The sequence below is a fragment of the Pseudalkalibacillus sp. NRS-1564 genome (assembly GCF_050467905.1).
Taxonomy (GTDB): Bacteria; Bacillota; Bacilli; order Bacillales; family Guptibacillaceae; genus Guptibacillus; species Guptibacillus hwajinpoensis_B.
The window spans coordinates 1-56,393 of the sequence record NZ_JBITPM010000039.1; the positions used below are offsets into that span (position 1 = coordinate 1).

General features: G+C 40.3%; 60 protein-coding genes, 8 tRNA genes and 2 pseudogenes. 56 read left to right on the top strand and 14 right to left on the bottom strand.

Going from position 1 to position 56,393, the window contains the following annotated elements:
• Positions 1 to 24: 24 nt before the first annotated feature.
• Complete coding sequence (locus ACIFPW_RS17585; protein WP_430246222.1) at positions 25 to 576, bottom strand: hypothetical protein; 552 nt, start codon at positions 574 to 576, stop codon at positions 25 to 27.
• 196 nt (positions 577 to 772) lie between these two features.
• On the opposite strand from ACIFPW_RS17585, the gene dat reads away from it, so the two are divergent.
• From dat to ACIFPW_RS17605, 4 genes are all read left to right on the top strand, one after another.
• Positions 773 to 1,594: a D-amino-acid transaminase gene (gene dat, locus ACIFPW_RS17590; RefSeq protein ID WP_430246224.1), complete on the top strand. Its 822-nt coding sequence runs from the start codon at positions 773 to 775 to the stop codon at positions 1,592 to 1,594.
• 212 nt (positions 1,595 to 1,806) lie between these two features.
• Positions 1,807 to 3,294, top strand: coding sequence for a DEAD/DEAH box helicase (locus ACIFPW_RS17595; RefSeq protein ID WP_242057383.1), 1,488 nt, complete (start codon positions 1,807 to 1,809; stop codon positions 3,292 to 3,294).
• Between the two features lie 213 nt (positions 3,295 to 3,507).
• Positions 3,508 to 7,131 carry a dynamin family protein gene (locus tag ACIFPW_RS17600; RefSeq protein ID WP_430246226.1) on the top strand — a complete coding sequence of 1,208 codons (3,624 nt, stop codon included), beginning with the start codon at positions 3,508 to 3,510 and terminating at the stop codon, positions 7,129 to 7,131.
• A 3-nt stretch (positions 7,132 to 7,134) separates the two neighbouring features.
• Positions 7,135 to 7,950, top strand: coding sequence for a sulfurtransferase (locus tag ACIFPW_RS17605; protein WP_430246229.1), 816 nt, complete (start codon positions 7,135 to 7,137; stop codon positions 7,948 to 7,950).
• A gap of 40 nt (positions 7,951 to 7,990) precedes the next feature.
• Here ACIFPW_RS17605 and ACIFPW_RS17610 read toward each other — a convergent pair whose 3' ends face one another.
• Positions 7,991 to 9,148, bottom strand: a complete 1,158-nt coding sequence (locus tag ACIFPW_RS17610) for an aminotransferase A (RefSeq protein ID WP_430246231.1) — start codon at positions 9,146 to 9,148, stop codon at positions 7,991 to 7,993.
• Between the two features lie 352 nt (positions 9,149 to 9,500).
• Positions 9,501 to 10,895, bottom strand: a complete 1,395-nt coding sequence (locus ACIFPW_RS17615) for a PucR family transcriptional regulator (protein ID WP_430246233.1) — start codon at positions 10,893 to 10,895, stop codon at positions 9,501 to 9,503.
• Between the two features lie 193 nt (positions 10,896 to 11,088).
• Here ACIFPW_RS17615 and ACIFPW_RS17620 point away from each other — a divergent pair.
• The 11 genes and pseudogenes from ACIFPW_RS17620 (at position 11,089) to ACIFPW_RS17670 (ending at position 20,920) form a co-directional block, all read left to right on the top strand.
• Positions 11,089 to 12,458: pseudogene (locus ACIFPW_RS17620) on the top strand (aspartate aminotransferase family protein).
• Positions 12,459 to 12,476: 18 nt separating this feature from the next.
• Positions 12,477 to 13,169: a CoA transferase subunit A gene (locus ACIFPW_RS17625; protein ID WP_430246235.1), complete on the top strand. Its 693-nt coding sequence runs from the start codon at positions 12,477 to 12,479 to the stop codon at positions 13,167 to 13,169.
• A complete protein-coding gene (locus ACIFPW_RS17630) occupies positions 13,139 to 13,801 on the top strand; it encodes a 3-oxoacid CoA-transferase subunit B (RefSeq protein WP_430246237.1) in 663 nt (220 codons plus the stop codon). Before ACIFPW_RS17625 ends, ACIFPW_RS17630 begins: the two co-directional genes overlap by 31 nt.
• Entirely contained in the window at positions 13,798 to 15,048 is a 1,251-nt protein-coding gene (locus ACIFPW_RS17635) for a peptidase (protein WP_430246239.1), read from the top strand. The genes ACIFPW_RS17630 and ACIFPW_RS17635 overlap by 4 nt, the downstream gene beginning before the upstream one ends.
• A gap of 127 nt (positions 15,049 to 15,175) precedes the next feature.
• On the top strand, positions 15,176 to 16,060 hold the full coding sequence (gene ablB / locus ACIFPW_RS17640) for a putative beta-lysine N-acetyltransferase (RefSeq protein WP_430246242.1): 885 nt from the start codon (positions 15,176 to 15,178) through the stop codon (positions 16,058 to 16,060).
• Positions 16,061 to 16,072: 12 nt separating this feature from the next.
• On the top strand, positions 16,073 to 17,458 hold the full coding sequence (locus ACIFPW_RS17645) for a sigma-54 interaction domain-containing protein (protein ID WP_430246244.1): 1,386 nt from the start codon (positions 16,073 to 16,075) through the stop codon (positions 17,456 to 17,458).
• A 196-nt stretch (positions 17,459 to 17,654) separates the two neighbouring features.
• A complete protein-coding gene (gene ablA / locus ACIFPW_RS17650) occupies positions 17,655 to 19,064 on the top strand; it encodes a lysine 2,3-aminomutase (RefSeq protein WP_430246246.1) in 1,410 nt (469 codons plus the stop codon).
• Entirely contained in the window at positions 19,061 to 19,348 is a 288-nt protein-coding gene (locus ACIFPW_RS17655; RefSeq protein ID WP_404682137.1) for a YokU family protein, read from the top strand. The genes ablA and ACIFPW_RS17655 overlap by 4 nt, the downstream gene beginning before the upstream one ends.
• Positions 19,349 to 19,484: 136 nt before the next feature.
• On the top strand, positions 19,485 to 19,742 hold the full coding sequence (locus tag ACIFPW_RS17660) for an IDEAL domain-containing protein (RefSeq protein WP_430246248.1): 258 nt from the start codon (positions 19,485 to 19,487) through the stop codon (positions 19,740 to 19,742).
• A gap of 59 nt (positions 19,743 to 19,801) precedes the next feature.
• A complete protein-coding gene (locus ACIFPW_RS17665) occupies positions 19,802 to 19,927 on the top strand; it encodes a hypothetical protein (protein WP_255622402.1) in 126 nt (41 codons plus the stop codon).
• Positions 19,928 to 20,041: 114 nt separating this feature from the next.
• A complete protein-coding gene (locus ACIFPW_RS17670) occupies positions 20,042 to 20,920 on the top strand; it encodes a 5'-3' exonuclease (protein WP_430246250.1) in 879 nt (292 codons plus the stop codon).
• Between the two features lie 99 nt (positions 20,921 to 21,019).
• Here the strand turns inward: ACIFPW_RS17670 and ACIFPW_RS17675 are convergent, their stop codons facing one another.
• Positions 21,020 to 21,409: a reverse transcriptase-like protein gene (locus ACIFPW_RS17675; protein WP_194221543.1), complete on the bottom strand. Its 390-nt coding sequence runs from the start codon at positions 21,407 to 21,409 to the stop codon at positions 21,020 to 21,022.
• Between the two features lie 127 nt (positions 21,410 to 21,536).
• On the opposite strand from ACIFPW_RS17675, the gene ACIFPW_RS17680 reads away from it, so the two are divergent.
• Positions 21,537 to 21,713, top strand: coding sequence for a zinc-finger domain-containing protein (locus ACIFPW_RS17680; RefSeq protein ID WP_430246252.1), 177 nt, complete (start codon positions 21,537 to 21,539; stop codon positions 21,711 to 21,713).
• A gap of 13 nt (positions 21,714 to 21,726) precedes the next feature.
• Positions 21,727 to 22,389, top strand: a complete 663-nt coding sequence (locus ACIFPW_RS17685; protein ID WP_194221545.1) for a DUF771 domain-containing protein — start codon at positions 21,727 to 21,729, stop codon at positions 22,387 to 22,389.
• 25 nt (positions 22,390 to 22,414) lie between these two features.
• Here ACIFPW_RS17685 and ACIFPW_RS17690 read toward each other — a convergent pair whose 3' ends face one another.
• Together ACIFPW_RS17690 and cspD are read right to left on the bottom strand one after the other, a co-directional pair.
• Positions 22,415 to 22,663, bottom strand: coding sequence for a DUF2564 family protein (locus ACIFPW_RS17690; RefSeq protein ID WP_194221546.1), 249 nt, complete (start codon positions 22,661 to 22,663; stop codon positions 22,415 to 22,417).
• A gap of 153 nt (positions 22,664 to 22,816) precedes the next feature.
• Positions 22,817 to 23,017 (bottom strand): cold-shock protein CspD, encoded by a 201-nt coding sequence (gene cspD, locus ACIFPW_RS17695; RefSeq protein WP_194221547.1) that lies wholly within the window; start codon positions 23,015 to 23,017, stop codon positions 22,817 to 22,819.
• 286 nt (positions 23,018 to 23,303) lie between these two features.
• On the opposite strand from cspD, the gene ACIFPW_RS17700 reads away from it, so the two are divergent.
• Both ACIFPW_RS17700 and ACIFPW_RS17705 read left to right on the top strand, forming a co-directional pair.
• A complete protein-coding gene (locus ACIFPW_RS17700; protein WP_430246255.1) occupies positions 23,304 to 24,992 on the top strand; it encodes a formate--tetrahydrofolate ligase in 1,689 nt (562 codons plus the stop codon).
• A gap of 16 nt (positions 24,993 to 25,008) precedes the next feature.
• On the top strand, positions 25,009 to 25,527 hold the full coding sequence (locus ACIFPW_RS17705; protein ID WP_194221549.1) for an acyl-CoA thioesterase: 519 nt from the start codon (positions 25,009 to 25,011) through the stop codon (positions 25,525 to 25,527).
• Between the two features lie 125 nt (positions 25,528 to 25,652).
• On the opposite strand, the gene ACIFPW_RS17710 is transcribed toward ACIFPW_RS17705, so the two are convergent.
• Positions 25,653 to 25,922 (bottom strand): DUF2524 family protein, encoded by a 270-nt coding sequence (locus ACIFPW_RS17710; protein ID WP_404682131.1) that lies wholly within the window; start codon positions 25,920 to 25,922, stop codon positions 25,653 to 25,655.
• A 131-nt stretch (positions 25,923 to 26,053) separates the two neighbouring features.
• Between ACIFPW_RS17710 and ACIFPW_RS17715 the strand changes: the two genes are divergently transcribed.
• The 14 genes and pseudogenes from ACIFPW_RS17715 (at position 26,054) to ACIFPW_RS17780 (ending at position 40,608) form a co-directional block, all read left to right on the top strand.
• Positions 26,054 to 26,914: a CvfB family protein gene (locus tag ACIFPW_RS17715; protein ID WP_430246258.1), complete on the top strand. Its 861-nt coding sequence runs from the start codon at positions 26,054 to 26,056 to the stop codon at positions 26,912 to 26,914.
• A gap of 77 nt (positions 26,915 to 26,991) precedes the next feature.
• The gene (locus tag ACIFPW_RS17720; RefSeq protein ID WP_194221551.1) at positions 26,992 to 27,249 is read left to right on the top strand and encodes a YhdB family protein; all 258 of its coding nucleotides are present in this window, start codon (positions 26,992 to 26,994) and stop codon (positions 27,247 to 27,249) included.
• Positions 27,250 to 27,347: 98 nt separating this feature from the next.
• Positions 27,348 to 28,358 carry a glycoside hydrolase family 15 protein gene (locus ACIFPW_RS17725; protein WP_430246260.1) on the top strand — a complete coding sequence of 337 codons (1,011 nt, stop codon included), beginning with the start codon at positions 27,348 to 27,350 and terminating at the stop codon, positions 28,356 to 28,358.
• Between the two features lie 297 nt (positions 28,359 to 28,655).
• Positions 28,656 to 30,563, top strand: a complete 1,908-nt coding sequence (gene glgB / locus ACIFPW_RS17730; RefSeq protein ID WP_430246262.1) for a 1,4-alpha-glucan branching protein GlgB — start codon at positions 28,656 to 28,658, stop codon at positions 30,561 to 30,563.
• On the top strand, positions 30,556 to 31,695 hold the full coding sequence (locus ACIFPW_RS17735; protein ID WP_194221554.1) for a glucose-1-phosphate adenylyltransferase: 1,140 nt from the start codon (positions 30,556 to 30,558) through the stop codon (positions 31,693 to 31,695). Before glgB ends, ACIFPW_RS17735 begins: the two co-directional genes overlap by 8 nt.
• Positions 31,696 to 31,712: 17 nt before the next feature.
• Complete coding sequence (gene glgD / locus ACIFPW_RS17740) at positions 31,713 to 32,819, top strand: glucose-1-phosphate adenylyltransferase subunit GlgD (protein WP_430246264.1); 1,107 nt, start codon at positions 31,713 to 31,715, stop codon at positions 32,817 to 32,819.
• 15 nt (positions 32,820 to 32,834) lie between these two features.
• Complete coding sequence (glgA, locus tag ACIFPW_RS17745; protein ID WP_430246266.1) at positions 32,835 to 34,265, top strand: glycogen synthase GlgA; 1,431 nt, start codon at positions 32,835 to 32,837, stop codon at positions 34,263 to 34,265.
• 177 nt (positions 34,266 to 34,442) lie between these two features.
• The gene (locus tag ACIFPW_RS17750) at positions 34,443 to 35,477 is read left to right on the top strand and encodes an EAL domain-containing protein (RefSeq protein ID WP_430246269.1); all 1,035 of its coding nucleotides are present in this window, start codon (positions 34,443 to 34,445) and stop codon (positions 35,475 to 35,477) included.
• 92 nt (positions 35,478 to 35,569) lie between these two features.
• Entirely contained in the window at positions 35,570 to 36,673 is a 1,104-nt protein-coding gene (ytvI, locus tag ACIFPW_RS17755; protein ID WP_194221558.1) for a sporulation integral membrane protein YtvI, read from the top strand.
• A gap of 15 nt (positions 36,674 to 36,688) precedes the next feature.
• On the top strand, positions 36,689 to 37,282 hold the full coding sequence (locus ACIFPW_RS17760; protein ID WP_430246272.1) for a lytic transglycosylase domain-containing protein: 594 nt from the start codon (positions 36,689 to 36,691) through the stop codon (positions 37,280 to 37,282).
• 62 nt (positions 37,283 to 37,344) lie between these two features.
• A complete protein-coding gene (locus ACIFPW_RS17765; RefSeq protein WP_430246274.1) occupies positions 37,345 to 38,469 on the top strand; it encodes a conserved virulence factor C family protein in 1,125 nt (374 codons plus the stop codon).
• Between the two features lie 14 nt (positions 38,470 to 38,483).
• A pseudogene (locus tag ACIFPW_RS17770) lies at positions 38,484 to 38,913 on the top strand (BrxA/BrxB family bacilliredoxin).
• 59 nt (positions 38,914 to 38,972) lie between these two features.
• A complete protein-coding gene (locus tag ACIFPW_RS17775) occupies positions 38,973 to 39,413 on the top strand; it encodes an OsmC family protein (RefSeq protein ID WP_430246276.1) in 441 nt (146 codons plus the stop codon).
• Positions 39,414 to 39,639: 226 nt separating this feature from the next.
• The gene (locus ACIFPW_RS17780; protein ID WP_194221563.1) at positions 39,640 to 40,608 is read left to right on the top strand and encodes a rhodanese-related sulfurtransferase; all 969 of its coding nucleotides are present in this window, start codon (positions 39,640 to 39,642) and stop codon (positions 40,606 to 40,608) included.
• 35 nt (positions 40,609 to 40,643) lie between these two features.
• Here ACIFPW_RS17780 and ACIFPW_RS17785 read toward each other — a convergent pair whose 3' ends face one another.
• Together ACIFPW_RS17785 and ACIFPW_RS17790 are read right to left on the bottom strand one after the other, a co-directional pair.
• A complete protein-coding gene (locus ACIFPW_RS17785; RefSeq protein ID WP_430246278.1) occupies positions 40,644 to 41,507 on the bottom strand; it encodes a hypothetical protein in 864 nt (287 codons plus the stop codon).
• A gap of 17 nt (positions 41,508 to 41,524) precedes the next feature.
• Positions 41,525 to 42,595, bottom strand: coding sequence for a toxic anion resistance protein (locus ACIFPW_RS17790; protein WP_430246280.1), 1,071 nt, complete (start codon positions 42,593 to 42,595; stop codon positions 41,525 to 41,527).
• A gap of 215 nt (positions 42,596 to 42,810) precedes the next feature.
• Here ACIFPW_RS17790 and ACIFPW_RS17795 point away from each other — a divergent pair, with 215 nt between their 5' ends.
• From ACIFPW_RS17795 to ACIFPW_RS17880, 18 genes are all read left to right on the top strand, one after another.
• The gene (locus ACIFPW_RS17795) at positions 42,811 to 43,053 is read left to right on the top strand and encodes a glutaredoxin domain-containing protein (RefSeq protein ID WP_430246283.1); all 243 of its coding nucleotides are present in this window, start codon (positions 42,811 to 42,813) and stop codon (positions 43,051 to 43,053) included.
• A 39-nt stretch (positions 43,054 to 43,092) separates the two neighbouring features.
• Positions 43,093 to 44,244, top strand: a complete 1,152-nt coding sequence (locus ACIFPW_RS17800; RefSeq protein WP_430246285.1) for an acyl-CoA dehydrogenase family protein — start codon at positions 43,093 to 43,095, stop codon at positions 44,242 to 44,244.
• Between the two features lie 141 nt (positions 44,245 to 44,385).
• Positions 44,386 to 45,000, top strand: coding sequence for a cell wall hydrolase (locus tag ACIFPW_RS17805; RefSeq protein ID WP_430246288.1), 615 nt, complete (start codon positions 44,386 to 44,388; stop codon positions 44,998 to 45,000).
• A gap of 74 nt (positions 45,001 to 45,074) precedes the next feature.
• Positions 45,075 to 45,470, top strand: coding sequence for a kinase-associated lipoprotein B (locus tag ACIFPW_RS17810; protein ID WP_430246290.1), 396 nt, complete (start codon positions 45,075 to 45,077; stop codon positions 45,468 to 45,470).
• Positions 45,471 to 45,569: 99 nt separating this feature from the next.
• Positions 45,570 to 46,472 carry a rhodanese-related sulfurtransferase gene (locus ACIFPW_RS17815; protein ID WP_430246292.1) on the top strand — a complete coding sequence of 301 codons (903 nt, stop codon included), beginning with the start codon at positions 45,570 to 45,572 and terminating at the stop codon, positions 46,470 to 46,472.
• A gap of 58 nt (positions 46,473 to 46,530) precedes the next feature.
• Positions 46,531 to 47,286 carry an NRDE family protein gene (locus tag ACIFPW_RS17820; protein ID WP_430246294.1) on the top strand — a complete coding sequence of 252 codons (756 nt, stop codon included), beginning with the start codon at positions 46,531 to 46,533 and terminating at the stop codon, positions 47,284 to 47,286.
• Positions 47,287 to 47,414: 128 nt separating this feature from the next.
• Positions 47,415 to 47,570 carry a hypothetical protein gene (locus tag ACIFPW_RS17825; RefSeq protein ID WP_194221572.1) on the top strand — a complete coding sequence of 52 codons (156 nt, stop codon included), beginning with the start codon at positions 47,415 to 47,417 and terminating at the stop codon, positions 47,568 to 47,570.
• 197 nt (positions 47,571 to 47,767) lie between these two features.
• A tRNA-Val gene (locus tag ACIFPW_RS17830) sits at positions 47,768 to 47,843 on the top strand.
• Positions 47,844 to 47,872: 29 nt separating this feature from the next.
• Positions 47,873 to 47,948: transfer RNA gene (locus ACIFPW_RS17835), tRNA-Thr, on the top strand.
• 5 nt (positions 47,949 to 47,953) lie between these two features.
• Positions 47,954 to 48,038, top strand: a tRNA-Leu gene (locus ACIFPW_RS17840).
• Positions 48,039 to 48,046: 8 nt separating this feature from the next.
• Positions 48,047 to 48,123 (top strand) — tRNA-Arg (locus ACIFPW_RS17845).
• A gap of 4 nt (positions 48,124 to 48,127) precedes the next feature.
• Positions 48,128 to 48,203, top strand: a tRNA-Ala gene (locus ACIFPW_RS17850).
• A gap of 19 nt (positions 48,204 to 48,222) precedes the next feature.
• A tRNA-Ser gene (locus ACIFPW_RS17855) sits at positions 48,223 to 48,315 on the top strand.
• Positions 48,316 to 48,320: 5 nt separating this feature from the next.
• Positions 48,321 to 48,394 (top strand) — tRNA-Gly (locus tag ACIFPW_RS17860).
• A 7-nt stretch (positions 48,395 to 48,401) separates the two neighbouring features.
• Positions 48,402 to 48,476 (top strand) — tRNA-Glu (locus ACIFPW_RS17865).
• Positions 48,477 to 48,600: 124 nt separating this feature from the next.
• Positions 48,601 to 48,927: a transporter gene (locus ACIFPW_RS17870; protein ID WP_194221573.1), complete on the top strand. Its 327-nt coding sequence runs from the start codon at positions 48,601 to 48,603 to the stop codon at positions 48,925 to 48,927.
• Positions 48,928 to 49,253: 326 nt separating this feature from the next.
• Complete coding sequence (locus ACIFPW_RS17875) at positions 49,254 to 49,895, top strand: YpjP family protein (RefSeq protein WP_430246297.1); 642 nt, start codon at positions 49,254 to 49,256, stop codon at positions 49,893 to 49,895.
• A 53-nt stretch (positions 49,896 to 49,948) separates the two neighbouring features.
• On the top strand, positions 49,949 to 50,176 hold the full coding sequence (locus ACIFPW_RS17880) for a hypothetical protein (RefSeq protein WP_430246299.1): 228 nt from the start codon (positions 49,949 to 49,951) through the stop codon (positions 50,174 to 50,176).
• Here ACIFPW_RS17880 and ACIFPW_RS17885 read toward each other — a convergent pair.
• Together ACIFPW_RS17885 and ACIFPW_RS17890 are read right to left on the bottom strand one after the other, a co-directional pair.
• On the bottom strand, positions 50,151 to 50,318 hold the full coding sequence (locus tag ACIFPW_RS17885; RefSeq protein WP_430246301.1) for a hypothetical protein: 168 nt from the start codon (positions 50,316 to 50,318) through the stop codon (positions 50,151 to 50,153). The genes ACIFPW_RS17880 and ACIFPW_RS17885 overlap by 26 nt on opposite strands.
• Positions 50,319 to 50,367: 49 nt before the next feature.
• Positions 50,368 to 50,604 (bottom strand): YuzB family protein, encoded by a 237-nt coding sequence (locus ACIFPW_RS17890; protein ID WP_226613011.1) that lies wholly within the window; start codon positions 50,602 to 50,604, stop codon positions 50,368 to 50,370.
• A gap of 192 nt (positions 50,605 to 50,796) precedes the next feature.
• Here ACIFPW_RS17890 and trxB point away from each other — a divergent pair, with 192 nt between their 5' ends.
• On the top strand, positions 50,797 to 51,738 hold the full coding sequence (trxB, locus tag ACIFPW_RS17895) for a thioredoxin-disulfide reductase (protein ID WP_430246303.1): 942 nt from the start codon (positions 50,797 to 50,799) through the stop codon (positions 51,736 to 51,738).
• Between the two features lie 34 nt (positions 51,739 to 51,772).
• Here trxB and ACIFPW_RS17900 read toward each other — a convergent pair whose 3' ends face one another.
• Positions 51,773 to 52,216, bottom strand: coding sequence for an Hsp20/alpha crystallin family protein (locus tag ACIFPW_RS17900; RefSeq protein WP_194221578.1), 444 nt, complete (start codon positions 52,214 to 52,216; stop codon positions 51,773 to 51,775).
• Between the two features lie 150 nt (positions 52,217 to 52,366).
• On the opposite strand from ACIFPW_RS17900, the gene ACIFPW_RS17905 reads away from it, so the two are divergent.
• Complete coding sequence (locus tag ACIFPW_RS17905) at positions 52,367 to 53,161, top strand: thymidylate synthase (RefSeq protein ID WP_430246305.1); 795 nt, start codon at positions 52,367 to 52,369, stop codon at positions 53,159 to 53,161.
• Positions 53,158 to 53,640 carry a dihydrofolate reductase gene (locus ACIFPW_RS17910; protein ID WP_430246307.1) on the top strand — a complete coding sequence of 161 codons (483 nt, stop codon included), beginning with the start codon at positions 53,158 to 53,160 and terminating at the stop codon, positions 53,638 to 53,640. The genes ACIFPW_RS17905 and ACIFPW_RS17910 overlap by 4 nt, the downstream gene beginning before the upstream one ends.
• A gap of 45 nt (positions 53,641 to 53,685) precedes the next feature.
• Here the strand turns inward: ACIFPW_RS17910 and ACIFPW_RS17915 are convergent, their stop codons facing one another.
• Positions 53,686 to 54,519, bottom strand: coding sequence for a YitT family protein (locus ACIFPW_RS17915; RefSeq protein ID WP_194221581.1), 834 nt, complete (start codon positions 54,517 to 54,519; stop codon positions 53,686 to 53,688).
• 154 nt (positions 54,520 to 54,673) lie between these two features.
• Between ACIFPW_RS17915 and ACIFPW_RS17920 the strand changes: the two genes are divergently transcribed.
• On the top strand, positions 54,674 to 55,339 hold the full coding sequence (locus tag ACIFPW_RS17920) for a GntR family transcriptional regulator (RefSeq protein ID WP_430246310.1): 666 nt from the start codon (positions 54,674 to 54,676) through the stop codon (positions 55,337 to 55,339).
• A gap of 36 nt (positions 55,340 to 55,375) precedes the next feature.
• Here the strand turns inward: ACIFPW_RS17920 and ACIFPW_RS17925 are convergent, their stop codons facing one another.
• Positions 55,376 to 55,696 (bottom strand): 2Fe-2S iron-sulfur cluster-binding protein, encoded by a 321-nt coding sequence (locus tag ACIFPW_RS17925; RefSeq protein WP_430246313.1) that lies wholly within the window; start codon positions 55,694 to 55,696, stop codon positions 55,376 to 55,378.
• A gap of 166 nt (positions 55,697 to 55,862) precedes the next feature.
• Here ACIFPW_RS17925 and ACIFPW_RS17930 point away from each other — a divergent pair, with 166 nt between their 5' ends.
• On the top strand, positions 55,863 to 56,294 hold the full coding sequence (locus ACIFPW_RS17930; protein WP_430246315.1) for a DUF2203 domain-containing protein: 432 nt from the start codon (positions 55,863 to 55,865) through the stop codon (positions 56,292 to 56,294).
• Positions 56,295 to 56,393 lie beyond the last annotated feature (99 nt).

Genomic DNA, 56,393 nt, shown 5'->3' on the forward strand with positions numbered 1-56,393 from the left:
TTTATGTCCCAGCCTCTTTTCCGATTAATCGACTAAGTCAGCTGAGAAACTAGGAGCTGTCAGTCCAGCATCTTCGTAGACAGTAGCCATTTTTTCTTCGAAAGAAGCGAATTGAGCGTCTGATTCTTCATACGTTGCTTCCGGGTCATCCGAAAGATTCGCAGCTCTTGTTTCATATGATTTTGCAAGCTCTTCTAAAGCAGCTTCGATATCACTTTTGTATGTTTCAAGTTCAGCAGGAATTTCCATGGCACGCACATCTTCAGCAACGGTCTTTGCAGCAGATTCTGCATCAGACTTCATCGTTGCAAGCTCTTCATCAGAAGGCTTTTCTTCAGCGACTTTAGCAGCTTCAAATTCATAAATTGGTGAATCGCTTTTGTTGACAGTTTGAATTAAGTTCAATTGAAAATCGAGCAGATCACTTTTTACATCTGATTCATTTGCACTGCTTGTTTCTTCTGAGTTTGCGGAATTAGTACTAGCGTTAGAATCGTTCTCATTTGAAGCGCCATTGTTACTACAAGCAGCTACAAATACAAACAGTAGCATCACGAGAGGTAAAAATCTTTTCATTCAAAACCCTCCTAATTTTTAGAAAAATCATCTTACGAGTACAAATTTTAGTTTATTAGGAAGGTTTTGTAAACTACTAAACTACTATTTGGCATAAAATGTAATAAGTAAAACTATTCAGATAAATGCGTTCATAGTCCGTGTTTAAAATATGTTAAGGTAGAGAAGGAGAAAATAGAAGGTAGGAGTGAGCATAATGATTTTATTTAATCAGGATTTGATTACAAGAGAGCAGGCAACCATTGATATTGAAGATCGTGGTTATCAATTTGGAGATGGTGTTTATGAAGTAATCCGTATTTATAACGGAAGCTTTTTTGAGTTGGATGCTCACCTGGAACGTTTAGAACGAAGCGCGAGCGAGATCAAGATTTCTTTACCGTTTACTCAAAAAGAAATCAAGGGGAAAATCGAGCAGCTTGTGGCTGCTAATCGCGTACATAGCGGGCACGTCTACATGCAAGTAACACGTGGCGTAGCTCCACGAAATCATCCCTTCCCGGCAAAATCAGAACCTGTGCTTGTCGCTTATACGAAAGAATATGAGAAAGAACCATCACGCGCACCAGGTCAAGCGATTTTTATGGAAGATATCAGATGGTTAAGATGTGATATTAAAAGTTTGAATTTACTTGGGAATGTATTGGCTAAACAATCTGCAACGGAGCAGAACGTTGACGAAGCGATTTTTCATCGTGGCGACTTGGTAACTGAAGGAAGTTCTACGAATGTTTTTATAGTGAAAAATAACATCCTTTATACTCATCCAGCTAACAACTTTATTTTAGATGGGATCACGAGACGGGTTATCCTTTCGGTTGCTTCTGAACTAGGTATTCAAATAAAGGAAGAAGCGTTTACAAAGCAGGAGCTGCTTGAAAGTGATGAAGTTTTCATTTCTAGTACAACCCAAGAAGCAAGACCAATTGTTGAGGTGGATGGCCGGCAGATTGGGAACGGAAAAGAAGGTGAGATAACCTCATCCCTTCATGCTAAGTTTGCTAGTCGTTTGTCATAACTAGAAGGTGTTGTTAAAATATTTTTAGTGTGCGCAGTTGAAATTTGCGCATATTAATGGTACTGTTATCTTTGGCTATATGTGAAAGAAGAGTTGCTTGTTCCGAGCGTTTTCCAACATTAGGGAAATGCTTTTTTTGAACACTATCAGGAGATTTTTCTCCCGTCTATAGCATTTAATGCATTTTAAAAGTAAAAAGGAGTTTTTAAAAGTTGAAAAAATTTCAAGATCTAGGTTTAAGTAATACGCTGCTAGAAGCAGTTAATCAAATGGGATTCGAAGAAACAACACCAATTCAAGCAGGTACGATTCCTCTAGCGCTTGAAGGCAAAGACGTTATCGGCCAGGCTCAAACTGGTACTGGTAAAACGGCTGCTTTTGGTATCCCAATGATTGAAAAAATCGACACTTCTCTATCTCATGTACAGGGAATCATTCTTGCGCCAACACGTGAGCTTGCTGTACAGGTTGCAGAAGAATTGAACCGTATTGGTCAAGCAAAAGGCGTGCGCGCCCTTCCTATATATGGTGGACAAAGCATCGTTCACCAAATCAAAGCACTTAAAAAGAGACCTCAACTAGTTGTTGCAACTCCAGGGCGTCTGATCGACCATATGGAACGTAAAACAATCCGTCTTCAAGAAGTATCTTTTGTTGTCCTTGATGAAGCAGATGAAATGCTTAACATGGGCTTCATTGAAGATATCGAAAAGATTCTTAAAGGTGTTCCAGACAAGCGTCAAACGCTTCTGTTCTCTGCTACAATGCCGAAACGTATCGCGATTCTTGCAGAGAAATTCATGAGCAATCCTGAAACAGTTAGAACAAAATCAAAAGAAATGACTGTTCCTTCAATCGAACAGCATTACTATGAAGTTCGTGATTCTAAGAAATTCGATATTCTTTGTCGCCTTCTTGATACTCAGTCTCCTGAGCTTGCAATTGTGTTTGCAAGAACTAAGAAACGCGTTGATGAAGTATCTGAAGGACTTAAGAAACGTGGATACATGGCTGAAGGAATTCACGGTGACCTTCCACAGGGTAAACGTGATCAGGTTATTAAACAGTTTAAAGACAGCACAATCGATATCATGGTAGCGACTGACGTTGCTGCACGTGGTCTAGACATTAGTGGTGTTACACACGTTTATAACTTTGATATTCCTCAAGATCCTGAAAGCTACGTTCACAGAATCGGTCGTACTGGCCGTGCAGGTAAGTCAGGTCTTGCTTCGACGTTTATTACTCCACGTGAGTACGATCACCTTAAAGTGATTGAGAAAATTACGAAGAAGTCTATGCAAAAACGTACGATTCCAAGTTTTGCTGAAGCAATGGAAGGCCAGCAGCAAATGGCGATTCAACAGCTTCAAAGCACAATTGAAGAGCAGGATCACTCAGTATACCGTTCATCAGCTGAACAGCTTCTCGATGATCACGATTCAGTAACGCTTCTTTCTGCAGCTCTTAAGTTGCTAACAAAAGAGCCGGATACAACTCCGGTTAAAATTACTGAAATTGCACCACTTCGTGCTAAAAAAGCTCATGGCCGTGGCGGCAGTGGCGGTGGAAACCGCAACCGTAACCGCAGTAATGATCGCGGAGGCCGTAAAGGTGGAAGCGGTGGCGGATATCGCGGAGACCGCAACAGCGGTGGCGCTAACAAGCGTCGTAAGTTCAACGACAAAGGAAATAAATAAGATATATGTAGAAGTCGGGAGAAATCCCGGCTTTTTTTATGTGGATTTTTGCTATTGCCCCTCGGAAGCTAGGCTTTTGATAGTAGCCATATATTCTTTTAATGATGGTTTTACCGTGTTCATCATGGAGTTTATTTTTTAAAATGCTGGGAAAAATCTACTGAAAGCGTTATTCTAAGAGGGACACTATTTACGGAAAGGCAGCGGGATATTATGAAGCATGATCACCAGTCACACACGAAACTAAAAGAGGACGTGCTGTTTGAACGTCTTGCACTAATTGAAAAAGAATTAGAGGCTTCGGAATCATCGAAAATCAAACAACTGATCGACAAGTTGTTGAGTGGTGAACAGCACTTCCTTTTCTCGGGCCATTTTTCTGCTGGGAAATCTTCATTAATAAACGCGTTATTTCAATCAAACCTCTTACCGTCAAGTCCCATACCGGCGAGTGCTAATACGGTTCGTATCCGTTCAGGTGAACCAGGCGCTTCCGTTCATTTCTTGAATGGAAAGAAAATGATTTTTAAAGCGCCGTATGATATTGATCAAGTAAAAGGGTATTGTTTGAACGGAGAAGAGGTCGAGCGCGTTGAATTGTCCGCTCCGTCTTCTTTAGAAGAGGACGTTATTTTCATTGATACTCCTGGAATTGATTCGACAGATGAAGCGCATAGGCTTTCAACGGAATCTTCGATGTATTTAGCTGATGTTGTTTTCTATGTGATGGATTACAATCATGTTCAATCTGAAGTGAACTATCAATTCATCCGAGAACTTTATCGTCAAAATAAAAAAATAATCTTAATTGTGAACCAAATTGATAAGCATCATGAATCTGAAATTTCATTCACATCATTTCAGAAATCAGTGGTCGAGTCTTTTGAAACGTGGGGGATGTCTCTTGAATCCTTTTTCTTTATCTCATTACGCGATTACGATCATCCCCATAACCAGTTTCATCAGTTGAAAACATACATTGACGGGCTTTCAAGGAAAACAGATGAAGACAAAGTGAAGCGAATTTTTAATGCAGCAAGAGAGTTATTGGATGATCTGAATCAAGTAGATGCTCATAACGACGAAGTAGAAGAAGCTTATGAGCAGATGAAAAACAAGCTTGCATTTTCAAAGGAACGCATTGAACTAATCGATCAGGAATTTCAGACTGAAGCGGCGGCTATCCAAAAAAGTGCAATTTTAATGCCGTATGAAGTGAGAGAAGCAGGACGAGCGTATCTTGAATCTCTTCAACCAGACTTTAAAGTAGGATTTGTATTTCGTGATAAGAAAACCCAGCAAGAACGAACGGCGAGGTACGAAACTTTCATTGCGGGTTTAAAAGAACAGGTAAAGTCGCAACTAGAGTGGCATTATCAGCAGCTATTACAACAGCTAGTTTCGACAGCTGGATTAAAAGACGTATCATCTTCTCTCATTGATCAGCCATATGAAGTTGATTTTTCAGTGATACAAGAAGAAGCTAACAAAGGAAACGGTGCAACAGGAGAAGCAGTTCTTCATTATACTGAGAATATCGCTTATCGCTTGAAGACACAGGTCAAGCAGCAAGCAGAACAAAGGAAGGACAAGCTTGTTGATCAAGTCAATTCCGACCACGATAGGCAGGCTGAGGAGCTTAAGAAGTCATTCAAATCTCAAGTCGGAGAAGAGGATGCGGAGACTTTCTTATTAGAGCTGGAAGCTGCTAGTGAGAATACTGAAGAGCTTTGGTCTATTTTGGATGGGAGCCGTGATGAAGAGGCTCGTCGTGCGGGAGACGCATTTAAGAAAAGGTACACGCAAACGGAGGATGTTACTATCGTAGAGTCGACCAAAAGCGATAGTGGACAACAGCGTAAGCAACAGGAGCCTAAAGAGGTGGATTCACCTGAAGGTCAAACTTCTCTTCCTGTTCCCGAAGCGACTAGTATCGCCCTTCAAAGAATGGCAGATGAATTAGAGGATCTTCCTGGTTTTGACTATACGAGACAAAACTTGATCAAGCGTGCAAATAAATTATCAGAAAAGTCATTTACGGTCGCATTGTTTGGTGCCTTTAGCGCTGGGAAATCCTCTTTTGCCAATGCGCTCATTGGCGAAAAAATACTGCCTTCTTCTCCAAATCCAACAACGGCTACGCTTAATCGTATTTGCCCGGTAACAGAAGATCATGCTCATAAAACGGCGATGATTTATTACAAATCGGAAGAAGAACTTTTGGAGGATTTGAATCATTCCCTTTCTTATTTTGGTGAGCAAGCTTTTTCACTAAGGGATTGTCTCCAAATCATTTCACAAGGGAAATTGTTTAAGAGAGAGTCTTCTGCAACAAAACCTCATGCCCTTTTCCTAAGAGCTGTACTTGAAGGTGAAGCTGAGCTAGCATACCTCGGTAAGGAACGTGAAGTCACACTGGATGACTATGAGGATATGGTCGTAAATGAGTCAAAAGCGGCCTTCGTTGCTTCTATCTCGCTCTATTATGATTGTACTTTAACGCGAAAGGGAATAACGCTTGTAGACACTCCAGGGGCAGATTCCATCAACGCACGACATACAGGTGTAGCGTTTCAATATATGAAAGCAGCCGATGCTATTCTTTACGTCACCTATTACAATCATGCATTTTCAAAAGCAGATCGAGAGTTCCTCATTCAGCTTGGACGAGTGGAAGACGTTTTTGAAATGGATAAAATGTTCTTTCTTCTTAATGCATCTGATCTTGCTGCAGATGACGAAGAGCTCGAAATCGTTCTTGATCATGTTACAAATCAGTTACAGCAGTACGGTATTCGCTATCCTGCACTGTATCCTGTCTCAAGTCTTGCAGGAATGCTTGCTTCTGAAGAGAATGTAAGTGAAAAAGAGGCTAAGTTTCTTGCGGCGTTACCAGAAAAATTGAGACAAAAAGGCGGTATTAAGCGGTTTGAATCGCGCTTCTATCATTTTATTCGCAAGGATCTTTCAAAAATGGCAGTGGAGTCCAGCTTAACTGAATTAACAAGTGTGATGAGCGAAATCGAGCGTTGGATCGAGAACTTTGAATTAAATGCGAGTGAAAAAGAACAGCAGATCACAGAGCTTCGTAATCAGAGTGACGAAGCAAATAGGAAGATTAATCACTATTCAAACACTTCATCTGAAAAGCTGATCAAACAAGAATTAACAGAACTTGTTCATTATATTCCTCAGCGTCTTTTTTATCGATTTAATGATTTCTTTAAGGAAGCCTTTAACCCATCGACTATTCAAGGGCGTGAAGGACTGCAACCTGCTTCAGAAACGCTGGTTGAAGATATTGAACAAGATTTATTACAGGAGCTCAGGGCAGCTTCTCTTCGAATCGATCGATTTATGAAGCGAGAAATTCAAAAGAGTGAGAAAGAAATACAAAAGCTTACTCGAGAAATGCTATCTGATTTTCATTACAGCAGTCTACCTGATCGGGACATGGAAACCCCGCAGTTTGATGAGTCTCTTACATCATGGATAGCGGTTGACCGTGTTTTAAAGCACGCTCGTAGCTCCTTTAAATCTTCGAAGCAATTTTTCGAACAGAGTGGAAGAGATACGCTTCATGATGAGTTGAAAAATGAGTTTCAACTACCTGTTAATAACTATTTGAAAACAGAACATAAAGTGATTGAAGAGGCGGCTACGAATTTCTTTGATCAATTAATTGTAGAGGTAAAAGGCGAAATGATGAAAGAAGTTACATCATATGTCAAGGCCAGAACAACGATGCTAACAAGCGATATATCAAAAGATTTCCTTGAAACTAAGCGAAATAATGCTTTCGAAATTCAAACGGAGCTACTGTCGAAGGGAGAATAGGAAATGAAAAATCTAGTTTCAATTGAATGGCTATCAGATCATTTGTATGATGAGCAATTAGTGATTGTGGACTGTCAATTTGAACTTGGCAATCCAGAAAACGGTTATACTTCCTATTTAAAAGGTCATATTCCAGGAGCGCAGTATGCTGATCTCGAAAAAGATTTATCTGGTGAAGTTGGAGAGCATGGTGGAAGACATCCTTTACCTGATCAAGAACAGCTCCAGACGCTCGTTGAAAGGTTAGGGATTGAGCAGGATTCGAAAGTGATCCTATACGACCATGAGTATGGTGCTATGGCAGCAAGATTATGGTTTCTACTCGGATTTGCTGGCCATAAAGCGCGTGCTGTTCTTGATGGGGGTCTTCAAGCTTGGAGAGGGGAGGGGCATAAACTTGAGACGAAAGTTCGTCAAGTAACTCCTTCATCGTATCCTATAAGTCTTGATAAATCGATGATTGTTTCTATGAATGATGTGAAGCAGGCGCAGATAGAAGGGCGCACAATTATTGATTCGAGAGCAAGCGAGCGCTATTCTGGAGAGATAGAACCTATTGATCCTAAAGCAGGTCATATACCAGGCGCTATCAATTACTTCTGGAAGAATAACCTTAATGATAATAAAACATGGAAAGACCCTGAAGAGAGAGTAGGGGAGAAAGAGCATGGTCATGAACCAATTGTATACTGTGGTTCTGGTGTGACTGCTTGTGTTAACCTGCTTGCTTTACAAGAGGCAGGTATTCATGCAAAGCTTTATCCTGGAAGTTATAGTGACTGGATATCCTATGAAGAAAATCAAATTGAAACAAAATAAACGAAACGCCAGCCCTTACGAGGGCTGGCGTTTATTCATTCTATCTAAGGGTGTGAATGAACTTTTCTAAGCGATCCATACCTTCTTTTAGTACATCAAGTTTATAAGCGAAAGAAATTCTTACATAGCCTTCACCGAGTGATGAAAAGGCGCTTCCTGGTACAACTGCTAAATTACCTTCTTTCGCGAGTTTCATTGCAAAGTCAAATGAAGATAAGCCGAACTCCTGAATGGAAGGCAAGATATAGAAAGCACCGTCAGGCTTGATTGGAGATAACCCCATACCAACTAAGCGATCATAAACATAATTCATTCGTTCCTTGTAAGCAACTCGCATCTCAATCGAGTCTTGCAATCCATTCTGTAACGCTTCTAGAGCGGCGTACTGAGATACTGATGAAGCACAGGAGACATTATACTGATGAACTTTCAAGATATGCTGGCATAGTTCTACTGGGGCGAAGAGAAAGCCAATGCGCCATCCTGTCATAGCGTGAGATTTAGATAGTCCATTGATTACGATCGTTTTATCACGCATGCCATCAAATTGAGCGATCGAAGAATGATCACCTGAAAAGTTAAGCTCTGAATAAATTTCATCAGATAAAACAAAAATGTTTTTAGCTTTAAGTAAATCAGCAAGATCGGCTAATTCATCATAAGACATCGCAACACCAGTAGGGTTAGATGGGGAAGGTAGAATAATGCATTTTGTTCGCTCTGTTAGGGCATCTTCAATTAGGTCGCGGGTCATTTTAAATCCGTTTTTAGTCGTATCGACGTGTACTGGAGTTGCGCCACATAATGTAATGATTGGCTCATAACCTGGATACACTGGACCTGGCAAAATCACTTCGTCACCTTCAGTGAGAAGTGTTCGAAGTGTCACGTCAATTGCCTGACTTGCTCCTGAAGTGGTAATGATCTCAGATTCAGCTTGGTAGTTAAGATTGTATTTTGATTGTAGAAAATTAGCTGCTGCCTTTCGAAGTTTTAGGATGCCGGCATTATGAGTATACGTTGTTTTGTTTTCACTAATAGCCGCTTGAGCTGCTTCCTTAATATGAGCTGGTGTCTCAAAATCAGGTTGGCCGATTGTTAATGAAATCATGTTCTCATAATCAGCTACCATATTAAAAAAAGTTCGAATCCCAGAAATCTCAATTTCCTTCACGCGAGGGTTTAATAAATGCTCCATAGGTCTGTCTTCCTTTCCGTCTCTTCTTCTCATAAACATCATTGTAGCATAATTTCTATATTATCGTCGAAATGAAGATGTTCTGTTTATAAAGACATGAAACCTCTGGAAATTCAAGTGTTGATAACTTTGGAAACTATTGATAATATAGGCTTTCTGACACTTATCAACAGATGATTTCGTATACCCGCCCCTGGTATATTTTAAATACATGGGGGTATAGGTGCCGTAGATGGGTTACCCACAAAATTCTGTGGATAACCAATATTCAGATAATTTTCTTCTGAATTGGTCTTCGCTATCGTCTTAATAAAAAAACAGATTCCCTATCATTGATAGGGGATCTGCTTTTTTAAATAGCTGGAAGAATGCAATCGGTCCGATAAGCAAGTAGAGCAAACTGAAGCTGCATGCGCTGATCATATGCGTATATATCAATACCGGTGAGCTTTTCTAATTGTTTGATTCGATAGTTTAGTGTATGCCTATGAATAAATAATTTATCAGCTGTCCGGTTAATGACAAGGTTGTTTTCTAGAAAAGATTCAAGTGTCTTCATTAACTGAGCCTGGTGCTTTCGATCATAGTCAACTATTGGTGATAGAAGAGGTGAATAGTAGGGTGAAAGATCTTCGCCATTTTCTTTTAATCGAATGAATAACTGATAAGCACCTAGGTCAGCGAAGGATAGATGATGTTCGTTTCGATATTTAGCAAATTGATGGGCAACCGTAGCTTCTTTAAGTGCTAGTTCAAGCTGTTGTATGCCTATTTTGGTCATGCTGACTCCAATGATAGAAGAGCTCTTTCCTTCTTTGAAAGGAATGGTGTCACCTAAAAGAAGCACAACAATATGATCCATCTTCCTCTTTATTATACCTTTTGTTCTTGTTTCGATTAATTGCTGCTGACAGTCTTGCTCAAGTTTTGTAAGGTTAGATGATGAAAGAACTGCGATTGTATTAGAACCGGTTAAATCATAGCCCATTTCTTTGCTCTTTTTTAATATTATTTTCTCGTCTTCGTAGGATTGGGAGAGTAAAATATCAAGAAAATCAGCTTCGATCTGAGATCTAGTATCTTCAATAATACGTAGTTTTAGAAATTCAATCGCAAAAATATTAGCCGCATGCTTTAAAGCAAGGTGATCGAGTGCCGTGAGTGGTGTTAGTTTCTTGATATGAATTGTTCCAATTGCTTTTCCTTCGGTTTTGATCGGATAGAATTGATCGGTAGAATCATTTTGATTCGTGAGATAAGTCTCTGCTAAAAGAGCATTATCCGCATGATAAATTGAAACAGTGCAGTTTAGTAGTTTCGATAGTGCATCAGTGATAGCTGAAAAGCCAGCATTTTTAATAACAAGTGACGTTAAGTCATCCTGAATACGCTGAGCCTGTGTAAGAATGGACAGTTGTTTATTAACGAGCTGTTCCAAAATGCTTCTTGTAACCATTGAGAAATTCATCGTTCTCGGAATTTCAAGAAGCGGTAATCCGGTTCGGTTCGCCGCTTCGATCATCGCAATCGGAACTACGTCTAGATAAAATCCAGTATGAATGGCAAGAGCAGAGAGCTGTCTGTTCGAAAGGGCATCAATGAGTTTCGCATAAGAATCGGATTTCTCGTGCCATCCGTATGCCGTCGTTATTAAAAACTCCCCTTCATGAAGCCGTGTCATATCTTCCATTACTTCCACGATTGTTAACCATTTAATATCTCGGTCAATTCCTTTTTTTTCCAGCAATTAATTTAATTCCACTCATCTCAGGCAGCTGTAAGGCTTCTCGAACTGATAGTCCCATAGGCGTCCCTCCGTCTCTTCTTATCCAAAGCGTACAATAATGTCAGAATTTTTTGTAGATGATGCGGGATAGAATTTTGCTTCATTTCAACATAGGCTATACATATAGACAAAAAAGTGAGGTGTCGATTCGGTGATGAGTAAAAGAACCCACTTAATAAAACCTTTATTAGGAATGGATTATGCCTTTATTTCTCATGGAAAAGGGATCTATTTATATGATGAGGATGGTCATGCGTTTATTGATGGATGTTCAGGTGCTGTGACAGCAAATATCGGCCACGCCGTTCCTGAAATTAAGGAAGCGATGGTAAAGCAAGCCGATCAAGTATCATTTGTTTATCGCTCTCAGTTTACGAGTTCGTCTGCAGAGCTTCTTGCTGAAAGACTATGTCGCCATGCTCCGGGTGATCTGGACTGGGTGTTTTTTGTGAACAGCGGATCAGAAGCATTAGAAACCGCTTTGAAAATAGCCGTTCAGTATTGGCAGGAACTGGGTCGACCAACGAAGAACAGAATCATATCGAGGTGGATGAGCTATCACGGGATTACAATGGGTGCCCTTTCAATGTCCGGTCATGTCATACGTCGGAGTCGCTTTAGCGCGATGTTAGAGCATTATCCAGAACTCTCTCCTCCTTATTGTTACAGATGTTCTTACAATGAGCACTGTCCGAATTGTTCAAAGCACTATGCGCTAGAATTTGAAAAAACGATTCAAAGACTTGGGGCAGAAACAATTGCGGCGTTTGTTTGTGAACCTATCATTGGTGCAGCTGGGGTGCGGTTGTTCCACCTGATTCCTATTTTAAAGAAATGAAAGCCGTATGTGAGCGCTATGATATTTTGTTTATTGCAGATGAAGTTATGACAGGAGTCGGGAGAACAGGGAAAATGTATGCAATGGAACATTGGGGTGTCGCACCAGATATCTTAGCACTCGGAAAAGGAATGAGCGCAGGTTATACACCGATGGCAGCTACCCTTGTATCTGATCGGATCATACTGGAAATTGAACGCGGATCCAAAGTTGTGCTAAGCGGTCATACGTTTAGTGCAAACCCACTCTCATCTGCTATATGTCTCGCTGTTCTTGACTATATAGAAGAAAATAATCTTGTGAAAAATGCCGAAGAAAAAGGTGGTCTTCTCTTAAAAGGATTAAAAGAGCTTCAATCGATTTATCCTTTTATTGGTGATGTAAGAGGTAAAGGGTTATTAACAGCTATTGAATTTGTTCAGGATCAACTGACGAAGGAACCGTTCTTGCTACAGAATGAAGTGACAAATCGTTTTATCAGAAAATGCTATGACTACGGTTTACTCGTTTACACGGCTGCTGGGGGATTGAATGGGATAGCGGGTGATGCAGTCATTGTGGCACCACCTCTAATCATTCAAGAAAATGAGGTTCATCTCCTTCTGAATAAGCTGAATCAGGCATTAGCTGAATTGGAGAAAGAGCTTACAATAGAAGGCCTCTATAGTAGACGATCGATAAGCTGACGAAAGGATGAGAAATCCGTGAGAAGTAAAAGATGCGCATTGTCAGAGCTCGATCTATTAAGAGATAACATGACGATAATGTGTGGTGGATTTGGTGGAGTAGGTTCACCTCCAACACTTATTCAATGGATTCTTGATTCTGGTATTAAGAATATAACGCTCATTTGTAACGATGCTGGCTTCCCGTGGATCGGACCTGGAAAGCTTGTCACCGAAAAAAGAGTTTCAACACTTATTGCATCTCATATTGGCTCAAATCCTGAAGCAGGAAAACAAATGCATAACGGAGAACTTACCGTTCAATTCTACCCGCAGGGAACGCTGGCAGAAAAGATTCGCGCTGGGGGGATGGGGCTTGGTGGTATTTTAGTAGACGTCGGGCTTGGGACATCTATTGAACACGGAAAGGAAAAGACAATCATTCACGGTAAAGAATATATGATTGAACCTGCTCTTACGGCAGATTTATCTATTATTGCCTGCAAACGTGCTGATCCATATGGAAATCTAATCTACGATCAAAGTGCACGAAACACGAACCCACTTGTCGCCCAAGCAGGTGATGTTACTATCGCTGAATCTGTTGAAATCGTACAAACAGGTGAGCTAGGTCCAGAGGAAATTATCACTCAAGGTGTTTTCGTTGATCACGTCATTGAAAGCAAGGGAGTTGATTGGAAATGGGTATGGGAGCTGAAGCGAGAAAGTTAATTGCACAACGTGCTGCTCGTGAAGTCACGTACGGCATGATGGTTAATCTTGGGATCGGTATTCCTACGCTTGTAGCTGACTTTATTCCAAATTCCCTCGATGTCATGTCGCATACGGAAAATGGCATCTTAGGAATGGGGGGGAGTCCTGAGCAAGGTAAGGAAGATGGAAATCTATCTAACGCCGGGGGATATCCAGTTACCATTCAATCAGGTGCTTCATTTTTTGATAGTGCAGAAGCGTTTGGAATGGTTAGGAGGGGACATCTCGATTTAACGATTCTTGGCGCACTTGAAGTGAGTGGAAGAGGAGATATCGCAAATTGGATCGTACCTGGAAAACGAGTGCCTGGCATGGGTGGGGCTATTGATCTCGCTCAAAAAGCTAAAAAGGTGATTGTATTAATGAGTCATACAACAAAAGATGGGCAGCCCAAAATTGTCAAAGAATGTTCTCTCCCTTTGACGGTAAAAGAAGGTGCACACATGATTATTACAGAGAGAGCTGTTATGCGAATTGATCAGGGAGAGCTTTTTCTTCTCGAAGTGATGCCTGGTTATTCTGTTGAAGATGTGTTAGGCGCTACTGAAGCAGATGTAAATGTTGATCATGTGGGGAGGCGGACCTCATGAAAGAAGAAATAAACAAATGGATGATGCTTCATCGGGACTATGGGATAGAAATGCTTCAACGCTTTGTTCGTTGTGATAGCGTGCAAGGAAACGAGGCAAATGTGCAAGACCTTGTTCAGTCAGAACTTCATCAACTCGGAATGAAAATAGATCGGTTTACTCCTGGAGACGAAACTCTTAATCATCGTGCATTTTGTGCGAATCGAACAGATTTTACACAAAGCCCTAATGTTGTAGGTGTGTGGAAAGGTAAGGGAGGTGGTCGTTCACTCATTTTGAACGGTCATATTGACGTTGTCCCCCCTGGAAATAGAAGTGACTGGGAGTTAGAACCTTATAGCGGGGAAGTAAAGAACGGCAGGCTGTACGGTAGAGGGGCAACCGATATGAAAGGCGGAAATACGGCGATGCTTCTTGCCTTAAAATGCCTTAAAGATTTGGAGCTTCCTCTAAATGGCGATCTGATCTTTGAAAGCGTAGTGGAAGAAGAAAGTGGGGGAACAGGTACACTTGCGGCAATTGAACGAGGTTACCGTGCTGATGCCGCTCTTATTCCAGAGCCGACGAAGATGAAAGTGTTCCCTAAGCAGCAGGGATCAATGTGGTTTCGTATCACCGTATCAGGGCGCGGTGCACACGGTGGTACGCGTTATGAAGGAGTATCTGCTCTCGAGAAAAGCCTTTCGGTGATTAAAGCCATCCAATTATTAGAGGAACAGCGCAATAATCGAATTACAGACTCTTTATATGAAAACATTCCGATCCCTGTTCCGATTAATATAGGAAAAATTTCAGGTGGAGATTGGCCATCCTCTGTTCCAGATCAAGTAGTTTTAGAGGGAAGAATGGGGGTGATTCCTGGAGAAGAGCTTGATGACGCAAAGCTTGACATGCGCCGTGCCCTAGAAGCTATTGAAGATGATTGGCTAAAGGATCATCCAGTAGAGATCGAGTGGTTTGGAGCAAGATGGCTGCCTGGAGAAGTTGATGAAGATCATCCGCTAGTGGGCGTAATTCGCCGTCATTACGAAGAAGTCACAGGGAAAGATCTCGTTATCGAAGCTTCTCCTTGGGGGACAGATGGGGGATTGCTACAAGAAGAAGGGAATACGCCATCGATTATTTTCGGTCCAGGAGAGACAGCGGTAGCACATTTTGCAAATGAATACATTGAAATTGATCAAATGATGCTTGCAGCAGAACTTTTTGTGCACATCATTCTAGAATGGTGTGGCCAGCATAAGTAGGAGCGGCTATGCCGTTCTTTTTCATGTGGTTCTTTCACTTTGTTTTTCTAATATAGCTTACCTTTAGGAAGGAGTTTACAAAAGAAAGAAGAACTACTGATTTAAGACATGAATGAGGGGGAGGTTAATGGGAAATAAGCGAATTGAAGCGGTTGAGCATTTTTATAAAGGGAGCGATTATGTCTTTACCTGTACGTTTGATACATTTAATGAACGCATTCGTATTGATGTTTATGATGGAAGCGTCCAAGCAGTTATCGCTCATATTCAAGAAGTGTTTACGAGCGAATATTCAAAGTGCATTGTAAAAGTAAAAAGTGAAGATGTTTCCTCCTTTCTTTCAATTGGCTATACCTACGAAGGGAAGATTCGTTTCTATTTTTCTGGTAGTGATGCTCATCTCATGACGAAGTATCGAGCGAATTGGCGTCGAAATAGTGAGTCTTGGGTAGATGAAGACAAGTTATTAAAGGCTGTACAAAACAAACCTCTTACTTCTCTCAAAGGAAACCCTCCTATGCGGATTGGAATTGAAAGTGATGCTGAAGCGCTAGCCAAATTATATCAAACTGTGTTTTCGGTCTACCCAACCCCAATGGATGATCCTAGTTACATTAAGAAAGCTATGAAGAGTGACACGATTTTTTATGTAATGGAAGATCAGGGAATAATCAAAAGTGCCGCCTCAGCTGAAGTGAATCGTACGTATAGAAATGCCGAGATGACGGATTGCGCAACCCTTCCTGAGTATAGGAAAGGTGGAACGATGCGTCACTTAATTCTTGCTTTAGAAACGGAGTTGTTAAAGCAAGAGGTGTACTACGCTTACTCGATCGCGAGGAGTCTTTCTTTTGGAATGAATGCTGTATTTCATCAGCTTCACTATGAATATGGTGGGCGTCTTGTAAACAATGTAAAGATCTATAAAGATTGGGAAAATATGAATCTATGGAGTAAAAAGCTTCTAGGTAGTGCCGGAAAATCAGCACAGATAGATGAAAATTCGGCATAAAGGAGGACATCTATGAGAGAAACGATTCCACTTACGGATGGAATGTTTGAAGCGATCCTAGAAAGTATTGATGAGGGGATTCATGTCGTTGATAACAGAGGGATGACGATCTATTATAATGAAATTGCTGCTAATCACGATGGATTGCAAGTAGGCGATGTGTTAGGAACGCACTATTTAGAAGCTTTTCCATCACTCTCCAAAGAAACGAGCACACTATCTCATGTGTTAACGACAAGAAAGCCAATTTTTAATAAAGATCAAACTTACAGAAATATGAAGGGACACTTGATCTCGACGATTAATACGACACTGCCTATCGTTGTGAATGGGCACTTAGAAGGAGCTGTGGAAATTGCTCGAGATCTTTCGCGTATCAAAATATTGTCTGATAAGGTAATGGAATTACAATCTAAAATAAATCGAAAGACGGTCAAGGAGTTCGACAACGGCACTATCTATACATTTGAGCACATTCTAACGAACGATCCCGTTTTTATAAAGGTAAAGGACCGAGCCCAAAAAGCTGCCGTTCTTCATTCTCCAGTTCTTGTCTATGGTGAGACTGGCACTGGAAAAGAACTCCTTGTTCAAGCGATTCATAATGCTTCTAAGCGGGTGGGGCCATTTATTGCACAAAATTGCGCCGCCTTACCTGCATCGATTCTTGAGTCAATTCTTTTTGGTACGTCAAAAGGAAGCTTTACAGGTGCTGAGGAGCGTGAAGGATTATTCGAACTAGCTAATGGCGGTACTCTTTTTCTTGATGAGATTAATTCGATGCCCATTGATGTACAAGCAAAATTGCTTCGGGTTTTAGAGGATGGTGTCATCCGGCGAGTTGGAGCAGGAAAGACGAGAAAAGTGGATGTCCGAATCATAGCTGCAATGAATGAAGAACCGGAATCTGCTCTTGAGGCAAAGAGGCTTCGTGTTGATTTGTTTTACCGTTTGAATGTTATTTATCTTAGATTACCACCTCTTCGAGAACGAAAAGAGGATATTTCTAATCTCATTGCTCATTTTATTAAGAAATACAACGATAAATTTCATAAAAACATAAGAGGAGTCGATCAGAAGTCGGCAACGCTGCTCTCTTCGCGTCACTGGCATGGAAATGTTCGGGAGCTTGAGCATGTGATTCAATCGGCCATGAATTTCGCAGAAGGACATACATTAACCTTCGACGATTTTGAGGTGCTTCTTCCAGAAAATCAATCTCGTGTAACGGCACCACTCCGCGACGTTTTGTTAAAAACAGAATATGATTTAATAAAACAAGCCATGAATGTCAGCCAGGGTAATGTGAAAAAAGCTGCAGAGCAGTTAGGCATCCCCAGACAAACATTACAATATAAACTTTCTAAACACCCACTAAGCCAGAGTGCCGAATATTGAGCACAGCTGGCTTTTTATTGTGGAAATAAATGAAGGGAGTGGATAAGTAGGGATCTTAGTTGTAACCGTAATAGACTTATCTTATAAGCGTCTTGATCCCACGATAAACCAAAAAGTAGGCTTTTTTGAAGAATTAATGGAGCTGGCACGCTACTTGCATAGTATAGGAGTAGATTATCTGAAGGGGGAATGTATTGTGCTGATGCAACTGTATAAGCCAACTCGGAATTGGAAGGATATTGAACTTTGGAAGGATGTCACGGAAGACCAATGGAATGATTGGATTTGGCAGCTTACTAATACGATTCGAACGCTTGATGACTTGAAGAAAGTAGTGAACTTAACACCTGACGAGGAAGAAGGTGTGAAGATCGCAACGAAAACCATTCCACTTAACATCACGCCATACTATGCTTCCTTAATGAATCCGGATGATCCGCGCTGTCCGGTTCGCATGCAATCAGTCCCTATTTCGCAAGAGATGTATAAAACGAAATATGATCTCGAAGATCCTCTTCATGAAGATGAGGATTCCCCAGTGCCTGGATTAACGCATAGATATCCTGATCGCGTTCTTTTTCTAGTTACAAATCAGTGTTCGATGTACTGCAGGTATTGTACTAGGAGACGCTTTTCAGGGCAAATCGGAATGGGGGTTCCAAAAAAACAGCTTGATGAAGCCATAAGCTATATTTCAAGAACCCCTGAAGTGAGAGATGTCCTTATTTCTGGAGGAGATGGGCTACTGATCAATGATAAGATTCTTGAATATGTGCTCAAGAACTTACGAGCGATTCCACATGTTGAAATTATTCGAATCGGAACGAGAGCCCCGGTTGTGTTTCCTCAGCGAATTACAGAGGATTTATGTAACATTTTAAAGAAATACCATCCTGTCTGGCTGAACACGCACTTTAATACAAGTATTGAAATTACAGAAGAATCGAAGAAGGCATGTGAAATGCTGGCAGATGCCGGCGTTCCTGTTGGAAATCAAGCGGTTATTCTTGCAGGGATCAATGATAGCGTACCGATTATGAAGAAGCTGATGCATGACCTTGTGAAAATTAGGGTGAGGCCATATTACATTTATCAGTGTGATTTATCTGAGGGGATTGGGCATTTTCGTGCACTGGTTTCTAAAGGATTGGAAATCATTGAAGGATTAAGGGGACATACGTCAGGATATGCCGTACCGACTTTTGTAGTTGATGCCCCTGGAGGCGGTGGAAAAATAGCCCTTCAGCCAAATTACATGATTTCCCAAAGTGCAGATAAAGTTATTTTACGAAACTTTGAAGGGGTTATTACTTCTTACCCTGAGCCGGAAAATTATACTCCCGGTACGGCTGATACGTACTTTAACCAGGTTTATGAAATGGAGAAAAAACCTGCTATCGGCATTCATTCCTTAATGACAGATGAGCGGTTTAATCTTGTTCCAGAAGGCATTCAGCGGTTTAGTCGAAGATCTCAGTACGAAAAGGACGCAACACATAGCTCGCTAAAAGATAAGCGCGATAAAAGAGATGTTATGAAGGAAAAGAAATTTAACGCAGAGCAGGAGAAATACAAAGGTAATGATAAAGGAGAGGAAACCGTATGATCTGTAAATGGTGTGAACAGGAGGGAGCTTTTGAGACGCTTGATAAAGGTTACTGGGAATTACCTGATGGATCGAGAGCGGTCGAAATTAGTGATTTGCCCTCGGTTCAATGCGGTTATTGCGGGATGTGCTATCAGACAGATGAATTAGTTGGAGACGTGGAGGAGCAATTGATGCTAATCGATACGGCAAAACTACCCTCCTCCTTTTCGTATAAAGAATTAATGAGTCAAGAAAGACTCTTAAAGAAAAATTATTTTGATCTTGATCGTTACCCGCTCTAATCCTTGAGTTAATAGCATTTTCTCTTGAAAAGAAAACATGTAAAAAAAGTTATATCGGAATATTCTGAAAAATATTGATATTTTGACGATTCCCTCGTATAATAGAAAAAAGAGCTTCAGAGGGGGGAGAGCTAGCATGAACAATCATCATAAGTCGTATAAAGACAATATGAAACAACGTGCTATGAAAAAGAAACAGGAACAGGAAACGTTTGAGTTGGAATTGTACGCCCAATTGATCCTTGATGAAGCCGTGTTTATTTTCCAGGAAAAACGTTACCAACAATCCATTGATCAAGCTCTCGACAGAGGAGACAAAAAAGCATTTCAAGAAGCATCCAAGCAGTATGTAGCGTTTCTTCGTTCTTACAAACAGGAGCTTCATTTCGACTGAATAGAATGAGGCCAATCTGGCACAAACTAGAGAGGAAGTACTTCTAAAGGAGTGTCACGATGGGCAGACAGAAAAAAGGAAACCCCAATGCACAGCGTAATAATAATGCAAAACAACAAAAAGCAAAAGCGATGCCATCCTATGCAGAGATGGAAGCAGAAAAGCTGAAAAATCCGCAAGAATAAAAGAAGGAGCCTTCATTAAAAAGGCTCCTTCTTTTATTGTGATCATTTTGTTATTTCGTTTATGTTACCATAAGAAAAGAAAATGGTTTATAGGGTGAAAGGAAGATCAAATATATGGGCCGATTAGTATTAATTGATGGATTTAATTTATTAAGTAGAGGTTATTTTGCGACAGCCTATGGAAAGTCTGAAGACCAGCTTTCGCAAACGCCTGAAGGGTTATATACGAATGCTTTAAGGGTGAAGCTGCAAAAAATCATTTCTCTTGTAAAGGAGTATGAACCGACGCATTTTGTTGTTACATGGGATGTGAAACGGAATGAAGTAAAGCGTAAAGCGCTCTATGAAGAATATAAAGGAACGAGGGAAGATTTACCAGGTCCTCTTATTCAGCAATATGAAACGGCTGTGAATTTGTTTAAGGCAACAGGAATCCCGCAGATGAGTGTAGAAGGATTTGAAGCAGATGATGTAATGGGAACACTCTCCGACCGGTGGACAAAAGAAGGTCTGGGTGATTGTTACATTTATAGTAATGATCGGGATCTTCTTCAGCTTCTGAATCCTTCTGTTTCACAAATTATTGCGATTCGCAAAGAAGGCGATAGGGTATACACAGAAGAGCATTTCAAAACAGAGTATGGAATTACACCCGATCAGTGGATTGATGTGAAAGCATTACTTGGAGATAAGAGTGATAACATTCCAGGTGTTGCCGGAGTAGGGGACAAGGCTGCTTTACCGCTAATTCAGCAATATGGTTCCGTTCAAGGGGTATATGAGAACATTAGCGAACTAGACAGTAAATTTAATCGGTATCGTAAAAAGCTTATAGATGGCGAGGAGTTCGCGAAATTAAGTCTTGAACTTGTGACAATTGAGCGCGCGATTCCTGATCTTGATGATTATTCGTTTGCTAATTGCAGGTTAGATATGGATTTAGATCAGTTTAAAGATGAGCTGGATCATCTCGGATTGAGAATCCGCATGTAGAAATAATGGTTGGTTAACAAATCCTAAATAAAAAAAGCGCCTTGGATTGAAAAGGCGCTCATTTTAATTAGGATTTGATAGAAGATAAGGACGTTTTTATCATTTGTTTTGCTGAATCGCTTTTCGCGCTAGCTCGTCAGCCATTTTATTTTTTGAGCTTGGGATCCATTTAATGAAACAAAGGTCGAATTGATCAACTAACGCCAAGCATCGAATTAAGTAGGGTTGATAACCTTTGTTTTTGACATATCTGCCGTCGACTGCGCTACTGACTAGCTGTGAATCTGTCCGAACGGAGATTGTGCGGAACTGTTTATCTATACAAAGCGTAAGAGCGTGAATTAACGCTTCAAATTCTGCTTCATGGTTTGTGAGCGTGCCAAGCGGGAGAGAAGATCGAATGACACTTCCTTCTGCTTTAACGAAAACACCTGCTCCAGAGGGACCAGGGTTACCTGCGCTTGCTCCATCTACATACACTTCAATCATGTGCCTTTCCTCCCCTGTGGGCTGGTCTTGTTGTATTTTATCATAATCATGTTCGTAGAGAGAAGACATACATTTAAGGTAAAAGGAGAAAACTGTTAAGAAGGGACTGTGTGTAGGAGTGAAAAGTATGAAAAAGAAAGAAGTTATGATGGAAGTAGGGTTAATCCTAGATACATATTGTCAGGATTGCTTGCTCAAAAGAGTCAATCAACATGATTACGGTAAATGTCATGCCCAAAAGTTTTGTATTACCGAATGTACAGTTGGAGAAGAATTGAAGCAATTAGGTAAACATTTGACATAGGGAGGGCATAGTCATGGATGTTATAGTGAAATGGAAATACAAAACGCCAAGAGGCCTTTCCTCCTGGATGACGTCAGACGAAGTGCCATTTAATGAAGCGCTTCTTTTGGCACGTGATATTGCTAAAACTGGTCGATCCATCGACCTTTACTTTCTTGATAATAGGGGAACGAAATGGTCTGTTAAGGAATTGGAAACATACATGACCAAAAAACAAGAGCGACCAGCTTCAATTGAGGTTATTTTCGACGGTAGTTTTGATAAAGAAACAAAGAAGGCTGGATGCGGAGCGGTTATTTATTATTATGAGGGTAGGCAGAGAAAACGCATACGAATAAATAAAGCGATGGATTATCTTGAAAATAATAATGAGGCCGAATATGCATCGTTATGGTTAGGTCTTCAAGAAATAAAATCAATCGATGTTGAGGATACAGAGATCCTCATCAAAGGTGATTCCCAGGTGGTGATTAACCAGCTTGGAGGAGAATGGGCCGTGTATGAACCACTCTTAACGAGGTGGATGGATCGCATTGAAGATACGCTACGTGATCTTAGACTTCAACCTGTGTACAAGCATATTTCTCGCGAAGAGAATAAAGAGGCGCATCGTTTAGCCAAACAAGCGCTTAAGGGTACAGAAATTAGTAGTTCCATTGAAGTTGATAACGAATAAGAGAAGCAGCGCAATGCTGCTTCTCTTATTCGTTTGCTTCTCTTAACTGCGTTTCACATTTTTCGATTAATTCACTAGAAAATTCATAGAACTGTTCATTCGTTCCCGATTTATGTGAGAGCGCTTGTTGGAACTGTTCTTTCGCTTGATTTATCGCATCCTGTGCCGCTTGTAACTGGTTACCATTCATGCTTTTCGTTGCCTGGCCGACGAGATGCTGAGCTGATTTAATGGACATTTCAATTTGTTGCAAATCAGAATATGGTTCTGACATACTATCCCACCTTTACGATTCATTCAAGAATAGTATGACCATGAGTCTGCTTTTTAAACCAAAGGGTTTATCGTGATTTAGCGTCTATCTCATCGGAAAATGACATGAAAAAAGGAACTGATGATTTCATCAGTTCCTTTTGAAAATTATATTTTAGAGTTTGTTTACGTTAGCAGCTTGAGGTCCGCGATTTCCTTCAACGATTTCGAAAGAAACGTCTTGGCCTTCTTCAAGTGTTTTGAAACCTTCATCATTGATTGCTGAGAAGTGTACGAATACATCGTCAGCTCCGTCGATTTCGATGAAACCGAATCCTTTTTCTGCATTAAACCATTTTACTTTACCGTTTTGCATGTTTGTTCCTCCTAAAAGCTTAGCACAATCTTTGTGCACTTTAAAATTCAACCATTCACTGGAACATTGAATAAGAGATATTCGATGTGTACGAGATTAGTGCACGAAAAATCGAAATCAAAGTCTCAATCAAATATCCTATGTGATAAATGGTTAACTACAATATAACGTCTCATTAGAAAAATGTCAAGACTATCAACTGATTAAAACATAATCCTTAACGGGAAGAATAAAGTTGGGTAAGATGGAAATTAGAAAGATGCATTCTTACATATGGAGGGGTTCTATGAAGCCGGAAGTAAAATTTAAAAGTGATATTGATATTGCACAGGAATCTAAGGTGACTCGCATCTCTACAATTGCCGAGCAGCTAGGATTATATGAGAATGAATGGGAACCTTATGGTCATTATAAAGCAAAGATTTCATTAAATGCGATGAAACGTTTGAATGAAAAGCCCTCTGGAAAAGTCGTCCTTGTAACAGCGATCAATCCTACTCCTGCAGGGGAAGGGAAAAGCACTGTAACAGTTGGTTTAGCGCAGGCATTAAATCGAATCGGTGAAAAAGCCATCGTTGCCATGAGAGAACCTTCACTTGGTCCGAGTATGGGGATTAAAGGAGGTGCAGCTGGAGGTGGTTATTCGCAAGTAATGCCGATGGAAGATATTAACCTCCATTTTACTGGAGATTTACATGCGATAACGTCTGCACATAATGCTTTATCTGCCCTTATCGATAACCATATTCATCAAGGAAATGAAATTGGTTTTGATACGAGGCGTGTCACTTGGAAGCGCGTTGTAGATTTAAATGACCGAGCATTACGTAATGTCATTGTTGGTCTAGGCGGCCCTACACAAGGTGTACCTCGTGAAGATGGGTTTGATATTACAGTAGCCTCTGAAATCATGGCGATTCTATGTCTAGCTTCAGACATAACTGATTTAAAGAAACGTCTTTCATCAATTGTAGTAGGATATAGCATGTCAAAAGAGCCGATTACTGTTGGGGATTTAGGTGTAGAGGGAGCGATTACACTTCTTTTAAAAGATGCGATGAATCCGAATCTTGTTCAAACGTTGGAGAATACTCCAGCCCTAATCCACGGTGGCCCTTTTGCTAATATTGCTCATGGATGTAACAGCGTGGCAGCAACCAAAATGGCGCAAAAGCTTTCTGACTATGTGATTACTGAAGCAGGATTTGGGGCTGATCTCGGAGCTGAAAAGTTTTTCGATATTAAAACTAGAGCTGGCGATATTGATCCTGCAGCAACCGTAATTGTAGCAACCATTCGAGCCCTTAAAATGCATGGCGGAGTACCCAAAGATAACCTAAAAAAAGAAGATGTTGGTGCGCTAAAAGCTGGACTATCAAATCTGGAACAGCATGTCTCTTCAATAAAAAAATTTGGTGTACCATATGTTGTTGCCATTAATCGGTTTCTAACAGACACGGATCTAGAAATGAATACTCTCTTAGAATGGTGTAAAGAAAATGATATCCCTGTAGCGCTAACAGATGTATGGGCACGAGGAGGAGAAGGCGGCGTAGAGCTCGCAGAAACGTTATTAAACGAAATGGAACGAACTGAAAATCAGTTTAAGCCTCTTTATGATCTTGATTGTTCAATGACTGAGAAAATCGAAACGATCGCTAAAGAAATTTACGGTGCTTCGGGGATAGAATTGTCCTCTAAAGCTAAGAAACAAATGAAAGAATTCGAAGAAAATGGTTGGGGGAAACTTCCTGTTTGTATGGCAAAAACACAATATTCTCTTTCGGATGACCCTTTGTTACTCGGAAGACCTTCTGGCTTTACGATAACCATTCGCGAATTCCGTCCTTCCATTGGAGCCGGATTTATCGTAGCATTAACCGGGAACGTAATGACGATGCCTGGATTACCTAAAAAACCAGCGGCCCTTAACATGGATGTTTCTGAAGATGGAACAGCAATTGGGCTTTTCTAGAAAGAGTGGATATACGATGTCGAATACAGCTTTAACAAAAAAATTAATACGTGATTCAAGAACGACCAAATCAAGCTTCGTACTACCTTCTGACACAAATACTCATGGAACCTTGTTTGGTGGAAAGCTAATGTCTTACATAGATGATATTGCTGCCATAGCTGCATCTAAGCACGCTAGATCAGCAGTAGTTACTGCATCAGCTGACTCAATTGATTTCCTTAGTCCTATTCGTGAAGGTGAAGTAGTCAGCTTAGAGGCCTATGTAAGTTGGACACACAATACTTCAATGGAAGTGTTTGTGAAAATATTTGCCGAAAATGTGTTAACAGGTAGAAAGAAAGTGTGCGCAACGTCCTTCTTAACTTTCGTTGCTCTAGATGAAGAGAGTATACCTGCAAGAGTGCCTGAAGCAATGCCTGAGACAGAAGAAGAAAGATTTGTGAATGATGGTGGACTAGAGCGTATGAAGGCAAGAAAAGCGAGAAGAAAACACTCGCAAACATTAGCCAGTGAATTTGGTTCATTTTCTTAAGAAATAAGCTGCTTTTACTTAAATTATCGATTGTTGTCTCATTCGACTGGTTATCAAAGAGCATGAAGGAGCTAAAAATCAACTGCGTTAAACATAGCTAAAAAAGATCTGCAAATATGCAGATCTCATGTTTCAAACCCGAGAATAAAATTGTTTTGCCGATCCTGAATTTGCTGTTGCGCTCGATTAAGGGCGTCACGCTGTTCAGGATTTGCACTGTGAATCATTTTATCTAATTCTCCGGACATTCGCTCAAGTAATTGCTGTGTTTCAGTATAGCTATTATCAGTAATGGCTGATTGCTGTTTGGTAGCAAGCTGAAGCTGTTCATCGGCATATTCAACTAGCTCATGAGCGTTTTTTAACATTTCCTCTAGTTTTCGGTATGTGGACAATGTGCACATCTCCTTTTCGTAATTGGTCACGATTAGTATTGACAGGAAAGACACTTTTATGAGAAACAAGGGGAAATTCCGGGTGTGGAAGTGATATACTAAGACAAGCAAAAAGAAAGGCGTGAATCAAGTTGGCAAGTGAATTATATGCAGGAGAAATGGCGACGCTACGTGTCGCACGTATACAAGAATACGGATATTTTCTAACAAATGGATTAGAAGACGTTATGCTTCATAAAAAAGAAGCTAAAAATAACTATGAAGAAAATGATGAAGTTGAGGTGTTTTTGTACCATGATCATCAGGGGAGACTTTCAGCAACTGAAACAATACCAACTGTTACAGTTGATTCATTTTCGATTCTAAAGGTCGTAGAAGTGAAAAGAAGCCTTGGGGTTTTTGTTGATATTGGTATTCAAAAGGACATGCTGTTATCAAAAGATGATTTACCTTATGATTGGGCAACTTGGCCAGCAATTGGTGATGAATTGTATTGCGGACTAAAGCTCGATAAAAAGCAGCGTCTATTTGCAGATTTAAGTAAATTTGAAGAAATACAGGAGCTTTCTAAATCAGCACCGGCAGAATGTAAAAATGATGAAGTAGAAGGCCTGGTTTTTCGCTTTCTAGAAGACGGTGTTTCAATTTTAACCAATGAAGGATATCTTGCTTATCTTCATAAGGATGAGATGAAGGATCAAGTGAGACTTGGCCAGCGTCTTACAGTGAGGATCACGTTTGTTAGAGAAGATGGGCGTATAAATGTATCCACAAGACCACTTGTTAAAGAAGCAAGACTTGAAGACTCTGAACGTTTAGTTGCTTATATGCAAGAGCGTGACAATCGGATGCCATATACAGACAAAAGTGATCCAGAAGCCATAAAGAGTGAGTTTAACATCAGTAAAGCTGCTTTTAAGCGAGCTATGGGGAAACTTATTAAAGAAAAGAAAATTGAACAAAAAGACGGTGTAACGTTCCTTAGAACGTAATATGACATCTTTTTCTTCGTGTAATGGGTGCTTACGAGCGGATACTATATGTAAGCTCCTAGAAAGGGGGCATGTCATTGGACATTACTGACTATGACAAAGCTCTATATTACACACATCATTGTGCTTGCATTGAATTAAGTATCCTGATGATGAAGACAGAAGACGATATTCTTTCGAAGCGAATTGAGCATTTTGTTCATGCGTTTATACGTGAAACTGAATTTTTGAAGGTGAAAGAAGCGCGAGACACACTTCTTACCTATATAGACTATGTGTATCGAATGGAACCTGAAATGAGCGATATGACAGCAATAAATCAGACTTTTGACTGACCCTAAACTACCTGGGTCAGTTTTTTTGTGGCATAAAAAGGTTTAAAATTGTCGAATAGGGTATAATTGTAGTAAAAAATAAGGAGCAGGTGAGAAATATGAATCAACAGCAGCTGCACAGTGTACTTGAAAGCATGCGATTACCCAATGGAGCTTATGTTGCAAGTACATCCGATGATTACGACTACGTTTGGATCAGAGATGTATGCTATGCGGTTATGCCATATTTAAATTCAAAGTGTTCACGATATGAAAAAGCTTATCATGCGCTGCTCACATTATTGAGAAAGTATGAATGGAAAATCGATATTCATACGGAGCAGAAACCACATTACTTACATGAATACATTCATGCCAGATACACAAGAGATCTTGAGGAAATTCCTGTTGAATGGGGTCATGCACAAAATGATGCAATAGGAATATTGCTGTTTGGTATAGGACAAGGAATTCAAAATGGAAAGCCTATGCTAAGGGACAAAGTCGATCATCGCATCGTTCAGAAGCTTGTCGACTACTTAGAATGTCTAGAATACTGGAAAAGCCCAGACAACGGCATGTGGGAAGAAAATGTAGAAGTTCATGCATCAAGTGTCGGAGCATGTGTTGCAGGATTAAAAGCAGTAAATACGCTCGTTAATGTTCCCTCTTATATGATTGAAAAGGGTCAGGAAGTCCTAAATGAACTTCTGCCTTGTGAGAGCGAAACGAAAGAAGCCGATTTAGCGCTATTATCCTTAATTTATCCTTTAAATGTTGTAACAAGAGAACAAGCCATTCAAATTGTAGATCGTATCACGGGACAACTCGAGCGAAAACGCGGAGTTATTCGTTATGAAAACGATGTTTATTATAATGAAGGTAGTGAAGCAGAGTGGTGCTTCGGATTTCCTTGGCTCGGTTTATGTTATGAGCAGCTGGGTGAACTAGATAAAATGAATGAATATTGGACGAAAACCATGAGTATTACACCTGAAAGTGGTAAAATTCCAGAACTTTATATTGGTGGTACTGATATTCCAAATAAAAACACTCCCCTTGCATGGTCTATTTCGATGGCATACCAGCTACAGGTTCGAATGAACGAAATGCAAGAGAATGTATCATAACTTAAAAAAGTTTTTTTCAAAAATGATATGTTCGCTTATATTGTTGCTCATTCGATTGAAACGTTCATTAATATAGCCATTCTAAAGGTTGCGGTTTATCCGCAACCTTTTTTCTATGAGATATGAATCAAAAAGCATTTTTTATGAAATATTATTCCGTTATTTGTCGAAAAAAGCATGTATTTTTCGACAAATATTTTTTTTGAAGGAATGACCATATTACATGTCGAATCTTTAGGATGTAGAGGATAACTATGGTGGAATCCCTATATTTATCAATGAGAGCGAGGTGCCGCAATGACTGTATCGATGCCGACAGATTACGATCGGTATTTATTTCATCAGGGAAATTTATTTCAGGCTTATCGTTCAATGGGCGCCCATTTAAGGGAAGAAGACGGACGATTTGGAGTCAGGTTTACAGTCTGGGCTCCTCACGCTGCAGCCGTATCTGTAACAGGGAATTTTAATCAATGGGATCCCACATCGCATCGAATGGAGAAAATCGAAGAGTCCGGTCTCTGGTCGTTATTTGTAGAAGATCTATCAGAAGACGAACTCTACAAGTATGCTGTCGAAACAGGTGCAGGCGAGATTCTAATGAAATCTGATCCGTATGCATTTTATTCAGAGTTAAAACCGAAGACAGCATCTATTGTTAAAAAAGTCGATGAGTATGATTGGCAAGATGCAAAATGGATGAACAAAAGAAAGAAAACGGCTCCTTATGATAGCCCGCTGTCGATTTATGAAGTTCATCCAGGGTCCTGGCGTAGAAAAGAGGACGGCTCTTATTATTCTTATCGGGATCTTATGGACGAGCTCATTCCTTACGTAAAGGAACTCGGTTACACGCACATTGAACTAATGCCCGTTATGGAGCATCCTTTTGATCGATCTTGGGGATATCAGATTACCGGCTATTTTTCTGTAACAAGTCGGTTTGGACAACCGGATGATTTAAAAGCATTTATTGATCGATGTCACCAAGAAGACATTGGTGTACTGCTTGATTGGGTACCTGCTCATTTTTGCAAAGATGCGCATGGACTAGGTCAATTTGATGGAGGTCCTGTTTTTGAGCCATCTGATCCCGCTCGTGCTGAGCGACATAATTGGGGAACGTACAATTTTGATTATAGTAAACCAGAAGTTGTCAGTTTTCTTATTTCAAATGCGTTGTTCTGGTTTGACTACTACCATATAGATGGTTTAAGAGTGGATGCTGTATCACAGATGTTACTTTATCATCATGACCATGAAAGTGGTGGCGTTGAAGGCGAGAACTCTGCAGCCAAGGAATTCATTCAGAAACTAAATCGGACGGTATTTGAACAATACCCGAATGTGCTGATGATGGCAGAAGAATCAACCGACTACCCGCTTGTAAGTGCTCCGATCCATGAAGGTGGGCTCGGCTTCAATTATAAATGGAACATGGGATGGATGAATGACGTACTGAAGTATATGGAGCTCCATATGGATGATCGAAAGCATCATCACAATTTATTAACTTTTTCGTTTTTTTACGCTTTTTCTGAAAATTATCTTCTTCCTCTTTCTCATGATGAGGTCGTACATGGGAAGAAGTCATTGTTGAATAAAATGCCAGGTGATTATTGGCAGAAGTTTGCCAATCTTCGAACGCTTTACGGGTACATGATGGCTCATCCAGGAAAGAAACTGCTTTTTATGGGTGGAGAATTTGGTCAGTACGATGAATGGAAAGATTTATCTGAACTAGACTGGATGGTTTTGGACTATGACATGCATAGTAAGGTGAATGCCTATGTAAAAGATTTGAACCACTTTTACCTTGATTCAAGGGCCATGTGGCGAATTGATCATGAATCAGAAGGATTTGAATGGATTGATGCGAACGATAACTCACAGTCCGTTCTAACGTTTATGAGAAAAGGAAAAGCGAAGGGCGATTGTGATATCGCCATCATTAATTTTTCTCCTAATGTCTACTATGATTATCGCATTGGTGTTCCATCTTCCGGTACTTATATCGAAATGTTTAATAGCGATCAAGAAAAGTATGGTGGTTCAGGTCAACTTAACGCAGAAATCTTACAAAGCGATAGAAAACCGTATCACAATCAGCCTTGTAGTCTAATGCTTAAAGTACCACCACTTGGAATTGTTATTCTCGGCAAAAAAAATAAAAGCAACCTTGAAAGGAGAAATCGCTATGTCTAAAAAGCGTTGTGTCGCTATGCTACTTGCAGGAGGTCAAGGGACAAGACTTGGAAAGTTAACAACACGTCTTGCTAAGCCAGCAGTCCCGTTCGGAGGGAAATACCGTATTATTGATTTCACCCTCAGTAACTGTAGTAATTCAGGAATTGATACGGTAGGGGTTCTGACGCAATACCAGCCTTACATATTGAATTCGTATATTGGAATCGGGAGTTCTTGGGACCTTGACCGAAAAAATGGAGGTGTATCTGTTCTACCACCATATATGGGACAAAAAGGTGGCGAATGGTATCGCGGCACAGCGAATGCGATTTACCAGAACATGTACTACATTAAACAATATGATCCTGAGTATGTTCTAGTTATTTCAGGTGACCACATCTATAAAATGGATTACTCTGAAATGTTGGATTACCATGAACAGCGCAATGCAGATGCCACAATTGCTGTGCTTGAAGTGCCATGGCATGAAGCAAGTCGCTTCGGAATCATGAACACGGATGATGAAGATCGTATTGTCGAGTTTCAAGAAAAGCCTGCTGAACCGAAAACTAACCTTGCCTCTATGGGGATTTACATTTTTAACTGGAAAGCGCTTGAGAAATATTTAACCGAAGATGAGCAAAAGTCAGATTCATCAAATGACTTTGGTAAAGATATAATTCCGGCTATGATTGAAGATGAAAAGAACGTTTTCGCATATTCGTTCAACGGTTATTGGAAAGACGTTGGTACGTTACAAAGTTTATGGGAAGCCAATATGGATTTACTTGATGATGATCCAAGCTTAATTCTAAATGACCCTGCCTGGAAAATTTATTCAGTTAACCCGAACCAACCACCTCAATATATCGCACCTCAAGCAAAGGTAACGCGTTCTCTTGTTAATGAAGGATGTGTTGTATATGGAGAAGTGTATCGTTCCGTATTGTTCTATGGTGTGCATGTTGGCCTTGGAAGCACAATTAAAAATTCGATCATAATGCCAAATGTGAAAATTGGCGCGAATGTAACGATTGAGAACGCTATCGTAGAAAGTGGAACGGTAGTAGAAGATGGCATGACACTAGGATCAAGCGATGGTTCGATCTCGTTAATTGCAGATGGCGAAATTGTATCGGTACCAAAATAGAGTAGGGGGATGAAACGATGAAAAAAGTAGTAGGAGTTATTAACCTCGTAGATGAAAAAAACACGCTGAGTGAGTTAACCAATCATCGGAGCTTTGCCTCTGTTCCATTTGCAGGGCGGTATCGACTCATTGATTTCTCATTATCGAATTTAACAAACGCAGGAGTGAATACAGTTGCCGTATTCACTCGTGAAAAATACCGTTCTTTATTTGACCATTTAGGATCCGGACGCGAGTGGGATCTAGATCGTCATCAAGGAGGTCTTTTCTTTCAGCCTCCAGCAGATGAAGAGCGCAGAAGCACTGGAGATATTCACTCTTTTCATGAAAACCTTTCCTTTTTCAAAAGAAGCCTTTCCCATTACGTTCTCGTAACAAATGGTCAGCTCGTTTGGAATGTTGATTTCGATCAGATCATTGAAGAACATGAAGCTCAGAACGCCGATATCACTGTTGTCTATAAGCCGTGTGATGATCCTTATACGAGCGGAAGTCATTACAATGTGCTTTATACAAACGATGATGAGCGCGTTGATCGCTTAAACCTTGGGGTTGAGCCTCTTCCAGGAGATAACGTTTATTTAAACACTTTTCTGATGAAATCTTCTCTTCTAATTTCCCTCGTGGAAGATAGTATTGAATCAGGTAAGCATCAATCAATTAATGAAGCAATTGCCGCAAGTCTGGATCGCTATCATGTGCACGCGCACCATTTCGGTGGATATGTAACATTTATTGATAGTGTTGAAAGCTACTATCGCTACAGCATGGAAATGCTTGATCCAAACGTGACGCAGGAACTATTTTACAATACGGGCCCGATTTATACGAAGGTAAAACACGAATCGCCAGCTAAATACCTTGAAAGCTCCACCGTATCGAACTCATTAATCGCAAACGGTTGTACAATATCAGGGACAGTCGAAAATAGTATTTTGTTTAGAGGTATCCGCGTTGGAAAAGGGGCTGTGATTCGAAATAGCATTATCATGCAAAAGTGTGAAATTGGTGAAGGAGCCGTTATCGAGAATGTGATTCTTGATAAAGACGTTTCCGTTTCGCCTAATGAGACAGTGACTTCTGAAGATCAGCCGAGAGTTATTGCTAAATCCACCGTCATCTAGTAGGAGGAAGTTGAAATGAATGTATTATTTGCCGCTTCTGAAGGTCATCCCTTTATCAAAACAGGGGGATTGGGTGATGTAATAGGCGCCCTTCCAAAGGCCCTTCAAAAGCAGGGAGCGAATGTATCCGTAATTTTACCTAAATATCAAGATATGAATGAAACGTACAAAAGTCAGCTTGAACTGAAAGAAACGATCACAGTTTCTGTAGGTTGGCGCGATAAGTATTGCGGAATTGAAATGCTCAAGCTTGATGGAATTACCTATTATTTCATTGACAATGAGTATTATTTTAAGCGTAGCGGTAGCTATGGTTATTTTGATGATGGAGAACGCTTTTCATTCTTCTGTAAAGCTGTATTAGAAGCGATTCCGTATTTAGAAGAGCAACCGGACATTCTTCATTGTCATGATTGGCAAACAGGGATGATTCCTGTTTTGAAAAAAGCTCATTACCGAAATCATCCTTATTATGAAGGGATGAAAGTGGTATATACCATCCATAACCTTCGTTACCAGGGAGTGTTTCCAAAAACAATCCTTCATGATTTGCTCGACTTAAGTGAACTCCACTACAATAATGAAGGTGTGGAATTTCATGGGAACGTTAGCTTTATGAAAGGCGGACTGCTTTATGCAGATTATATTACAACGGTAAGTCCTGCCTACGCAGAAGAAATTAAGCAACCATACTTTGGTGAATACTTGGATGGTGTTATGAGAAAAAGAGAAGATGAATTTGTTGGGATTATTAATGGAATTGATACAGAACTTTATGATCCTGCTACAGATACAGCACTTCCTTATTCCTATCACGCAACACATTTACTTAAAGAAAAAAACAAAACAGATCTTCAGAAAAAGCTGGGCTTACAAGTAGGAGAGGGAATACCTGTCCTGGCTCTTATCACAAGACTCGTAGAACAAAAAGGAATCGATCTTTTCTTTAGAGTTCTTCCTCAAATCATGGAGGAAAAGGTTCAGGTTGTCGTTCTTGGAACGGGTGATGAGCACTACGAGCATATGCTGCGAGAGGCTGAAGCTCGTTACCCAGGCAGGTTTAGCGCGAATATTTACTTCGATGACGGGGTTGCTAGACAGCTTTATGCTGCCTCCGATTTATTCCTAATGCCTTCTCAATTTGAGCCATGTGGGATCAGTCAGCTGATTGCTTTAAGATACGGGAGTCTACCGATCGTTCGAGAAACAGGCGGGTTAAAAGACACCGTACTACCTTATAACCAATTTACCGGTGAAGGCCACGGTTTTAGCTTTGCGAACTACAATGCTCACGAAATGCTAGATACAATTAATCTTGCTCTAGATCTTTATCATCATAATGAAATCACATGGAGAAAATTAGTCGTGCGAGCGATGCGTCTTAATTACTCATGGGAAGCTTCATCGGTGAAATACATGAATTTGTACAATAATCTATTAAAGTAACGCTTATATATTCCGATAAGAGAAGCAGGGGAATTATTCCTCTGCTTCATTTTTGATTTGGAAAGTGACCAGGCTTAATTGATGAGTCATTTGAACGAGTCAAAACGTGTGAATTAACGATGATTCTTACCAAGTATTACATAGACAGATTATGACTTAGATAGGAGAAAGACCCTTATGTATACATGCTCAAAATGCACCGCGATACCAGATATTCCTTCTTCTGGTTACTTAGAAATCGTTACAGCTGTGCCGCAACTTCAACGAAGTTTAAATGAATTGATGTTCCAAAGTGAATCTTTGAATTCTCTTACAGTCTCCTATGAAAATTCGGAATCCCTGCTTGAAATTTGTCATCGCATCAGTTCTCATTTTAATGATGCGGCAAAACAAATGTTTTTTTGTGGAACGGGAACAGTGGATGGAATAAAGAGGAGCTCAGTTCTTTCATTTCCTCAATTTTATTCAAGGCTCAAACATCCAGATTTTATAGAGGTTATGAGAAATTCTCTCTTTACTAGCCATATGCAGCCCATCATCACACTTGATAATAATGATATTACAGGGTATGAATTCTTGATGCGGCCGACTAATGAGCGCTATCCTTTTTATCCAAATGAATTATTCGATATGGCTAGACAATCTGGTCTTCAAGCCTTTCTTGACAGCGCTGCAAGAATTGCTTCTATTAAAATTAGTGCGTCGCATCTTTCAAAAGGCATTAAACGCTTCATTAATTTTCTCCCTTCTTCGATTTATGATCCAGCTCATTGCTTACGAACAACTTTCCAAACTGTTGAAGCGTACAATCTCGATCCAAGAGATTTAGTATTTGAAGTAGTAGAAACTGAAAAGATTGACGAAGTAGATCATTTAAAACAAATCTTTCGCTCATATCAGCAAGAAGGAATGAAAATGGCGCTAGATGATGTAGGCACTGGATACGCTACGAAAGAAATGCTCCTTCAGTTGAAGCCCGACTATGCGAAGATTGACCGCAGTGTTATTTCTCATTGCGATCAAGATTCTGAAAAACAAGAGAAACTGATCGAAATGATTTATCTATCAAAGGAAGAGGGGATTACGTTACTCGCGGAAGGAATTGAACGTAAAGAAGAAGCTGATTTTTGTAGGCAAATGGGAATACCGCTTGGACAAGGCTATTATTTTGGGCGTCCGGCTGAACGACCAATAGATTCAATACAAGTTTAATATTAAAAGAAGGGGTTTCCCTTCTTTTTCTTATGGAAATTTCTTCTCAAAACCGATATGCTTACGAAAGATTACTAAATTGAGGTGACAGGATGCTAACTTTTTATCGGCGTTATGCGCGAACAGCTTTTGATATTGGACTTATCGTGTTAACGGTTTTTTTAATTATGCTTGTCTCAAGTTTCTTATTTGAAATTGCGGCACCGATTATCGTAGGGTACATTATTTTTCTAGTTATCGAACCTTTCGCTCGGTTTCTAAATCGGAAGGGAATAGGCAAAACAGCTGCAACTACTATTTCCACGCTTGTTTTTGTATTAATCGTGGTGAGCGTAGTCTTTCTAGCAGGCGCGATTTTTGTTCTTCAATTGCAAAACTTAATCAGCCTTATTCCTGGATACGTTGCGAAATTCCAGGATCAAATTATGAACTATGTGCATTGGGGGCAGCTCCAGTTAAACGCCTTACCTCCAGATGTACTAGAGAAGGCGCAAGATTTTTCACTAACGCTCGTTGAGAAAGCATCCATTATGTTGACGACTTTATTAAATAGCGTGTTTGCTTTTGTGACGTCCATTCCAACGCTTGTGATTAATTTCATTATTGGAATTGTTCTCGCGTATTTTTTAAGTATTGAGATTGAAATGTGGAAGCGAATTGCGGCGAAGCGAACACCAAATACATTTAAGACGGCTTATTTCTTCCTGAAGGAAAATGTATTAAGCGGAATCGGAGCGTATTTAAAAGCGCAGCTAAAGCTTATTACGATCACATTTGTACTCGTTCTATGCGGGCTATGGATATTAAGAGTGGATAATGCATTCACACTCGCGCTTTTATCTGCTTTTTTCGATCTTCTTCCGCTTCTTGGCGTTTCGGCGATCTTCATACCATGGGCAATCTATCTTCTTGCGGTAGGACAAACCTCTCTCGCAGTATCCCTATTGATTCTACTTGGGGTGGTTATGCTAGTGAGACAAATCATGGAGCCGAAAATTACGGGAGATTCACTAGGTGTATCTGCGTTTACAATTCTTTCATTTATGATTATTTCTCTTTCACTATTTGGAATTGCAGGAGTCGTATTATCACCGATTTTGCTCATTCTCATTAAAGCGTTATATGATCACGGATATTTAAGTAAATGGATCCATCTTCCTAGTGAGGAATTCATAGATCCAGAGGAAAGACGGTAGGAAGGAAGAACGGAAGTGAAGCGATTAGGAAGCTTAATTATCATAACAATCTTTATTAGTGTGTTAATAGGTGTATTTCTTCAGAAAACACCAGATTCTTTTTCCCAACCGCTGAAAAAATCTGAAGTTCCAGAGGAATATATCGACCTTTACAGAGAAGCTGGTGAAGAATACGACGTTCAATGGGAGCTTTTAGCAGCGGTACATCGCGTTGAAACAAAATTCTCGACGATGTCAACATTAGAAAGCCCTAAGGGTGCCATCGGCCATTACCAGTTTATGCCGTTAACCTGGATTGGTTGGAGCTATGGGGGGAGTCGTCTTGGAGAACTGGATAAGGATGATCTAGTTGATATTACAAATTTAGATCTTATTCAAAAGTACAGTGGGTATGGGAAAGACGGAAATGGAGACGGTAAGGCAGATCCATATAATCTGACGGATGCTGCTTATACTGCCGCTAGCTACTTATCTGCTAATGGTGCAAGTGAGGGGAGACTGAAGAGTGCCTTATTCGCTTATAATCAGAGTGATGAGTATGTGGATGAGGTGCTTTCATTTTATAAAGAATACAGAGAAAATGTTTCTGTAGTGAAGTTAGATCCTTAATTCAATGTAATGGTACAGCGCTGTTACATATGATAAAATCACGATTAGAAGGGGGCGATTGCATGAAGATTGTTTCAATCGAACCGACACCAAGTCCAAATTCGATGAAAATTAACTTAAGTGAAGAGCTAGAACCTGGAGACACAAGGCAGTATAAGCTTGATACTGACATATCTAATGCTCCAGATTATATTCAAAAATTAATGGCCGTTCCCGGTGTGAAAGGTCTTTATCATGTGATGGATTTTATCGCGCTAGAACGGAATGCCAAATATTCATGGGAAGAGATCCTTCCAAAAGCTCGTGAGGCATTCGGAGAGATTAATGAAGAATCCGTCGAGACAAATCAGTCGTCGATAGAAGACTTTGGAGAAGTGAATGTGTTTATTCAAATGTTTCGCGGTATTCCAATGCAGGTGAAGCTTGTAGAAGGTGAGACTGAGCATCGTTTTGGTTTGCCTGACCGATTTATGGAAGCTGCTATGAAAGCCTCTTCAGCTTCTGAAAACATGGTGATGGAACGTGAATGGAAAGAACAAAGTCCACGGTACGGATCACCTGAAGAAGTTGGACAAGAAGTTACCGAAGAAATAGCGGCGACGTATAGTGAAGAGCGTCTTTCGGATCTTGTTACTGCAGCATTCTCAGATCAAAATGCTTCTCCAAAGCAAGAGAAAAAGGTCGTTACACTAGAAATGCTAGATGACTCAGATTGGAAAGTAAGATACGCAGCACTTGATCGCATGGATCCAGAAATGAATGATTTGCCGGTACTGGAGAAGGCGCTACACGATGAAAAAGCTTCTGTACGCCGCCTGGCGGTTGTTTACCTTGGTATGATTGAATCAAAGGATGTTCTTCCGCTTCTTTATAAAGCTTTGCGTGATAAATCTGTTACGGTTAGGCGGACAGCCGGCGACTGCATGTCAGATTTAGGTCATGTTGAAGCCATTCCTGAAATGATAGAATCGTTGCAAGATCGAAATAAGCTTGTTCGTTGGAGGGCCGCTATGTTTCTATATGAAGTTGGCGATGAAACGGCGATTCCAGCACTTGAGCAAGCAATGGACGATCCAGAATTTGAAGTGAAGATGCAGGCGGGTATGGCATTAGAACGGATAAAAGGCGGAGAAGAAGCTAAAGGCTCTGTCTGGCATCAAATGACTCAAGCAAGAAAATCGAATTAACGGAGGTATAGGATATGAATCCATACGAAGAATATATGCGCCAGATGGCACAGCCGATGCGAGATGAGTTAACATCAGCTGGTTTTGAAGAGTTAACGACTGAGGAAGAAGTATCCGGCTTTATTACAGAAAAAAAAGGGAACATCACTTGTTTTCATTAATTCTGTTTGCGGATGTGCAGCAGGTCTTGCTCGACCAGCTGCTCGCGAAGCGATTGAACATGACAAAAAACCTGAGCATCTTGTGACGGTTTTTGCAGGACAAGATCGTGAAGCAACAGGTAAAATGCGTGAATATTTGGAAGGATATGAGCCGTCATCACCTTCTATCGCTCTCTTAAAAGACGGCCAGGTGCTTCATTTCATTCCTAGAGAAGAAATTGAAGATCATGAAGTGGAAGAAATCGTTGCGAATTTGACAGGAGCTTTTGAACAATATTGTTAAAGACAAACTCCACTCACTCGAGTGGAGTTTTGTCTCTACTTAATGGGAGGGAATTGAGAATGGATCACATATTTGAACTACAAGGAAGCTGGAAGGGTGGACTTTCTGGCGAAGGTAAGATTCAGACTGAAAACCTAACAACAGAAGTATCGATCCCTACGTCGATGGGCGGCGGAGAGAAAGGAACAAATCCTGATGAGTTACTGTTAAGTTCATCAGCCGCTTGTTATTTCATGACCATTGGACTTTATTTGGAGCGTAATCACATTCCTTTCGAAGATGTTAAAATTTCCTCTAAGCTTAAAGTAAGTGGTGACGGAAAGCTGCACGTAGAGTCAATTCACCATTACCCAGTCATCTATCTTGCGGAAGAGCCGGATGAAGAAATGACAGAGCGTATTCATTCCATTGCTCATCGTGCAGAAGAGGGATGTATGATTACAAGAGCGATTAAAGGAAATGTTAATGTAGTTGTAGAACCAGCTATAAAAAAAGTGTGAGGTTTTTCACTGTCATAAACTTTTTACTGTAGTATGCTAACAACGTCGTGTTTTTTGGACATGCTCATCTTAGGAGAAAATGGTCAATCTATCGAAGGAGCTAACGGAACTTATATGAAAATGGAAAGCACACTCTTTGCATTTCTTGAGAATTTTATTATAATAATATTTTGGAACGGAAGAGTGACTGGCCACACGGTAACAGTGAAATAAAGGAGATAGAAGTATGAATAAAGACTATCGCGTATTATTGTTTTATAAATATGTACAAATTGATCAACCGGAAGAATATGTAGAAGAGCATCTTGCCTTCTGTAAGGAGCACAACCTGAAGGGAAGAATTCTAATTGCGGAAGAGGGCATTAATGGCACTCTTTCTGGAACAGTAGAAGAAACGCAGCAATATATGGATATGATGCATGCGGATGAGCGCTTTGCTGATTTGTTCTTTAAAATTGATGAAGCGACTGAACATCCATTTAAAAAAATGCATGTTCGCTTTAGATCAGAGCTAGTGACACTTAGACTTGATGATGATCATAATCCGAATGAAGTTGGCGGAAAGCACTTGAAGCCAGCAGAGTGGCGCGAAGCGATGCAACAGGATGATGTGATTATTCTTGATACCCGAAATGATTACGAGTATGATGTCGGTCATTTCCGTGGTGCCATTCGACCAGATATTAAGAATTTCCGAGATCTTCCTGAGTGGGTTCAAGAAAACCTTGCAGACCAAAAAGATAAGAAAATCCTAACCTACTGCACAGGCGGGATTCGCTGTGAAAAGTTCACTGGCTGGATGGTTAAACAAGGTTTTGAAGATGTTAACCAGCTTGATGGTGGAATTGTTACTTATGGTCAGGATGAAGAGACGAAAGGTGAACTATGGGATGGACAGTGCTATGTGTTTGATGGCCGAATAACTGTTCCGATTAATCAAAAAGACCACACTGTGGTCGGTAAAGATTACTTTACGGGTGAACCTTGTGAACGCTATGTTAATTGTGCAAGGCCTGAATGTAATAAGCAAATTATTACATCTGAGGAGAACGAGCATAAATATTTACGAGGCTGTTCACATGAGTGTCGCACATCGCCACGTAATCGTTACGTAGCAGAGCACGGATTAACTCAAGAAGAAGTCGATGAGCGTTTGCAAAAACTCATGCAGGAGCATATCGGGCAAGAAGTATAATCGAAAAAGCTAGCTGTCCATTTGACAGCTAGCTTTTATTTGTCATATCTTATTTTGTTTACTTTAAGAAGGTGATCTACCTTGGAGAGACGGTGCTTTTCAATTTTCTCCATGTATTCATGAAGCGCTAACTCCATCTGACAAAGAGCTTGAAACAAATCGCGATGGCGTAATTCTTTGTTTTCTTGTGAAAGTGCGATATATCCTGTAAGTAAATCTGGCAGTTCAGTTGAAAGCATTCTCTTCACAATATGACGTTCTTCAAGGTCAAGCGGTTCAAGTTCGGGTGAGATTTGCTTGAATAATTGAATGAGTCTAACTGTTCTAGAATGAATAACCCCGTTGATTAACGAATGTGTCGAAATTCGTTCAAGCCGATTAATCTGTTCCTTCAAGAGGGGATCAATTTCCTCTGTTTCTGATTGGGAAGCAATGGATCCTAGTAACGCTAAATCTAAAAGCTTCATTCGTTGAAAAATTCCTGTGAAAAATGGTGATCGTTTTATACTGCGTTTGATGATTCGACCTCGATCATTTATGAGAATGGTACCTTGTTTACATTTACCTGCGTCTTTTTTCTCAATGATTTGTCGTTCCCATTGGATAAAAAACTTCTTAGGAGTTGACGTTCTGTTTTTTTGACTATCATATCCAGAGAAAAGGATGAGATTTCGCCTGATTTTTAAATAAATCGTAAAACCTCTCTCAGTACGCTTCCATTTTTGTGGCTTATTCTCCGAAGGATCGAGTTTATCTATAAATTCATCTAACAATTGTTCAGCATATGAAAGGAAGCTTGTGGTGCTCGCATCCTGAAGAAGTGATGCTTCCACCGTTTTAAATTGCGGTGGTAAAAGCTTTTCAAGCCACTGGGGTTCAGAAGAATCGAAAAGCCCCATGCCATTACCTCCTATCGTCAAAGTCGATCGGCTGCCTCAGAGAGCTGTTTCTGCCTCTCTGTTGAGCTATCTAATTTGGATTTCATTTCTTTATTTAATTGATCCATTTCTGTTATAAACTTCTTCCCACTATCGATAATACGTACGTTTGATTTTTCTGTTAAATCAATGGCTTCAAACACATCTTGATAAGCTTTGCGGAAGGATTCAATCGCAATCGCTGGCTTTTCAAGTGTTTTAACCGTTTCTTCTGTATTTTGTTTCAGCATCTCAGCGTTTTTCAGAAGCATCGATTCGGTTGCCTGGTTCACATTTTGTACAGCTGAAATCACTTTTTGTTGGTTTCCGAGAGCCAGCTGAATGGAAGCTGTTACGGTAATGATGTTTTTGGTCATCGTCACTGCATTAAAAATAGCTTCTTCTAGCTTTTCGTTGTTTTCCATGATCAAATCAACCGATGCCATGGATTGTCTTAAGACCATGACAGCCTGTGACATATTTTTCACTCGGCTAACGACTTTTTGTTGAGCCTTTTGTAGGGGAAGAGGGTTCTCTTTCCATTCGTCTTTAGCGGCTTCCTCCTCAAGCATCGTCATAAGCGTCTGACCTAGCTCCATTTGATCTTCCAGTCCGACAATGCGGTCTTTTGCTACATCCTTTAGTTCTTTTAACATAACATTATCTTCTTGTAGCTTATCTTTACCAGTTAAAAGTGATTCAACAATAACTTCTACTTGGGATTCGACCGTTTTGTATTTCTTCGCATATTGCTCGACTTCGTTTCGCCCCATTACTCGATTTAGCAGTTTATTGAATTTACTCTTTTGCAAATAAGAGGGCTCTAAGTCTGAGACATGCTCTCTGAGTTTGTGTAAGTTATCAGGTAAGTCGTTATTCGGTTGGTCAATCATTCCCTTTACAGGACGCTTCAATGCTTCAAGGGATTCCCCAGCGTTGCGCTGGGCATCTTCACCAAGCCCTGATAATGACTGGAGAATCTTATCTGTATCGTCTTCATGATAAAAGCTTTGAATGATCTCTTCAGCCTTTTCACGTTGTGAGTTGATTTTCTCAGGTTGATTACTCATATATGTCACTCCTTCAATTGAATGAATTCGTTAAATTATTCTTCTATCATTCTATACGATTAGATTTCGTGAAAAGTTTCAAAACACCTTCAGCAAAACAATTCCCTTTGAGTGAATCGAGCAAACTCACCTAACTGAAATAGTTGAAAGATGCAAAGTAGGGTGGTATGTTTTAAACGGAATTACTTGTAAATTAGTGATAGGAAGTGAACAAAATGAAAAAAGTCAAATTGTATACACAACCGGCATGTCCACCATGTGAGTTTGTGAAAAATTATTTTCAAATGCATGAAGTGAAATATGAGCTACTAAACATAAAAGAAAACGTTGCTGCGCGCAATGAATTGATTCATGATCACGGTTCTATGTCTACCCCAACGATTGTCATCGACGGCGAAGTCATTATTGGATTTGAACAGGAGCGTATTGATGAACTTCTGAATATTCCATCATCTTGATGATAGATTAATGACTTTGGTGAAAGAGGGTGTCTTAGAATGATTGATAAATTTGTTCGAAATGAGCGTGATCATAAGCTGCTCGAATTAGCTAATAAACATCGAGCAGAACTTAAGGAGAGTGCCACACATATTGATCAGGAAGCGTATATTCCTGATTCCATTATAGCAAGTATGAAAGAATCAGGCTTTACTTCACTTACGATCCCTGAAGAATTTGGAGGTGGTGGTCTTTCTCTTTATGAGCTTGTCCTTGTTCAGGAAGAGCTTGGTAAAGGAGAAGGGTCTGGTGCGCTATCACTCGGCTGGCATCTAGGAGTACTTAAAGATTTAAGCGATCGAAGGCCATGGAATGCTTCAACTTATGAAAGGCTTTGTCGTCATGTTGTGGATGGTACGCTCATAAATCGAGCTCAAACAGAAGAGGAGACAGGTGACCCAACTCGAGGTGGTATGCCTGCTACGATCGCGACTGCGGTCGAAGGAGGATATAAAATAACTGGTCGAAAAACATTTACAACATTAAGTCCTCACCTTAATCAAGTGATTGTCAAAGCAACGTGCGAAGGTGTCCCTACAGATTTCTTAGTGTCCATGAGTCAAGAAGGTGTAGAACTTGAAGGGACTTGGGATGTGCTAGGCATGAGAGGTACCCGTAGTGATGACCTTGTATTGACTGACGTATTTGTTCCTTCTAATGCGCTCCTTGAAACTTATGATAAAAATCGGAAAACAGCTTCATTACCTCCGGCCTGGTTGCTCCATATTCCCGCTGTATACATGGGAATAGCAGAGGCAGCACGGGAAGAGGCAGTTCAATTTGTGTCTTCTTACCAACCGAACACACTTGATGTGCCACTAAAAGATGTACCGCACATTCAAGATAAATTTGGACGAATCGGACTTTCATTAATGGCAGCACGTCATTTTCTATATTCGGTTGCAGAGCAGTGGGATCGTTACCCAGAAGAGCGGATGAACATGCAGGGACAGCTTTTCGCTGCCAAAACGCAAGCAATGAACGCTGCACTGGAAGTTGTTGATCTTTCAATGCGTATTGTAGGAGCACGAAGCTTAATGAAGAAGAATCATCTGGAACGACTTTATCGAGACGTTAGAGCGGGGCTTCACAATCCTCCGAGTGATGAATTATCGTTACAAGTTCTTGCAATGAAGCAATTTCAAGACTAATTATCTTACTCCTTCCCTTTTGGAAGGAGTTTCTTTTTGTTCTCATATGTGGAAGACATCCCTGTGACTCCCTATTGAAAGGGACCTGTCCTTCCTCTATCCTTTATGGCGTGGCAAAAAGCTACTGAAAGGATGAGATATATGAACAAAACGATCATTGCTATGATGATGATGAGCCTCTTTTTTGCTCTGTTTTCTGCACAAACTCATCAGGTAGCGGCCGTATCATTGATGAAAGTAAAGCCTAAGATTGAGAATGAGGTTAATGAAGAAGTTGTATTAAACGAAACTTTATCTGAACCAGAAACGAAACAGGAGGTTGCCTTATTGCTTAACCTTCCTGTTAAAAATATGAATGATGTTAAGAAAGTAACAAAGGATCAATTTACTGTATCGAACTATTCTGTAGAAGAAATTGAAATGTTGGCCAAATTGGTTAATGGAGAAGCAAGAGGTGAATCGTTTGAAGGGAAAGTAGCGGTAGCTGCTGTAACAGTGAATCGAACACTTTCTGCAAGATTTCCAAATAGCATTAAAGAAGTGATTTTTGAAAGTGGTGCTTATACTGCAGTATCTGACGGTCAATATGATCAAAAGCCAGGAGCAGAATCATATAAGGCTGTCTATGCGGCCCTTAGTGGTAGAGACCCAAGCTCAGGAGCTTTGTTTTATTACAATCCTGATATTGCAACAGACGATTGGATTCGTACAAGGCATATCATCAAAGAGATTGGGAAACATGTCTTCACAAGATAAAATCCTCCTGATAAAGGAGGATTTTATGATATCATCGACGTGTACACACAGTTAGATGAAGGAGTGAAGCGACTATGTCAGAGAAAAAAACGTTTCAGCCAGGAGAAATAGTAACGGCAGGTTATAAAACGGGGAGATATATTGGAGAAGTCGTCGATATGAAGTCCCCCAAAGCTGTGATTAAAGTTCTTGCTGTCATCAAGCATCCAACTCAGGGAGACCTTCATAATCCCAAACAGCTCGATGTTCCTCTTTTTCACCAGCGAAAAGCGTTAGCCCAATTCGAGAAAGCGCTCGTTCCAATGTCAGCCATTAATCATTACGAAGGAAATATTCCTGATTATCATGATTCACTCAAGGAAGCGCTTGAAACACAATCCGCAGAGCTCAAGCACGAAGGCGGAAGATGGGCCGAAGCATCTCTTATCGAAATCGAAAAGCTTAAAGACGACTACTTCCCATCAAGGTAATCTTCTTTACATCAGACTTCGAATCCGGTAAGATATAGTATTGATTTAGGCTCTTGGATTAGAGCTTGATTGAAGAAGACGTAAAGGGTGGTTTTTGATTTGCAATCAGAAGCTTCAGCATATCAAGTGCTGTTATATTATCAATATGTAGAAATAGAAGATCCGGATTATTTTGCTCGAAAGCATCTTAAGTATTGTCAATCACTCAATTTAAAAGGTCGAGTCCTTGTAGGCAAAGAGGGCATTAATGGAACGGTTTCAGGAACCGTTGAGGATACTGAGCGCTACATGGACGAACTAAAAGCAGATGAACGCTTTCGTGATATGGCTTTCAAAATTGATGAAGCAGAAGGTCATGCCTTTAAAAAGATGCACGTACGTCCGCGCGAAGAAATTGTTTCACTAAAGCTTGAGGAAGATGTAAACCCGAAAGAAATAACCGGGAATTATCTTGAGCCAAAGGAATTTATGGAAGCATTAGAAGATGATGATGTAATTGTTATCGATGCACGAAATGATTATGAGTACGATATTGGTCATTTTCGCAATGCAATTCGTCCTGATATAAAGGCTTTTCGTGATCTTCCAGACTGGATTGAACAAAATCTTTCGGACCAAAAAGATAAGAAAGTACTAACTTATTGTACAGGTGGAATTCGCTGTGAGAAATTTTCTGGTTACTTAATGAAAAAAGGTTTTTCCGACGTTTCACAGCTTCATGGAGGAATTGTAACGTATGGTAAAGACCCGGAGGTACAGGGGAAATATTTTGATGGCAAGTGCTTTGTATTTGATGATCGTCTTGCTGTTAATGTAAACCGTACCGATGAAGATACAGTTGTAGGGAAATGCTATCATTGTGAGGAGCCAGCAGATACTTATATCAATTGTGCTAATGTACAGTGTGACAAGCTTCACATCGTCTGTGATTCTTGCAAAGATGAGTATAACCATTATTGTTCTTCTGCATGTGAAGAAGAAGTTCGTATGATCCAATCGTAACGCAGCGGCTAACGCTGCGTTTTTTCTTACAGTGAAACAAGAGAGGAGGCGCGTTAAGATGTGCTTAATTGCTGTAGCTCAAAATGTTCATCCTACATACCCATTTATACTCGTAGCCAACCGAGATGAATTCTACGAGCGTCCAACAAAACCTGCGAACTATTGGGAAGATGTACCAGAACTACTTGCGGGGCGTGATTTAAAGGCTATGGGAACATGGCTAGGGGTTACAACAAACGGAAGAATTGCAGCCCTTACGAATTATCGAGAAGCGAATGAGCAGCCTAAAAGTCTATCAAGGGGTGATCTAACGGCCGATTACTTACGTGATCATCAATCCCCATTATCATACCTAGAAATGGTTCGACAAAAGAAAGATCAGTACAATGGATTTAATTTAATCATAGGAGATTTTAAGAGCCTTTATTATTATTCAAACCGGCAGGATCAAATTTCAAAACTAGAGAACGGTGTTCACGCTGTAAGTAATCACTTACTGAATACGAGCTGGCCAAAAGTTGAGCAGCTTAAAGAAGAATTAAAACACTATTTAAGTGCAGAAAAGAACCTCGATCAAAATCGTCTTTTTGAAATGCTTTCTCATGCTGAGCCTGCACCTGATTATTTATTACCACAGACAGGCGTGCCGATTGAATGGGAAAGGATGCTTTCACCCGTTTTTATTAAGTCGGATCATTACGGAACGAGGGCGCAAACTGTTATTATGGTTTCACAAAATGGAGAAGTTACTTTCGTTGAGAGGTCAGGAGAAGATCAGGAAAATTATTACCAATTTAATTTTGATGGAGCATAATTGCGCTCTAAGTGAATAAATTATGTGTTACCTGTAACTTTTGCCGATAGATCGATGGTGAAAAAGAATCGGGTTTAACAACAGAAAAATAGGGTATTGAGAATTATTACTTATGAGGAGGGGTTTTTTTGAAAAGAAAGCGTCACTATGTTGAAGATCAGCTTTTGCGGGAATCAACCGACATGAAAGAGTACCGAAAATATGATTCTGAAATGGTGACTAAAAAAAGACCAATACTCCGCCAAAATAAAAAGAAAAAACCACTTATTCAAACGCCAGTATAAGCAGGGGAGAGCGCTCCCTGCTTTTTTTCTATGTCAAAAATAGAGTGCTTAACTATGGGGAATAATTTTTTTGTGAAAAAGGGTTGTGTTTTTTTGGGGTCGGTGATAAGATAGGTCTTGTCCTTGAAAAAACACATTGAAAAAAGTGTTGACGAGGCAAAAGAAGATATTGTATAATAATGAAGTCGCTGTTTAATGGAGGATTAGCTCAGCTGGGAGAGCATCTGCCTTACAAGCAGAGGGTCGGCGGTTCGAGCCCGTCATCCTCCACCATTTATTTTTGATGACTTTCATTAAATTATGCCGGCCTAGCTCAATTGGTAGAGCAACTGACTTGTAATCAGTAGGTTGGGGGTTCAAGTCCTCTGGCCGGCACCACACATGCGGGTGTGGCGGAATTGGCAGACGCGCTAGACTTAGGATCTAGTGTCTTACGACGTGGGGGTTCAAGTCCCTTCACCCGCACCATAGAATATGCGCCCGTAGCTCAATTGGATAGAGCGTCTGACTACGGATCAGAAGGTTAGGGATTCGACTTCTCTCGGGCGCACCATATTGGGGCCTTAGCTCAGCTGGGAGAGCGCCTGCCTTGCACGCAGGAGGTCAGCGGTTCGATCCCGCTAGGCTCCACCATATATATTTTCATGTTTTTGGAGGAATACCCAAGTCTGGCTGAAGGGATCGGTCTTGAAAACCGACAGGGGCTTAGTCGCCCGCGGGGGTTCGAATCCCTCTTCCTCCTCCATCTTTGCGGGTGTAGTTTAGTGGTAAAACCTCAGCCTTCCAAGCTGATGTCGTGGGTTCGATCCCCATCACCCGCTCCATTTTTTTGGCCCGTTGGTCAAGCGGTTAAGACACCGCCCTTTCACGGCGGTATCACGGGTTCGATTCCCGTACGGGTCACCAACTAAATTTCCATAGACTTTTTGACTCAAGCATACTCAAAGAGATGCTTTTTTGTTGTTTTCAATTCGGTACGTCTCATCAGAATACAGCATACAGTGACTGTATAAGAGAGGGGATGGACCGAATGTATTATGAAGAACATGAGCACATTGCTTATCATTATGACAACACAGATGCCTACCGTCAGCAACCCGTAGCTCCAACATCGAGCCCACCAGCATCACCGCCTCCTAGACCACAGTCAGCACAAGCTGGAACATTTGCTGTAGATCCGGGATCCATTAGAAGGTGTATGTATCGGTTTACTTATATTTGGATGAGAGGCGGCAATTCATTTTGGTTTTGGCCAGTTTATGTAGGGCGTACTTCTGTTTCAGGGTTTCGCTGGACCGGTAGAAGGTGGGTGTATACAGGCATAAGTCTGAGAAGAATTGATATGTTTACTTGTTAATAGATGGAGCGCTTACATGAAGCGCTCTTTTTTAAAGGCTCTTTCGTAGCCATTGTTGCTATAGTGGGTGAATTTTCGCTCAGGGATGCTCGTTTTTCGCGGGGCAGGCGGTTAGCATCCTTCCGCTCCAATCAGCGAAGTTTAGTGTTTAATTCAACAATTGTTTCGAAAGCAACAATCTTTTAAAAAAGAGCCTTTTTGAATGAAAAGCTTCGTTACCATAGCCAAATGAAAATTAATGAAAAATCGTCTAAACTTCTGGCTTTTTTGAGAAGATCATGCGAGAATGATACTAACTATTGATCTTCGAAAGTCAGGTGCACATAATGAAATTCCCTCTTTGGATGAGAAAGTTATTTGTAGCATTTGTTGCTGTTATTACGCTTGGAACTGTGGTTCCTACTGGATATCTAGCAGATGACAAAACAGAGTCATCAGAAAATTATCAAGAAGAAAACCATCTTCTTATTGAGCCGAGGGACGAGCCTGATAAGGCGATAGAGCCTCTTGTTGATCAGTATGATTGGCCCATCATAGCTCAGGACGCTTCTTCTTCTGAACTCCTGACGCATTTTGTAAGCTATGCAAGCAATCAATCCGAGCAACTCGGGCTAACAAAATTCGGTGAAACGATCTCAACTCGAGTCGGTAACGAGTATCGAGATGCAATTGTACCTAAAATGACAGAAGCGATCGCTACCTCAGTGGAAAATCTGGATGAGGATACATTAAGGTCACTTCGTTTGACGGACAACCCTTCTGGTGGATACGGAGAACGTATTCTTCATGTATATAATCAACAGAGTGGGGAAGACTTATTGCGTTTTCATGTGAGAAGAGATCATCCCCCACAAGATGGCTATTGGTTTAATTTTCATTACCATGCAGCGAATGATGATTTTGAAGAACATTATGAAGTAGGTAAGATTTATTGGGATAAAAACACTCCGCCTAAGTGGCTCTCGTAAGAGAGGTGCGCGGGGTGTTTTTGGTTGGAGATTAAGGGAGGATCACAACATAGATGGAACTTGTACAATGTATTAGAGATGTTTTCGAAGAAGAGCCTTTAACCGGCTCAGAAAGTGTATTGAATCGTAAATTATTTAAGGAAGGTCATTTCTATCCAGTTTATAAAGATGAGCATCATAGCTGGATTACGCTTGATGATGAAGGAGAGCAGCATATTATTGCTACCGGCACCTCACTCAATGAAGACTTCTGGTTTACTTTTCGGTTTCGCATAGCATAATAAAAAGCCGCATAAAGCGGCTTTTACTTTTTTTAGGGCGCGCATTTTGCGGGCCTCTTTTTTTATTCATAAGAAGAGCGTCTTCGCCTTCTTTTTCACCTTGCACACCGGCTTTCGGATCATACGCGTTTCGATTTTTCATGTAAGCTCCTCCTCTAATTGGATTCACTTATTAGTATGTCCAAATTCGGTTAAAACATCGGATTTTCTTCGATGAACTGGTAGACGTTATCAACTAGCTCATCGGGCGTTTCGGCAGTAACGCGCTCGCCGTTAACGAGACAGTAAATATCCTGGCTACAAAGTGTGCAGTGACCAAGACAAGAATATTCGAGCACATCAAGATCTGTATCTTTTTCTAGTTTTTCCATTGCTTTATGTGAACCGCTCGAAAGATTGCTCATGCAGAATTCAACTATTGGATTCATCTTTTATTCACCTCGGGTTTTCCTTACTATTACAAGACTGTTTCTATTCTATCAAGAAGGTGTGAAAATGAACAACCATTTGCATAAGATCAAGAAACAAATTGATGGATACCCATATAATTTGTAAGAGAAGGGTTTATTTCTATATAATTAGGAAAAATAACATAATGAAGTCGATAGAGGAGGGTCATTATGCATAAAGCAGTTATTGTAGGAACAGGACCAGCGGGTTTAACAGCAGCCATTTATCTTGCGAGGGCTAATATGGAGCCGCTCGTCATTGAGGGACCGGAACCTGGTGGTCAGCTTACGTTAACAACAGATGTTGAGAACTTTCCCGGTTTTCCAGATGGCGTTCTCGGTCCAGAATTGATGGAAAATATGAAGAAGCAGGCGCTTAGGTTCGGCGCTACAATTGAGCGAGGATGGGTGAAGGATATTGATTTTAATGAGCGTCCCTTTAAATTAAAAACAGATACTCTCGGGGATATTATGGCGGAGTCTGTTTTGATTTCGACTGGTGCTTCAGCAAAGCTTCTAGGTATACCAGGAGAATCAGAGAATATGGGTCGAGGTGTGAGTACATGTGCAACGTGTGACGGCTTTTTCTTCCGTGGTAAAAAAATCGTTGTGATTGGTGGAGGAGACTCAGCTATGGAAGAAGCGACTTTCTTAACGAAATTCGCTTCAGAAGTTACTGTTCTTCACAGGAGGAAAGAACTTCGCGCATCAAAAATTATGCAGGAGCGTGCTCGCTCTAATGATAAAATTAGCTGGAAGCTGAATGCTTCCCCGCTAGAGGTTGTAGCAGAAAACAATAAAGTGAGCGGTATTAAAGTAAAGAATAGTGATACGGGAGAAGAGGAGTTCGTTAAGACAGATGGCATATTTGTTGCGATTGGCCATCGTCCAAACACTGATTTTCTCGCGGGTAAAATTAATATGGATGATAAAGGTTACGTTCAAGTAGAACCAGGAACGACAAAAACGAATGTCCCTGGTGTATTTGCATGTGGAGATGTACAGGATTTCACTTACCGTCAAGCGATCACAGCAGCAGGCACAGGGTGTATGGCGGCTATGGATTGTGAGCGGTTCCTTGAAGGAAACGCCTTTATAGACTGGAGTATGTAAGAAGAAAAAGCGCAGGCCTTGGCCCTGCGCTTTTTTAGTCGATGTTAATATAATTCGAATCGGTACGTATGCGATCAGATTTGGGTATTTTAATTTCTAGAACACCATTTTCGTATTTTCCTTTCACATTTTTCATGGAAAAGTGAAAGGGAAGCTTAATGGTGCGACTAGTACTTGAATAGGATCGTTCTTGTTTGTAATATTTTTGTTTATCGTTTCGTGACTCATGAAATTCTTTAGATTCAATGGAAATCCGGAGACCATCTCCAAGTGGTTCCACTTTAATTTGCTCCTTTGTGATACCAGGTAACTCTGCTTCAACAATAAATGCATCCTCCGTTTCATAAAGATCAACCCGAAACGACTGAGCTGGTAGAAGATTCGCAAATGGCTCTTTAAAGAAATCATCAAAGGTGTTCATCCAATTTTGAATAGCAGGGTCTTGAAACAGTTTGGGCAATTTATCGCCTTTCGCCATGGTTATTTCATCCTTTCCAACATTTCTGTTATACAGTATGTTTGCCCAAGGAAAATGTGCTTTTTGGCTGTTTTTTACATACAATTCGCAAGTTACTTCTCATCTTTCTTCATGTTACAATGGTCATTAGAGAATTGAAGGAGGAGTACGATGAAGACTTATTTGCAGCTATGCGAAGAAATTTTACATAACGGAACTAAGAAATCTGATCGGACAGGAACGGGGACGGTCAGTGTATTTGGACATCAAATGAGGTTTGATTTACAAGAAGGTTTTCCAGCTTTAACTACCAAAAAACTTCACTTAAGATCAATCATTCATGAGCTTCTTTGGTTTTTAAATGGAGACACCAATGTAAAGTATCTTCAGGATAATGGTGTGCACATCTGGAATGAATGGGCTGATGAAGATGGTGAGCTTGGTCCAGTTTATGGTCATCAATGGCGCTCGTGGACGGGCGCGGACGGATCAACCGTTGATCAAATTGCAAAAGTAGTTGAGCAAATTAAAACTAACCCGAATTCAAGAAGAATGATTGTAACAGCATGGAACCCTTCAGAAGTCGATAATATGGCTTTACCTCCATGTCACTGTCTTTTCCAGTTTTACGTTGCTGATGGGAAGCTTTCTTGTCAGCTTTATCAACGTTCTGCTGATGTGTTCCTTGGGGTGCCTTTCAATATCGCTTCCTACGCGCTTCTCACAATGATGATGGCGCAGGTGTGTGATTTAGAGCCAGGTGAATTTATTCATACGCTAGGTGATGCACATATTTATAACAATCATATTGAGCAGGTCAACCTTCAGCTCACTCGTGAACCTAGAGACCTTCCAAAAATGAAAATTAATCCAGACGTGAAATCAATTTTTGATTTCTCATTTGATGATTTTGAGTTAACGGATTACAATCCTCATCCACATATTAAAGGAGAGGTGTCGGTATGATATCATTTCTTCTAGCAATGGATGAAAAGCAGTTAATTGGGAAAGACAATGATCTGCCTTGGCATTTGCCAGCTGATCTCGCTTATTTTAAACGCATGACGACTGGAAAATCGATCGTTATGGGAAGAAAAACATTCGAATCAATTGGCAAAGTGTTACCCGGCCGTGAAAATTATCTAATTACTAGAAAAGACCTGGAATATGAAAAGGTTACTGTACTGCATTCTGTAGAGGAGTTTCTGGAACTTTCAAAGCGTGAAGAAAAAGATTGGTTCGTTATAGGTGGCGCTGAAATCTATCGTCAGCTGCTTCCGCATGCTGATCGCCTGTACATTACTGAGATTCATGAATCGTTTGATGGAGATACTTATTTTCCCGATTTCTCTCAAGATGATTGGAAAGAAACTTCGCGCGAAAAACATTCAAGTGATGAGAGAAATAAACACGCTTTCGATTTTGTCGTTTACGATCGTAACTAAAAAAATCCCCCGGTGAAATGCTTTTCACTAGGGGGATTTTTGCTTTTATGTTTTAGGAAATGTAAATCCTTCTCCAAAAACATCTCTCACGTCATGCACAACGACAAAAGCTTTATCATCGACTTTTTGAATCATCTTTTTAAGAAGGAAAAGCTCCTGTTTATTAATGACAACGTATAAGATGTCTTTTGATTCATTTGAATAATGTCCGCGAGCATTAATAACCGTTACGCCTCGGTCCATTTCTTCACTTACTTTCTCTGCAATGGCAACAGTACTTTGAGAAATAATCGTTACGGCTTTACGCGTATCAAATCCGTCAATTAAATAGTCCAATATTTTTGTGCTAATATAGATGGAAATTCCGGTATACATCGTATTTTCGATCCCGATGACGACGGAAGAGCCGAGTACAACGAGAATATCAAAAACAAACATCGATGTACTTACGCTCCACCCAAAGCTTTGGTTAAGCATACGGGCAACAATTGTAGATCCACCAGTAGTACCACCTGAGCGGAGAACGAGACCGAGACCAATCCCGATGAAAACACCTGCAAAGACGGTTCCGAGCATAATATCAAGCGGCTGACCCATTCCTTCAGTTAATTGTATAAATAATGAGCTAAAGAAGATCGCAAGCATCGTATACCAGGTTACTCGTTTATTCAGTACCTTATATCCAATGGCTAAAAGCACAGCGTTCATAACAAAGTTTGTAATCCCTGGTGACCAATCAAGAATATAATAAAGCGTCATCGATATGCCAGTTACGCCGCCTTCACCTAGTTCGTTTGGAATCGCAAACCAGTTCACACCAAGCGCAAAGAATAACGATCCGATAATAATTAACGTTATTTCTTTTCCAGTATTGTTCATGTCATCACTCCGTTCTGTTCCTCAATACGTAGGATAATATATCATAGTGGTTGAAACTGGACAAGATTGTTCAACAATATTGTTCGAAAGAAATGTGACTTCCTTTTTTTTATGTTAAAATAATGGAAAATAGAGTATGGGCGGGTCTTAAGACATGCGTAAAGAAACAGTTGAACAAAAAGTGTATCAACTAATAAAAAATGCGATATTAACGAGACAAATCGCTCCTGGGAATCAGCTGTTTGAAAGTGCTATTGCTGCTAAAGTCAATGCTAGTAGGACGCCGATTCGAAGTGCTATTACGAAACTGGAAGCAGAGGGTCTTGTGACTGTCGTTCCGAATAAAGGAGCATTTATCGTTCAACCGACGATTGATGAAATGATTCAGGCTTTTGAATTGAGAAAAGTTTTAGAGGACATGGCGATCCGTGAAGGGTACGCAAAAATGGAAGCTTCTGATATCGAGCGGTTAAAATATCAGACTGAGGAGATGGGAAAGGCGTTTAAAGAAGGGAACATTCTCTTATATCATGAACAAAATAAGGCGTTTCACCTTGTGATGGCTAAAGCGAGTGGAAATCGTTATTTGATTGATTTTATGGAGCAAATTTTAAATCAAATCACCATTTATATGGTGCTGTATGATGTTTTTAGTGGTAATGATGAGAATGATACTGTCGAACATAATAAAGTGATTCAACTACTAGAGGCGAACGATGAGGAAAGTATTCATAACGTTATTACAAACCATCTTGAGAATAGTTTAGCAAAGCTTCAGGAAGATAAGCTAAATTATCAGTCACTGACAACACTATTTTAATAAAGACGAGCTAGGTAAGCTCGTCTTTGTTTTTGCTTATTCAGCAGGTCTAGGTCCAGCATCAAGGCCAGAGCTTTCAACAGTCATCGCAGGCTTCACTTCGCAGTTGCCGTTAACACGAACCTGACAGGAGAGGCGTAGTTTTTCTTCCACGCCTTTTTTCTTAAACGCTTCCTCTTCAATTTCAGTTAGTTCTCCAAATTCTCCATCCACCACTTCTACACGGCAGGTGGTGCATTTTGCGTTCCCTCCGCAGCGATGAAGAACATGTACCCCGTTATCTTCAAGAGCAAGTGCTAACTTAGTTCCTTCTTCTACTTCAAACGTTCCGTGATCTGGTACAGTAATTTTAGCCAAAGAAATTCCTCCTTTATGAAATGGTTCCCCTTACATCCTCTATCATATCCGAATTTCAACTCTCTTTGAAGAGCATTGTTCCGATTGTAAAAATTCGTCGAATAATGGTTAAAGAAAGTGGGTAAGGGTAAAGAAGTAGTAGTAAAGACGAACCAGGAGGAGAAACATGGAAAAAAAGTATTTTACTTTAGAAGAAGCGAATCGTTTGTTGCCAGTGTTAAGGAGAGAGCTTGCCGGACTTAAGCGCCTGAAAATTCAATTTAGCGAACATTACGATCAGATTGAACAGCATAAGAAAACGCTTCTTTATCGTCACAAAACAAAAGTTGACGAAGATATCCTTTTCAAAAAAGAGGCGCGGATGGAATTTATGGAGTTAGAAGCACAAACGTTTATTAACAATATCATGACTCTTGGAGTAGAAATCAAGAATGTAGATGAAGGATTAATTGATTTTCCTGCAATAATCAATGGAAAAGAAGTATTACTGTGCCGGAAAGAAGGAGAAGAGGAAGTGTCCTTTTATCATTCAGATCTAGGTGGATTTAATAAACGAGAACCGATTGAAAACATTATGAAAGAGGAGGAGCAGGGCTGATGTAGATCAGCTCTTTTCAAAAAAACATAATTAAATTTCAATTACCGTATTAGTATAGAATTTTAAAAATAGCTCACCTTAAAGAGTAGGGAGGTGAGT

Bases quoted from the DNA above. Each gene is read 5' to 3' on its own strand.
- ACIFPW_RS17655 (WP_404682137.1), top strand. From the start codon at position 19,061: ATGATCTGTAAATGGTGTGAACAGGAGGGAGCTTTTGAGACGCTTGAT.
- ACIFPW_RS17805 (WP_430246288.1), top strand. From the start codon at position 44,386: ATGAACAAAACGATCATTGCTATGATGATGATGAGCCTCTTTTTTGCT.
- ACIFPW_RS17900 (WP_194221578.1), bottom strand. From the start codon at position 52,216: ATGGCGAAAGGCGATAAATTGCCCAAACTGTTTCAAGACCCTGCTATT.
- ACIFPW_RS17870 (WP_194221573.1), top strand. From the start codon at position 48,601: ATGTATTATGAAGAACATGAGCACATTGCTTATCATTATGACAACACA.
- ACIFPW_RS17735 (WP_194221554.1), top strand. From the start codon at position 30,556: ATGTCTAAAAAGCGTTGTGTCGCTATGCTACTTGCAGGAGGTCAAGGG.
- glgA (WP_430246266.1), top strand. From the start codon at position 32,835: ATGAATGTATTATTTGCCGCTTCTGAAGGTCATCCCTTTATCAAAACA.
- ablB (WP_430246242.1), top strand. From the start codon at position 15,176: ATGGGAAATAAGCGAATTGAAGCGGTTGAGCATTTTTATAAAGGGAGC.
- ACIFPW_RS17930 (WP_430246315.1), top strand. From the start codon at position 55,863: ATGGAAAAAAAGTATTTTACTTTAGAAGAAGCGAATCGTTTGTTGCCA.
- ACIFPW_RS17600 (WP_430246226.1), top strand. From the start codon at position 3,508: ATGAAGCATGATCACCAGTCACACACGAAACTAAAAGAGGACGTGCTG.
- trxB (WP_430246303.1), top strand. From the start codon at position 50,797: ATGCATAAAGCAGTTATTGTAGGAACAGGACCAGCGGGTTTAACAGCA.
- ACIFPW_RS17780 (WP_194221563.1), top strand. From the start codon at position 39,640: ATGAATAAAGACTATCGCGTATTATTGTTTTATAAATATGTACAAATT.
- ACIFPW_RS17705 (WP_194221549.1), top strand. From the start codon at position 25,009: ATGTCGAATACAGCTTTAACAAAAAAATTAATACGTGATTCAAGAACG.
- ACIFPW_RS17750 (WP_430246269.1), top strand. From the start codon at position 34,443: ATGTATACATGCTCAAAATGCACCGCGATACCAGATATTCCTTCTTCT.
- ACIFPW_RS17785 (WP_430246278.1), bottom strand. From the start codon at position 41,507: ATGGGGCTTTTCGATTCTTCTGAACCCCAGTGGCTTGAAAAGCTTTTA.
- ACIFPW_RS17790 (WP_430246280.1), bottom strand. From the start codon at position 42,595: ATGAGTAATCAACCTGAGAAAATCAACTCACAACGTGAAAAGGCTGAA.
- ACIFPW_RS17610 (WP_430246231.1), bottom strand. From the start codon at position 9,148: ATGGAGCATTTATTAAACCCTCGCGTGAAGGAAATTGAGATTTCTGGG.
- ACIFPW_RS17660 (WP_430246248.1), top strand. From the start codon at position 19,485: ATGAACAATCATCATAAGTCGTATAAAGACAATATGAAACAACGTGCT.
- ACIFPW_RS17630 (WP_430246237.1), top strand. From the start codon at position 13,139: ATGGGTATGGGAGCTGAAGCGAGAAAGTTAATTGCACAACGTGCTGCT.
- glgB (WP_430246262.1), top strand. From the start codon at position 28,656: ATGACTGTATCGATGCCGACAGATTACGATCGGTATTTATTTCATCAG.
- ACIFPW_RS17910 (WP_430246307.1), top strand. From the start codon at position 53,158: ATGATATCATTTCTTCTAGCAATGGATGAAAAGCAGTTAATTGGGAAA.
- ACIFPW_RS17645 (WP_430246244.1), top strand. From the start codon at position 16,073: ATGAGAGAAACGATTCCACTTACGGATGGAATGTTTGAAGCGATCCTA.
- dat (WP_430246224.1), top strand. From the start codon at position 773: ATGATTTTATTTAATCAGGATTTGATTACAAGAGAGCAGGCAACCATT.
- ACIFPW_RS17800 (WP_430246285.1), top strand. From the start codon at position 43,093: ATGATTGATAAATTTGTTCGAAATGAGCGTGATCATAAGCTGCTCGAA.
- ACIFPW_RS17680 (WP_430246252.1), top strand. From the start codon at position 21,537: ATGAAAAAGAAAGAAGTTATGATGGAAGTAGGGTTAATCCTAGATACA.
- ACIFPW_RS17880 (WP_430246299.1), top strand. From the start codon at position 49,949: ATGGAACTTGTACAATGTATTAGAGATGTTTTCGAAGAAGAGCCTTTA.
- ACIFPW_RS17875 (WP_430246297.1), top strand. From the start codon at position 49,254: ATGAAATTCCCTCTTTGGATGAGAAAGTTATTTGTAGCATTTGTTGCT.
- ACIFPW_RS17635 (WP_430246239.1), top strand. From the start codon at position 13,798: ATGAAAGAAGAAATAAACAAATGGATGATGCTTCATCGGGACTATGGG.
- ACIFPW_RS17920 (WP_430246310.1), top strand. From the start codon at position 54,674: ATGCGTAAAGAAACAGTTGAACAAAAAGTGTATCAACTAATAAAAAAT.
- ACIFPW_RS17795 (WP_430246283.1), top strand. From the start codon at position 42,811: ATGAAAAAAGTCAAATTGTATACACAACCGGCATGTCCACCATGTGAG.
- ACIFPW_RS17690 (WP_194221546.1), bottom strand. From the start codon at position 22,663: ATGTCAGAACCATATTCTGATTTGCAACAAATTGAAATGTCCATTAAA.
- ACIFPW_RS17890 (WP_226613011.1), bottom strand. From the start codon at position 50,604: ATGAATCCAATAGTTGAATTCTGCATGAGCAATCTTTCGAGCGGTTCA.
- ACIFPW_RS17665 (WP_255622402.1), top strand. From the start codon at position 19,802: ATGGGCAGACAGAAAAAAGGAAACCCCAATGCACAGCGTAATAATAAT.
- ACIFPW_RS17775 (WP_430246276.1), top strand. From the start codon at position 38,973: ATGGATCACATATTTGAACTACAAGGAAGCTGGAAGGGTGGACTTTCT.
- glgD (WP_430246264.1), top strand. From the start codon at position 31,713: ATGAAAAAAGTAGTAGGAGTTATTAACCTCGTAGATGAAAAAAACACG.
- ACIFPW_RS17585 (WP_430246222.1), bottom strand. From the start codon at position 576: ATGAAAAGATTTTTACCTCTCGTGATGCTACTGTTTGTATTTGTAGCT.
- ACIFPW_RS17810 (WP_430246290.1), top strand. From the start codon at position 45,075: ATGTCAGAGAAAAAAACGTTTCAGCCAGGAGAAATAGTAACGGCAGGT.
- ACIFPW_RS17675 (WP_194221543.1), bottom strand. From the start codon at position 21,409: ATGATTGAAGTGTATGTAGATGGAGCAAGCGCAGGTAACCCTGGTCCC.
- ACIFPW_RS17670 (WP_430246250.1), top strand. From the start codon at position 20,042: ATGGGCCGATTAGTATTAATTGATGGATTTAATTTATTAAGTAGAGGT.
- ACIFPW_RS17605 (WP_430246229.1), top strand. From the start codon at position 7,135: ATGAAAAATCTAGTTTCAATTGAATGGCTATCAGATCATTTGTATGAT.
- ACIFPW_RS17725 (WP_430246260.1), top strand. From the start codon at position 27,348: ATGAATCAACAGCAGCTGCACAGTGTACTTGAAAGCATGCGATTACCC.
- cspD (WP_194221547.1), bottom strand. From the start codon at position 23,017: ATGCAAAACGGTAAAGTAAAATGGTTTAATGCAGAAAAAGGATTCGGT.
- ACIFPW_RS17905 (WP_430246305.1), top strand. From the start codon at position 52,367: ATGAAGACTTATTTGCAGCTATGCGAAGAAATTTTACATAACGGAACT.
- ytvI (WP_194221558.1), top strand. From the start codon at position 35,570: ATGCTAACTTTTTATCGGCGTTATGCGCGAACAGCTTTTGATATTGGA.
- ACIFPW_RS17820 (WP_430246294.1), top strand. From the start codon at position 46,531: ATGTGCTTAATTGCTGTAGCTCAAAATGTTCATCCTACATACCCATTT.
- ACIFPW_RS17885 (WP_430246301.1), bottom strand. From the start codon at position 50,318: ATGAAAAATCGAAACGCGTATGATCCGAAAGCCGGTGTGCAAGGTGAA.
- ACIFPW_RS17685 (WP_194221545.1), top strand. From the start codon at position 21,727: ATGGATGTTATAGTGAAATGGAAATACAAAACGCCAAGAGGCCTTTCC.
- ACIFPW_RS17915 (WP_194221581.1), bottom strand. From the start codon at position 54,519: ATGAACAATACTGGAAAAGAAATAACGTTAATTATTATCGGATCGTTA.
- ACIFPW_RS17765 (WP_430246274.1), top strand. From the start codon at position 37,345: ATGAAGATTGTTTCAATCGAACCGACACCAAGTCCAAATTCGATGAAA.
- ACIFPW_RS17700 (WP_430246255.1), top strand. From the start codon at position 23,304: ATGAAGCCGGAAGTAAAATTTAAAAGTGATATTGATATTGCACAGGAA.